The sequence below is a fragment of the Lelliottia jeotgali genome, assembly GCF_016771845.1.
Taxonomy (GTDB): Bacteria; Pseudomonadota; Gammaproteobacteria; order Enterobacterales; family Enterobacteriaceae; genus Enterobacter; species Enterobacter jeotgali.
Map to the genome: position 1 here is coordinate 1 of NZ_JAENMQ010000015.1, position 55,740 is coordinate 55,740.

At 55.1% G+C, this 55,740-nt stretch carries 60 protein-coding genes (1 of these 60 only partly in view); 19 read left to right on the plus strand and 41 right to left on the minus strand.

Features of this window, described 5'->3' with window-relative positions; all coding sequences use genetic code 11:
- From JBO43_RS20415 to fkpA, 9 genes are all read right to left on the minus strand, one after another.
- On the minus strand, positions 1-214 hold a 214-nt coding region (locus JBO43_RS20415), incomplete at its 3' end, for a GTP-binding protein (RefSeq protein ID WP_227256966.1).
- Positions 215-281: 67 nt separating this feature from the next.
- A complete protein-coding gene (gene fusA, locus JBO43_RS20420; protein WP_095283672.1) occupies positions 282-2,396 on the minus strand; it encodes an elongation factor G in 2,115 nt (704 codons plus the stop codon).
- 95 nt (positions 2,397-2,491) lie between these two features.
- Positions 2,492-2,962, minus strand: coding sequence for a 30S ribosomal protein S7 (rpsG, locus tag JBO43_RS20425; RefSeq protein ID WP_004106370.1), 471 nt, complete (start codon positions 2,960-2,962; stop codon positions 2,492-2,494).
- A 96-nt stretch (positions 2,963-3,058) separates the two neighbouring features.
- Positions 3,059-3,433, minus strand: a complete 375-nt coding sequence (gene rpsL, locus JBO43_RS20430) for a 30S ribosomal protein S12 (RefSeq protein ID WP_000246815.1) — start codon at positions 3,431-3,433, stop codon at positions 3,059-3,061.
- A 124-nt stretch (positions 3,434-3,557) separates the two neighbouring features.
- Positions 3,558-3,845: a sulfurtransferase complex subunit TusB gene (tusB, locus tag JBO43_RS20435; protein ID WP_202674935.1), complete on the minus strand. Its 288-nt coding sequence runs from the start codon at positions 3,843-3,845 to the stop codon at positions 3,558-3,560.
- 7 nt (positions 3,846-3,852) lie between these two features.
- Positions 3,853-4,212: a sulfurtransferase complex subunit TusC gene (gene tusC / locus JBO43_RS20440; protein ID WP_095283674.1), complete on the minus strand. Its 360-nt coding sequence runs from the start codon at positions 4,210-4,212 to the stop codon at positions 3,853-3,855.
- A complete protein-coding gene (gene tusD, locus JBO43_RS20445; protein WP_103948224.1) occupies positions 4,212-4,598 on the minus strand; it encodes a sulfurtransferase complex subunit TusD in 387 nt (128 codons plus the stop codon). The genes tusC and tusD overlap by 1 nt, the downstream gene beginning before the upstream one ends.
- On the minus strand, positions 4,598-5,320 hold the full coding sequence (locus tag JBO43_RS20450; protein ID WP_095283676.1) for a helix-turn-helix transcriptional regulator: 723 nt from the start codon (positions 5,318-5,320) through the stop codon (positions 4,598-4,600). Before JBO43_RS20450 ends, tusD begins: the two co-directional genes overlap by 1 nt.
- Positions 5,321-5,484: 164 nt before the next feature.
- Positions 5,485-6,306 (minus strand): FKBP-type peptidyl-prolyl cis-trans isomerase, encoded by an 822-nt coding sequence (fkpA, locus tag JBO43_RS20455; RefSeq protein WP_095283677.1) that lies wholly within the window; start codon positions 6,304-6,306, stop codon positions 5,485-5,487.
- A gap of 236 nt (positions 6,307-6,542) precedes the next feature.
- Between fkpA and JBO43_RS20460 the strand changes: the two genes are divergently transcribed.
- On the plus strand, positions 6,543-6,761 hold the full coding sequence (locus JBO43_RS20460) for a protein SlyX (protein WP_095283678.1): 219 nt from the start codon (positions 6,543-6,545) through the stop codon (positions 6,759-6,761).
- Between the two features lie 49 nt (positions 6,762-6,810).
- On the opposite strand, the gene slyD is transcribed toward JBO43_RS20460, so the two are convergent.
- The 4 genes from slyD to kefG all read right to left on the minus strand — a co-directional run bounded on the left by slyD (position 6,811) and on the right by kefG (position 10,063).
- A complete protein-coding gene (slyD, locus tag JBO43_RS20465) occupies positions 6,811-7,398 on the minus strand; it encodes a peptidylprolyl isomerase (RefSeq protein ID WP_095283679.1) in 588 nt (195 codons plus the stop codon).
- Between the two features lie 94 nt (positions 7,399-7,492).
- Positions 7,493-7,693 (minus strand): YheV family putative zinc ribbon protein, encoded by a 201-nt coding sequence (locus JBO43_RS20470; RefSeq protein WP_095283680.1) that lies wholly within the window; start codon positions 7,691-7,693, stop codon positions 7,493-7,495.
- Between the two features lie 10 nt (positions 7,694-7,703).
- Positions 7,704-9,509, minus strand: a complete 1,806-nt coding sequence (kefB, locus tag JBO43_RS20475; RefSeq protein ID WP_095283681.1) for a glutathione-regulated potassium-efflux system protein KefB — start codon at positions 9,507-9,509, stop codon at positions 7,704-7,706.
- Entirely contained in the window at positions 9,509-10,063 is a 555-nt protein-coding gene (gene kefG / locus JBO43_RS20480) for a glutathione-regulated potassium-efflux system ancillary protein KefG (protein ID WP_103948220.1), read from the minus strand. Before kefG ends, kefB begins: the two co-directional genes overlap by 1 nt.
- A gap of 121 nt (positions 10,064-10,184) precedes the next feature.
- Between kefG and JBO43_RS20485 the strand changes: the two genes are divergently transcribed.
- On the plus strand, positions 10,185-12,089 hold the full coding sequence (locus tag JBO43_RS20485; protein WP_202674936.1) for an ABC transporter ATP-binding protein: 1,905 nt from the start codon (positions 10,185-10,187) through the stop codon (positions 12,087-12,089).
- A gap of 15 nt (positions 12,090-12,104) precedes the next feature.
- The gene (locus tag JBO43_RS20490; protein ID WP_103948219.1) at positions 12,105-13,037 is read left to right on the plus strand and encodes a LysR family transcriptional regulator; all 933 of its coding nucleotides are present in this window, start codon (positions 12,105-12,107) and stop codon (positions 13,035-13,037) included.
- 183 nt (positions 13,038-13,220) lie between these two features.
- On the opposite strand, the gene mdcH is transcribed toward JBO43_RS20490, so the two are convergent.
- The 8 genes from mdcH to mdcA form a co-directional block, all read right to left on the minus strand.
- Entirely contained in the window at positions 13,221-14,117 is an 897-nt protein-coding gene (mdcH, locus tag JBO43_RS20495; protein WP_202674937.1) for a malonate decarboxylase subunit epsilon, read from the minus strand.
- On the minus strand, positions 14,117-14,734 hold the full coding sequence (locus JBO43_RS20500) for a malonate decarboxylase holo-ACP synthase (protein WP_103948217.1): 618 nt from the start codon (positions 14,732-14,734) through the stop codon (positions 14,117-14,119). The genes mdcH and JBO43_RS20500 overlap by 1 nt, the downstream gene beginning before the upstream one ends.
- A gap of 2 nt (positions 14,735-14,736) precedes the next feature.
- Positions 14,737-15,696 carry an AEC family transporter gene (locus JBO43_RS20505; RefSeq protein ID WP_095283687.1) on the minus strand — a complete coding sequence of 320 codons (960 nt, stop codon included), beginning with the start codon at positions 15,694-15,696 and terminating at the stop codon, positions 14,737-14,739.
- 126 nt (positions 15,697-15,822) lie between these two features.
- The gene (gene mdcE / locus JBO43_RS20510) at positions 15,823-16,623 is read right to left on the minus strand and encodes a biotin-independent malonate decarboxylase subunit gamma (protein WP_103948227.1); all 801 of its coding nucleotides are present in this window, start codon (positions 16,621-16,623) and stop codon (positions 15,823-15,825) included.
- A complete protein-coding gene (locus JBO43_RS20515) occupies positions 16,623-17,456 on the minus strand; it encodes a biotin-independent malonate decarboxylase subunit beta (RefSeq protein WP_202674938.1) in 834 nt (277 codons plus the stop codon). The genes mdcE and JBO43_RS20515 overlap by 1 nt, the downstream gene beginning before the upstream one ends.
- Positions 17,449-17,748, minus strand: a complete 300-nt coding sequence (gene mdcC / locus JBO43_RS20520; RefSeq protein ID WP_202674939.1) for a malonate decarboxylase acyl carrier protein — start codon at positions 17,746-17,748, stop codon at positions 17,449-17,451. The genes JBO43_RS20515 and mdcC overlap by 8 nt, the downstream gene beginning before the upstream one ends.
- Before the next feature lie 9 nt (positions 17,749-17,757).
- The gene (locus JBO43_RS20525; protein WP_202674940.1) at positions 17,758-18,615 is read right to left on the minus strand and encodes a triphosphoribosyl-dephospho-CoA synthase; all 858 of its coding nucleotides are present in this window, start codon (positions 18,613-18,615) and stop codon (positions 17,758-17,760) included.
- Positions 18,615-20,270, minus strand: a complete 1,656-nt coding sequence (gene mdcA, locus JBO43_RS20530; protein ID WP_202674941.1) for a malonate decarboxylase subunit alpha — start codon at positions 20,268-20,270, stop codon at positions 18,615-18,617. Before mdcA ends, JBO43_RS20525 begins: the two co-directional genes overlap by 1 nt.
- A 279-nt stretch (positions 20,271-20,549) precedes the next feature.
- On the opposite strand from mdcA, the gene JBO43_RS20535 reads away from it, so the two are divergent.
- The 3 genes from JBO43_RS20535 to JBO43_RS20545 are packed head-to-tail and all read left to right on the plus strand — an operon-like array spanning position 20,550 to position 22,687.
- Positions 20,550-21,572, plus strand: a complete 1,023-nt coding sequence (locus tag JBO43_RS20535; protein ID WP_202674942.1) for a hydrolase — start codon at positions 20,550-20,552, stop codon at positions 21,570-21,572.
- A complete protein-coding gene (locus JBO43_RS20540) occupies positions 21,569-21,787 on the plus strand; it encodes a YheU family protein (RefSeq protein ID WP_095283693.1) in 219 nt (72 codons plus the stop codon). The genes JBO43_RS20535 and JBO43_RS20540 overlap by 4 nt, the downstream gene beginning before the upstream one ends.
- A 30-nt stretch (positions 21,788-21,817) precedes the next feature.
- Complete coding sequence (locus JBO43_RS20545) at positions 21,818-22,687, plus strand: phosphoribulokinase (protein WP_095283694.1); 870 nt, start codon at positions 21,818-21,820, stop codon at positions 22,685-22,687.
- 139 nt (positions 22,688-22,826) lie between these two features.
- Here JBO43_RS20545 and JBO43_RS20550 read toward each other — a convergent pair whose 3' ends face one another.
- The gene (locus tag JBO43_RS20550; RefSeq protein WP_202674966.1) at positions 22,827-23,231 is read right to left on the minus strand and encodes an OsmC family protein; all 405 of its coding nucleotides are present in this window, start codon (positions 23,229-23,231) and stop codon (positions 22,827-22,829) included.
- A gap of 307 nt (positions 23,232-23,538) precedes the next feature.
- Between JBO43_RS20550 and crp the strand changes: the two genes are divergently transcribed.
- Positions 23,539-24,171, plus strand: a complete 633-nt coding sequence (crp, locus tag JBO43_RS20555) for a cAMP-activated global transcriptional regulator CRP (protein ID WP_003852956.1) — start codon at positions 23,539-23,541, stop codon at positions 24,169-24,171.
- Positions 24,172-24,229: 58 nt separating this feature from the next.
- Positions 24,230-26,317: a YccS/YhfK family putative transporter gene (locus JBO43_RS20560; protein ID WP_103948226.1), complete on the plus strand. Its 2,088-nt coding sequence runs from the start codon at positions 24,230-24,232 to the stop codon at positions 26,315-26,317.
- Positions 26,318-26,370: 53 nt separating this feature from the next.
- Here JBO43_RS20560 and argD read toward each other — a convergent pair whose 3' ends face one another.
- The 5 genes from argD to ppiA form a co-directional block, all read right to left on the minus strand.
- Positions 26,371-27,591, minus strand: a complete 1,221-nt coding sequence (gene argD / locus JBO43_RS20565; protein WP_202674943.1) for a bifunctional acetylornithine/succinyldiaminopimelate transaminase — start codon at positions 27,589-27,591, stop codon at positions 26,371-26,373.
- A gap of 86 nt (positions 27,592-27,677) precedes the next feature.
- Positions 27,678-28,241, minus strand: a complete 564-nt coding sequence (pabA, locus tag JBO43_RS20570; protein WP_202674944.1) for an aminodeoxychorismate synthase component 2 — start codon at positions 28,239-28,241, stop codon at positions 27,678-27,680.
- A 32-nt stretch (positions 28,242-28,273) separates the two neighbouring features.
- A complete protein-coding gene (locus tag JBO43_RS20575) occupies positions 28,274-28,876 on the minus strand; it encodes a putative adenosine monophosphate-protein transferase Fic (RefSeq protein ID WP_095283697.1) in 603 nt (200 codons plus the stop codon).
- On the minus strand, positions 28,866-29,033 hold the full coding sequence (locus tag JBO43_RS20580; protein ID WP_095283698.1) for a FicA/YhfG family antitoxin: 168 nt from the start codon (positions 29,031-29,033) through the stop codon (positions 28,866-28,868). The genes JBO43_RS20575 and JBO43_RS20580 overlap by 11 nt, the downstream gene beginning before the upstream one ends.
- Before the next feature lie 106 nt (positions 29,034-29,139).
- Positions 29,140-29,712, minus strand: coding sequence for a peptidylprolyl isomerase A (ppiA, locus tag JBO43_RS20585; protein ID WP_095283699.1), 573 nt, complete (start codon positions 29,710-29,712; stop codon positions 29,140-29,142).
- Positions 29,713-29,989: 277 nt separating this feature from the next.
- Here ppiA and tsgA point away from each other — a divergent pair, with 277 nt between their 5' ends.
- Positions 29,990-31,174, plus strand: coding sequence for an MFS transporter TsgA (tsgA, locus tag JBO43_RS20590; protein ID WP_202674945.1), 1,185 nt, complete (start codon positions 29,990-29,992; stop codon positions 31,172-31,174).
- 4 nt (positions 31,175-31,178) lie between these two features.
- On the opposite strand, the gene JBO43_RS20595 is transcribed toward tsgA, so the two are convergent.
- On the minus strand, positions 31,179-32,495 hold the full coding sequence (locus tag JBO43_RS20595; protein WP_202674946.1) for a cytosine deaminase: 1,317 nt from the start codon (positions 32,493-32,495) through the stop codon (positions 31,179-31,181).
- A 240-nt stretch (positions 32,496-32,735) separates the two neighbouring features.
- On the opposite strand from JBO43_RS20595, the gene nirB reads away from it, so the two are divergent.
- The 4 genes from nirB (at position 32,736) to JBO43_RS20615 (ending at position 37,418) form a co-directional block, all read left to right on the plus strand.
- On the plus strand, positions 32,736-35,279 hold the full coding sequence (gene nirB, locus JBO43_RS20600; RefSeq protein ID WP_103948207.1) for a nitrite reductase large subunit NirB: 2,544 nt from the start codon (positions 32,736-32,738) through the stop codon (positions 35,277-35,279).
- The gene (nirD, locus tag JBO43_RS20605) at positions 35,276-35,602 is read left to right on the plus strand and encodes a nitrite reductase small subunit NirD (protein ID WP_202674947.1); all 327 of its coding nucleotides are present in this window, start codon (positions 35,276-35,278) and stop codon (positions 35,600-35,602) included. The genes nirB and nirD overlap by 4 nt, the downstream gene beginning before the upstream one ends.
- Positions 35,603-35,744: 142 nt before the next feature.
- Complete coding sequence (cysG, locus tag JBO43_RS20610; protein ID WP_095283704.1) at positions 35,745-37,118, plus strand: siroheme synthase CysG; 1,374 nt, start codon at positions 35,745-35,747, stop codon at positions 37,116-37,118.
- Between the two features lie 126 nt (positions 37,119-37,244).
- Positions 37,245-37,418, plus strand: coding sequence for a DUF4223 family protein (locus tag JBO43_RS20615; protein WP_095283705.1), 174 nt, complete (start codon positions 37,245-37,247; stop codon positions 37,416-37,418).
- Positions 37,419-37,523: 105 nt separating this feature from the next.
- On the opposite strand, the gene trpS is transcribed toward JBO43_RS20615, so the two are convergent.
- The 12 genes from trpS to JBO43_RS20675 form a co-directional block, all read right to left on the minus strand.
- Complete coding sequence (gene trpS, locus JBO43_RS20620; RefSeq protein ID WP_095283706.1) at positions 37,524-38,528, minus strand: tryptophan--tRNA ligase; 1,005 nt, start codon at positions 38,526-38,528, stop codon at positions 37,524-37,526.
- Positions 38,521-39,282 carry a phosphoglycolate phosphatase gene (gph, locus tag JBO43_RS20625; RefSeq protein WP_095283707.1) on the minus strand — a complete coding sequence of 254 codons (762 nt, stop codon included), beginning with the start codon at positions 39,280-39,282 and terminating at the stop codon, positions 38,521-38,523. The genes trpS and gph overlap by 8 nt, the downstream gene beginning before the upstream one ends.
- Positions 39,275-39,952, minus strand: coding sequence for a ribulose-phosphate 3-epimerase (gene rpe / locus JBO43_RS20630; protein WP_095283708.1), 678 nt, complete (start codon positions 39,950-39,952; stop codon positions 39,275-39,277). Before rpe ends, gph begins: the two co-directional genes overlap by 8 nt.
- 41 nt (positions 39,953-39,993) lie before the next feature.
- Positions 39,994-40,809, minus strand: coding sequence for an adenine-specific DNA-methyltransferase (dam, locus tag JBO43_RS20635; RefSeq protein WP_095283709.1), 816 nt, complete (start codon positions 40,807-40,809; stop codon positions 39,994-39,996).
- 67 nt (positions 40,810-40,876) lie between these two features.
- Positions 40,877-42,169 carry a cell division protein DamX gene (damX, locus tag JBO43_RS20640; protein WP_103948205.1) on the minus strand — a complete coding sequence of 431 codons (1,293 nt, stop codon included), beginning with the start codon at positions 42,167-42,169 and terminating at the stop codon, positions 40,877-40,879.
- A 92-nt stretch (positions 42,170-42,261) separates the two neighbouring features.
- Entirely contained in the window at positions 42,262-43,350 is a 1,089-nt protein-coding gene (aroB, locus tag JBO43_RS20645) for a 3-dehydroquinate synthase (protein ID WP_095283711.1), read from the minus strand.
- A 57-nt stretch (positions 43,351-43,407) separates the two neighbouring features.
- Positions 43,408-43,929, minus strand: coding sequence for a shikimate kinase AroK (gene aroK, locus JBO43_RS20650; RefSeq protein ID WP_010436374.1), 522 nt, complete (start codon positions 43,927-43,929; stop codon positions 43,408-43,410).
- A gap of 298 nt (positions 43,930-44,227) precedes the next feature.
- Entirely contained in the window at positions 44,228-45,469 is a 1,242-nt protein-coding gene (gene hofQ / locus JBO43_RS20655; RefSeq protein ID WP_103948204.1) for a DNA uptake porin HofQ, read from the minus strand.
- Positions 45,378-45,782, minus strand: a complete 405-nt coding sequence (locus JBO43_RS20660) for a HofP DNA utilization family protein (RefSeq protein ID WP_165790655.1) — start codon at positions 45,780-45,782, stop codon at positions 45,378-45,380. Before JBO43_RS20660 ends, hofQ begins: the two co-directional genes overlap by 92 nt.
- Positions 45,772-46,233: a HofO family protein gene (locus tag JBO43_RS20665; RefSeq protein WP_202674948.1), complete on the minus strand. Its 462-nt coding sequence runs from the start codon at positions 46,231-46,233 to the stop codon at positions 45,772-45,774. Before JBO43_RS20665 ends, JBO43_RS20660 begins: the two co-directional genes overlap by 11 nt.
- 3 nt (positions 46,234-46,236) lie before the next feature.
- Positions 46,237-46,740, minus strand: a complete 504-nt coding sequence (locus JBO43_RS23105) for a PilN domain-containing protein (RefSeq protein WP_202674949.1) — start codon at positions 46,738-46,740, stop codon at positions 46,237-46,239.
- Positions 46,737-47,519, minus strand: a complete 783-nt coding sequence (locus JBO43_RS20675) for a type IV pilus biogenesis protein PilM (protein WP_202674950.1) — start codon at positions 47,517-47,519, stop codon at positions 46,737-46,739. The genes JBO43_RS23105 and JBO43_RS20675 overlap by 4 nt, the downstream gene beginning before the upstream one ends.
- Positions 47,520-47,639: 120 nt before the next feature.
- On the opposite strand from JBO43_RS20675, the gene mrcA reads away from it, so the two are divergent.
- Complete coding sequence (gene mrcA, locus JBO43_RS20680; protein WP_202674951.1) at positions 47,640-50,192, plus strand: peptidoglycan glycosyltransferase/peptidoglycan DD-transpeptidase MrcA; 2,553 nt, start codon at positions 47,640-47,642, stop codon at positions 50,190-50,192.
- Positions 50,193-50,287: 95 nt separating this feature from the next.
- Here mrcA and nudE read toward each other — a convergent pair whose 3' ends face one another.
- Complete coding sequence (gene nudE / locus JBO43_RS20685) at positions 50,288-50,848, minus strand: ADP compounds hydrolase NudE (RefSeq protein ID WP_103948198.1); 561 nt, start codon at positions 50,846-50,848, stop codon at positions 50,288-50,290.
- 321 nt (positions 50,849-51,169) lie between these two features.
- On the opposite strand from nudE, the gene JBO43_RS20690 reads away from it, so the two are divergent.
- From JBO43_RS20690 to pckA, 5 genes are all read left to right on the plus strand, one after another.
- Entirely contained in the window at positions 51,170-53,308 is a 2,139-nt protein-coding gene (locus tag JBO43_RS20690) for an intracellular growth attenuator family protein (protein WP_202674952.1), read from the plus strand.
- Positions 53,309-53,372: 64 nt separating this feature from the next.
- Positions 53,373-54,056 carry a GMP/IMP nucleotidase gene (gene yrfG / locus JBO43_RS20695; protein WP_103948197.1) on the plus strand — a complete coding sequence of 228 codons (684 nt, stop codon included), beginning with the start codon at positions 53,373-53,375 and terminating at the stop codon, positions 54,054-54,056.
- On the plus strand, positions 54,053-54,454 hold the full coding sequence (hslR, locus tag JBO43_RS20700) for a ribosome-associated heat shock protein Hsp15 (RefSeq protein WP_202674953.1): 402 nt from the start codon (positions 54,053-54,055) through the stop codon (positions 54,452-54,454). The genes yrfG and hslR overlap by 4 nt, the downstream gene beginning before the upstream one ends.
- A 23-nt stretch (positions 54,455-54,477) precedes the next feature.
- Positions 54,478-55,356: an Hsp33 family molecular chaperone HslO gene (gene hslO, locus JBO43_RS20705; RefSeq protein ID WP_202674954.1), complete on the plus strand. Its 879-nt coding sequence runs from the start codon at positions 54,478-54,480 to the stop codon at positions 55,354-55,356.
- A 331-nt stretch (positions 55,357-55,687) separates the two neighbouring features.
- Positions 55,688-55,740, plus strand: partial view of a phosphoenolpyruvate carboxykinase (ATP) gene (pckA, locus tag JBO43_RS20710; RefSeq protein WP_202674955.1) — the start only. It continues 1,564 nt past the right edge of the window; the window shows 53 of its 1,617 coding nt (coding positions 1-53); the start codon lies at positions 55,688-55,690; the stop codon falls past the right edge of the window.

Consider the following 55,740-nt stretch of genomic DNA (forward strand, 5'->3'; position numbering starts at 1 on the left):
TGTCATATTCAACGTGGGAAGTGTTGATGGTGATACCACGAGCTTTTTCTTCTGGTGCGTTATCGATCTGGTCGAATGCACGAGCAGAACCACCGTAGGTTTTAGCCAGAACGGTAGTGATTGCAGCAGTCAGGGTAGTTTTACCGTGGTCAACGTGGCCGATAGTACCAACGTTGACGTGCGGTTTTGTACGTTCAAATTTTTCTTTAGACACGGCTATATTCCTTACTATAGTGCCCCCTCACCGAGGGGACACGGGATTTTGGTTTTTAAACCCGGGCTTATTTGCCGCGGGCTTCGATTACGGCCTGAGCAACGTTGTTAGGCGCATCATCATACTTCAGGAATTCCATGGAGTAAGACGCACGACCTTTGGTCAGAGAACGCAGCTGAGTTGCGTATCCGAACATTTCAGACAACGGAACTTCAGCATGAATCTGAACGCCAGTAGCGTTAGATTCCTGACCTTTCAGCTGACCACGACGACGGCTAAGGTCACCGATGACATCACCAGTGTTCTCTTCCGGAGTCTCAACTTCAACCTTCATGATAGGCTCAAGCAGAACTGGTTTCGCTTTCTTAAAGCCATCTTTGAAGGCAATAGAAGCGGCCAGTTTAAACGCCAGTTCAGAGGAGTCAACGTCATGGTAAGAACCGAAGTGCAGACGCACACCCAGATCTACTACCGGATAACCAGCCAGTGGACCAGACTTCAGCTGCTCCTGGATGCCTTTATCAACGGCAGGGATGTATTCGCCAGGAATTACACCACCTTTGATGTCGTTGATGAACTCGTAACCTTTCGGATTTGAGCCCGGCTCCAGTGGGTACATGTCGATAACAACATGACCGTACTGACCACGACCACCAGACTGCTTAGCGTGTTTACCTTCAACATCGGTAACTTTCGCACGAATCGCTTCGCGGTAAGCAACCTGAGGTTTACCCACGTTAGCTTCAACGTTGAATTCACGCTTCATACGGTCAACGATGATGTCGAGGTGCAGTTCACCCATACCAGCGATGATGGTCTGGTTAGATTCTTCATCAGTCCATACGCGGAATGATGGGTCTTCTTTAGCCAGACGGCCCAGAGCCAGACCCATTTTTTCCTGGTCAGCTTTGGTTTTCGGTTCAACGGCGATAGAGATTACCGGCTCTGGGAACTCCATACGCTCCAGAATGATCGGGTGATCTGGGTTACACAGGGTGTCACCAGTAGTCACGTCTTTCAGACCGATAGCTGCAGCGATGTCGCCCGCACGAACTTCTTTGATCTCTTCACGTTTGTTCGCGTGCATCTGTACGATACGACCGAAACGCTCACGTGCCGCTTTCACGGAGTTCAGGATGGTGTCACCGGAGTTAACCACGCCAGAGTACACGCGGAAGAACGTCAGGTTACCCACGAACGGGTCGGTAGCAATTTTGAACGCCAGTGCAGCAAACGGCTCTTCATCACTTGCGTGACGTTCAGCCGGAGTGTCTTTACCGTCGTCCAGGATACCGTTGATCGCAGGAACATCTACTGGAGATGGCAGGTAATCAATTACCGCATCCAGCATTGCCTGAACACCTTTGTTCTTGAACGCAGAACCACAGGTTACCAGGATGATTTCGTTGTTCAGAACGCGCTGACGCAGAGCTTTCTTGATCTCTTCTTCAGTCAGTTCTTCACCACCCAGGTATTTCTCCATCAGCTCTTCTGAAGCTTCTGCAGCGGACTCGATCAGGTTCTGGTGCCATTCTTCGGCCAGTTCCTGCATGTCTGCTGGGATATCTTCATAAACGAAGGTGACGCCTGCATCTTCTTCGTTCCAGTTGATGGCTTTCATTTTCACCAGGTCAACAACACCGGTGAAACCTTCTTCAGCACCAATTGCCAGCTGCAGCGGAACCGGAGTCGCGCCCAGACGGGTTTTGATCTGACCAACAACTTTCAGGAAGTTAGCACCCATACGGTCCATTTTGTTAACGAACGCGATGCGTGGAACTTTGTATTTATTAGCCTGACGCCATACGGTTTCAGACTGTGGCTGAACACCACCAACTGCGCAGTAAACCATTACTGCACCATCAAGAACACGCATGGAACGTTCAACTTCGATAGTGAAGTCAACGTGGCCCGGGGTGTCGATGATGTTTACGCGATGCGGTTCATACTGCTTAGCCATACCTGACCAGAATGCAGTAGTCGCTGCGGAGGTGATAGTAATACCACGCTCCTGCTCCTGTTCCATCCAGTCCATGGTAGCTGCGCCGTCATGAACTTCACCGATTTTATGGTTTACACCGGTGTAGAACAGAATACGTTCGGTAGTAGTGGTTTTACCGGCGTCGATGTGCGCACTGATACCGATGTTACGGTAGCGTGCGATGGGTGTTGTACGAGCCATTTGATTCCTCGTTTGATTCTTTGGCGTTCAGTTAAGTAACCCAGAGCGGGCGGCTTCTCTGAAGCGCCCGCCTGGTGACTATGACTCCGAAGGGATTACCAACGGTAGTGTGCGAACGCCTTGTTGGCTTCTGCCATACGGTGAACGTCTTCACGTTTCTTAACTGCAGTACCTTTGTTGTCTGCAGCATCAGAAAGTTCGTTCGCCAGACGCAGAGCCATGGATTTATCACCGCGTTTACGAGCAGCTTCAACGATCCAACGCATTGCCAGAGCATTACGACGAACCGGACGAACTTCAACTGGAACCTGATAAGTAGAACCACCAACGCGGCGGGACTTAACTTCTACAGTTGGGCGAACGTTGTCGAGAGCGACTTCGAAAGCTTCCAGTTCATTTTTACCAGAACGCTGAGCCAGGGTCTCCAGCGCGCTGTATACGATTGCTTCTGCAGTAGATTTTTTACCATCTACCATCAGGATATTTACAAATTTTGCCAGCAGTTCTGATCCGAACTTAGGATCTGGAAGGATTTTACGCTGACCAATGACGCGACGACGTGGCATGGGAATACTCCGTTGTTAATTCAGGATTGTCCAAAACTCAAAGAGTTTAGTTTGACATTAAGATAAATCAGTTTGGCCTTACTTAACGGAGAACCATTAAGCCTTAGGACGCTTCACGCCATACTTGGAGCGAGCTTGCTTACGGTCTTTAACACCGGAGCAGTCGAGCGCACCACGAACGGTGTGATAACGAACACCCGGAAGGTCTTTTACACGACCGCCACGGATCAGGATCACGGAGTGTTCCTGCAGGTTGTGACCTTCACCACCGATGTAGGAAGTCACTTCAAAACCGTTGGTCAAACGCACACGGCATACTTTACGCAGTGCGGAGTTTGGTTTCTTAGGAGTGGTGGTATATACACGGGTACATACACCACGTTTCTGCGGGCAGGCTTCCAGCGCAGGCACGTTGCTTTTTGCAACTTTGCGAGCGCGTGGTTTGCGTACCAGCTGGTTAACTGTTGCCATTAAATAGCTCCTGGTTTTAGCTTTTGCTTCGTAAACACGTAATAAATCGACCTCATACAATATGAGGACGCGAAATTTTAGGGCCACGCTGAAAAGGTGTCAAGAAATATACAGCGATCTCGCCTCACCAACTCATTTGAGTTGTGTGTTTCACCGTGAGATTGACGAAATCAGTATAGCTAACCGCGTCGATTTTGGCTGAAATTTGACCAATAAGACCGCGCGCATCAATGTCTTCCTTTAGCGCAGAGACTGTAATGGGGGCATTGTTGAGAATTTCAACAAAGCGGCTGCCTTCAATTGCGGCCAGAACACCGTCCTGAATCAGCAACAAATCGTCGCCTTCACCCAGCATTCTCAGCAACCCTTCGATATCGCATTGCCACGGGGAGTGGCGCAAGGTATGGAGCATGTCGGCCTCAGAAAGTCAGAACAGTATGATAATGGGAGAGTTGTTCGCGTAAATCTTCTGGCGCAATAATCGTAGCATCCAGGACCATCGCTGTATTTTCATCCAGTCCGCGCGCTTTTAAAGAGGCCGCACAGACCCAAAATGTCTCGATGTCATAAAGCGGAAGAACTTTAAAGGTCGCGATATAATCTCGTGCGAGGATCTTTTGCGGCTGCTGCCCGGCTAAAAGCTGGAACACACCATCACCGATAAAGAACACGCCGATATCCTCCGTCAGAGCAGACGTCGCCAGAAGCGCATCAAGCCCTTCTCTGCCGGCTGCGCTGCCGTGTGGAGCAGAAGTAAAGACAAAAGCAATGCGGTTCATCAGAATTGTACCATCCGGTCGCAGGTCAACGCTGCTTGCGCCAGCGCGCCTAATCCGCTGAGAGAAAATCCAGGCTGAAGATTCGCCCCCGCAAGGCCCAGGCGCTCGGCTTCCGCTTTATCCGTCACGCCGCGACGCAAGGCCGCCGCTACGCAGATGTGCAGCTCGACGCCCTGCTGCTCATTGAGTTTCTGCCAGCCGCGAACCAGATCAAATTCATCCGACGCAGGCGAGGTCAATTGATTGGCGTTGTAGACCCCTTCGCGATAGAAAAACACACTGCTCAGTTGATGCCCGGCAGCCAACAACGCCTCAGCAAATTGTAAAGCGCTACTGGCCTGCTGGGTACCGTAAGCCGGTCCCGTCACCATGATGGCAAAACGCATTACTTTTCTTGCCCCAGGAAATCACCGCTTTTGAACTGGCGGATGTAGAGATACACCGTGTGCTTGGAAATATTCAGGCGATCGGCTACCTGGTTAATCGCATCTTTAATGTCGAAGATGCCTTTCTCATAGAGGTTCAGCACAATCTGACGGTTCTTGGCATTGTTCGAGACGTTGCGATCGGCATTCACTTCTTCGATGGTGAACTCCAGCGTCTGAGTCACGAGGTCTTCGACAGAAGAAGCAAAGTTTACCGACGAGTTCACTTCCGGCGTTTCAGGCGGAACAAAAGTGCTCATGATTTGAGAGAACGGTACATCGAGATTGATGTTGATACACAGCAGTCCGATTACGCGGTGATCGCGGTTACGGATAGCGATCGTTTCTGATTTCATCAGAACGCCGCTTTTGGCACGAGTGAAATAACATTTGGAGACGCTGCTGTCCGCGCCGGTCATGTCGTGCAGCATACGCAGTGCAAGGTCGGTAATTGGCGATCCAATTTTGCGGCCAGTGTGCTCACCATTAGCAATGCGGATGGCGGAACATTTCAGATCTTGCAGGGAGTGCAATACGATTTCGCAGTGGGAGCCAATGAGCATCGCTAACCCGTCCACCACCGCTTCGTAGGATTTGAGAATATCGAAGTCGGTCTGGTCGAAAGGACGTTGATCCAGCAAATCAAGCTCACTGGTTTCGTTGGTTAAAAGCGACCTGGACATGAAAAAAACACTCCTTTTCAGGAGCCTGTCATTAGGTTGTCAGGGCAGGCTCATATTTACACGGACAACTAAATTAATACAGCGTAGGTAACGCTTTCCAGTGTTAATTATATCTGCCCCACAATAAAAAAACCGCCGCCTTAAAGGCGGCGGTTTTCAGCGTTTTACTTCTTCGCTGCGTCTGCAGCTTTATCATCTGCTGCAGCATCTGGTTTGGCATCTGCCTTCGGTGCTGGTTTGATGTCCAGCAGCTCAACATTGAAGACCAGAGTGGAGTTAGCCGGAATACCCGGAACGCCGGTTTTGCCGTAAGCCAGATCCGGTGGGATCACCAGCTGAATTTTACCGCCTTTCTTGATGTTTTTCAGGCCTTCGGTCCAGCCTGGGATAACACCGTCAAGACGGAAGGAGAGCGGCTCACCACGGGTGTAAGAGTTATCGAACTCTTTACCGTCGATCAGGGTACCTTTGTAGTTAACCACCACGGTATCGCTGTCTTTCGGTGCATCGCCTGTACCGGCTTTTTCTACTTTATACAGCAGACCGGTAGAAGAGGTTTTCACACCCTTCTCTTTAGCAAAAGTATCGCGGTAGGCTTTGCCCTTCGCTTCGTTGTCTTTTGCGTCTTGTTCCATTTTGCCCTGAGCAGCGCCCTTCACGCGAGCTTCGAAAGCCTGCAGAGTCTGTTCGATTTCCTGGTCAGACAGTTTGCTCTTGTTTGCAAACGCATCCTGAACACCGGCGATCAGCTGGTCTTTATCCAGTTTGATGCCCAGTTTCTCTTGCTCTTTGAGAGAGTTTTCCATGTAACGACCCAGAGATGCGCCCAGCGCATAGGCTGATTTCTGGTCGTCATTTTTGAACGCAGCTTTGCTGTCTGCGCTAGCGGCAGGTTTCGCAGCGGTATCAGCAGCGAAAGACAGCGGCGCATTCAGTGCGACGGCCATCGTGGTCGCCAGCAGCGTTACTTTAAACAGTGATTTCATCCATTTCTCCAGGTCCGGGGCCTCTCACCCCGGCAATAAACGTATATGAGAAGCGTACTATAGAACGTTGCAGAAGAAATCTACAGACAGACTCTCCCTAAACTCGCCTCTTTTCAGACTATTTTTGTTTAAATAAGTTTCTTGCATTAAGGCAGGATGCTTTACAGAGGCGTAAACTCGGGTAAAATTCGCCGCCGCCAACGCCTGAGGCGTGCGAAACTACAGAGAGGTCAATCATGCAAGAAACTACGATGGAAGCGCGGCTGGCCGAGCTGGAAAGCCGCCTGGCTTTTCAAGAAGTTACCATAGATGAGCTGAACCAGACCGTGACAGCTCACGAACTGGAAATGGCCAAACTGCGCGATCTTCTGCGTCTGTTAACGGAAAAAGTGAAAGCGAGTCAATCATCACACATCGCTTCGCAGGCCGAAGAGACGCCACCCCCTCATTATTGAGGCGTAAAAAAAGCGGGATTAAATCCCGCTTTTTTATTGGTGTCAGCGATTAGTGGCAGCCGCAACCACCGTTACCGCCACAACCACCTTTGCCGTGCTCATGACCGTGGTCATGATCGTGGCCGTGACCACCGCAGCAACCGTCGTGGTCGTGATCGTGGTCGTGACCGTTCGCACCGTGAACGTGGCCATGAGCCAGTTCTTCAGCGGTCGCTTCACGAATCGCGATAACTTCTACGTTGAATTTCAGATTCTGACCAGCCAGCATGTGGTTACCGTCAACCACGACGTGCTCGTCTTCTACTTCGGTAATTTCTACCGGTACTGGACCCTGGTCGGTTTCCGCCAGGAAGCGCATGCCAACCTGCAGCTCGTCAACGCCCATGAACACGTCTTTAGGAACGCGCTGAACCAGATTATCGTCGTACTGACCGTAAGCGTCGTTCGCGCCTACAGCAACATCAAATTTGTCGCCAACAACATGACCTTCCAGCGCGTTTTCCAGGCCGGAAATCAGGGAACCGTGACCATGCAGGTAGTCCAGCGGCGCACTCACCGGAGACTCATCAACCAACACACCGTCTTCTGTACGTACCTGATAGGCCAGGCTGACCACCAGGTCTTTTGCTACTTTCATGATATCTCCTGAGCGTGGGAAAATTGCTGGCGCAGATTGTAGCGGAAATCTGCACCCGTGTACCCTTTAGCTTAAAAAAACTCAGGGCATATCGCTAGTCTGGATGAAAAATCCCGATCACTTGCTCTTCTTTGCGAACATGCTCGCGAACCTCTTTGTCCGCTTCACGCATCTGATGCCCGCACTTAACACATTCAACAATATCAATATTATTTTCGCGCCACATGGCCAGGGTATCTTGTGCCTGGCAGGACGGACATTTTGCGCCTGCAATAAAACGTTTACGTACTGGCATACTTTTTCCTCTATTCAAATTCATCCCAGCCGTCCAGCTGACGTCGTTCCTTTTGCATTTCCCGCTGGAAGATCTCTTCCAGTTCACGACGCGCTTCCCGCACGCGGGAGATCTGCGCCGTATCGCTGTGGACCGGCATCAGCTCGCGCAGCATGCGCATATCGAGACGGCGGAAATGCAGCTGTGCGCGCTGCGCCTGATGCGGATGCATCCCCAGCGACACCAGCGTTTTGCGACCCAGTTCCAGCGCGCTGGAAAAGGTTTCGCGTGAGAAATTCTTTACACCCGCCTGCAATAGCTCGTGCGCCTCTACACGACCTCTGGCGCGAGCCAGAATATGCAGGTGCGGAAAATGCTGCTGGCACAGTTCCACCAGCTTCATGGTGTCTTCCGGCTCGTTACAGGTGATGACGATAGACTCCGCCGCCTGCGCACCCGCCGAACGTAACAGTTCAAGCTGAGTAGCGTCGCCGTAATAGACTTTGTAACCGTATTTACGCATCAGGTTGACCGCGCTGATATCGCGCTCCAGCACCGTAATGCGCATTTTGTTGGCCATCAATAAACGACCTATCACCTGCCCAAAACGACCAAATCCCACCACAATCACCTGCGGCTTGTCGTCATCCACCCACGGCGTTTCGCCCTCGTCTTCCGGCGGGTTAAAGCGCCGCGACAAGGATTTATCAATCAGCTTCATCAGTAGCGGCGTGGTCATCATTGAGAGCGTTACCGTCACCAGCAACAGCGCCATCTGATCGTCCTGAAATAAACGCTGCGACGATGCAGTGGAGAAAAGCACAAAGGCGAACTCTCCGCCCTGGCTCAGCACGCCCGCAAACTGCATGCGCTCCGAGCTTCTGAGACGGTAAATGCGCGCCAGCACGTATAACACGCCGGTTTTCACCGCCACCAGCACCGCCACACTCAGCACCACCCACAGCAGATGGGTGTATAACACGCCAAGGTTGAGCGCCATCCCCACCGAGATAAAGAACAGCCCTAACAGCAGCCCTTTAAACGGATCGATAGCCGTTTCCAGCTCGTGGCGATATTCACTTTCCGCCAGCAGCACGCCCGCAATAAACGTCCCGAGTGCCATCGACAGCCCTAGCGCATCCATAAACAGCGCGGAACCCAGCACCAGCAGCAAGGTCGCCGCGGTAAACACTTCGCGCACGCCGGACGCCGCAATAAAGCGGAACACCGGGCGCAGCAGATAGCGCCCACCAATCAGCATGCCCGCGAACGCCAGCACTTTCATGCCGACCTTCATCCAGTCAAAGTGATCGTCTCCGGAACCGGCGAGCAGCGGTACCAGCGCTAACGCCGGAATCACCGCTAAATCCTGAAACAGCAAAACCGAAAACCCGAGCTGGCCCGATTCGTTGCGATTCATCCCCTTATCGCGCATCAGCTGCAGCGCCATCGCCGTCGAAGACATCGCAAGCCCTATCCCGCCGATCACCGCCGCCTGCCATTTAAATTGGGTGAGCATCAGCAATCCGCCGAGGATAACCGCGCTGAACAGCACCTGCGCGGCGCCCACGCCGAAAATCGATCGCCGCAGTTGCCAGAGCTTCGCCGGGTTCAGCTCCAGCCCGATGATAAACATCAGGAACACAACGCCTAATTCGGAGAAGTGCAGAATCTCATCGACGTCGCTGATAAACCCCAACCCCCACGGGCCAATCGCAATCCCCGCCAGCAAATAACCCAGCACCGCACCGATACCCAGCCGGGAGGCTACGGGCACCGCGACCACCGCTGCAAAAAGAAACAGCACGCCAGCCAGTAACAGATCGGAACCTTCCATCAGCGGCCTCCTGTCAGAATCGGTGAGGCCAGCCAGTCGCCGTAGGCTTTGGCGTGACTTGCCAGCTCTTGAGAAGGCTGGCGACGCGCCCAATACACCACAATCGGGCTCATCCACTGCATGCGACACATGGCCGCCGTCAACTCAAAAGGGCGCAGAATATCGCTCATGGGATAGCGGTTTAACCCGTCGTGGCGGTAAGCGCTCTCGGGTTCACCGGTAGTGATGACACTCCGCCAGTACTTTCCCGCCAGCTGGTTTCCCCCTGGTCCACTGGAAAAACCGCGGGTCAACACCCGGTCCAGCCACTCTTTCAGCAACGCCGGACAACTGTAGGTATAAAGCGGATGCTGGAACACAATCACGTCATGCTGACGCAACAGCTCCTGCTCGTGCGGGATATCAATAAAAAAATCGGGATAGTGCGCGTACAGGTCGTGCACCGTTACATTGCTGAGCTGTCGAGCCGGTTTGAGCAAAACCCGGTTGGCGACCGAGTCCTCTGATTCCGGATGGGCATACAGCAGCAGCACTTTCGCTGTCTGGGACATCATTCCCCTCCCGGGTCGTCATCATGGCCATTTTCGGCTAACATGGCACGCCTGCGCGTAGCGCGGCACTACATCTAACACCATTATAATGACAACTTAACATAGTCGGAACACACGGCGCTCTATGATTGTTTTCTCCTCGTTACAAATTCGTCGCGGCGTACGCGTCCTGCTGGACAACGCTACAGCCACCATTAACCCTGGACAAAAAGTCGGTCTGGTGGGCAAAAACGGCTGCGGCAAATCCACCCTGCTGTCGCTTCTGAAAAACGAGATGAGCGCCGATGCAGGCAGCTTCACTTTTCCGGGAAACTGGCAGCTGGCCTGGGTTAACCAGGAAACACCGGCGCTGAGCGTTCCGGCTCTCGACTATGTGATTGACGGCGACCGCGAATACCGCAAGCTGGAAGCCGAACTCAACGCCGCCAACGAGCGTAACGACGGCCACGCCATCGCCACGGTTCACGGCAAACTGGATGCTATCGACGCGTGGACCATCCGCTCGCGCGCCTCTAGCCTGCTGCACGGTCTGGGCTTCAGCAACGAACAGTTGGAGCGTCCTGTGAGCGATTTCTCCGGCGGATGGCGTATGCGCCTGAACCTGGCACAAGCCCTGGTGTGTCGCTCTGATTTACTGCTCCTCGATGAACCCACCAACCACCTCGATCTCGACGCGGTGATCTGGCTGGAAAAATGGCTCAAAAGCTATCAGGGCACGCTGATCCTGATCTCCCATGACCGCGACTTCCTCGATCCGGTAGTGGATAAAATCATTCATATCGAACAGGAGTCGATGTTCGAATACACCGGCAACTACAGTTCGTTCGAGCGTCAGCGCGCCACGCGCCTGTCCCAGCAGCAGGCGATGTACGAAAGCCAGCAGCAGCGTGTGGCCCATCTGCAAAGCTTCGTCGATCGCTTTAAGGCCAAAGCCTCGAAAGCGAAACAGGCCCAGAGCCGCATCAAGATGCTCGAACGCATGGAGATGATCGCCCCGGCGCACGTGGACAACCCATTCCACTTCAGCTTCCGCGCGCCGGAGAGCCTGCCGAATCCGCTGCTGAAAATGGAAAAGGTCAGCGCGGGTTACGGCGAGCGCATTATTCTCGACTCCATCAAACTCAACCTGGTGCCAGGTTCACGTATCGGTCTGCTTGGCCGTAACGGCGCGGGTAAATCCACGCTCATCAAACTGCTGGCGGGCGAACTCAACCCGGTAAGCGGCGACATCGGTCTGGCCAAGGGCATCAAGCTGGGCTACTTCGCCCAGCATCAGCTGGAATTTTTACGCGCCGATGAGTCGCCAATCCAGCACATGGCGCGCCTCGCCCCGCAAGAGATGGAGCAGAAGCTGCGCGACTACCTCGGCGGTTTTGGCTTCCAGGGCGATAAAGTCACCGAGAATACCGAACGTTTCTCCGGCGGCGAAAAAGCCCGTCTGGTGCTGGCGCTGATCGTCTGGCAGCGTCCAAACCTGCTGCTGCTTGATGAACCGACCAACCACCTGGATCTCGATATGCGCCAGGCATTGACCGAAGCGCTGATCGAATTTGAAGGCGCGCTGGTTGTCGTCTCGCACGACCGACACCTGATCCGCTCGACTACTGACGATCTGTATCTGGTTCACGATGGCAAAGTTGAACCATTCGACGGCGATCTGGAAGATTATCAGCAGTGGCTGACCGACGTTCAAAAGCAGGAAAACCAGCCTGCCGACGACGCGAAAGACAACGCCAACAGCGCCCAGGCGCGTAAAGATCAGAAGCGCCGCGAAGCAGAACTGCGCACCCAAACGCAGCCGCTGCGTAAAGAGATCACCCGTCTGGAAAAAGAGATGGAGAAACTCCACGCCGCGCTGGCCACGGTGGAAGAGAAACTCGGCGACAGCGGACTGTACGATCAGGCGCGTAAAGCTGAACTGACCGAGTGCCTGCAAGTTCAGGCTAAAACCAAATCCGGCCTCGAAGAGTGCGAAATGGCGTGGCTGGACGCCCAGGAACAGCTGGAAGAGATGCTGCAAAGCGATTAAGAAAACCGGAGGGTTATGACTATCGACATCACGAGCGACATTACATTTCGCAAGCTGAGTATTTTCATGACCTTCATGGAAAAGGGCAACATCGCCCGCACCGCCGAGGCGCTTGGCCTGAGCGGTGTGAGCGTCCATCGTGCCCTGCACACCCTGGAAGAGAACGTTCGCTGCCCGCTGTTCACCCATAAAGGGCGCAATCTGATTGCCCTGCCCTCCGCCTGGACGCTGCTGGAGTATTGTCAGGAAGTGATGCAGGTGATGGAGCGCGGGCTGGAAGAGTCGCGCAAAATCGCCGGAATTGGTCAGGGACGTCTGCGCGTCGGTACGCTCTATTCGTTGACGATGGAAACTGTGCCGCGTCTGATTATGGGGATGAAGCTGCGCCGTCCGGATCTGGAAATGGATCTGACGATGGGCTCTAACGACACTCTGCTCCATCTGCTTGACGAAGGCTCGCTGGACGCGATTCTGATCTCCATTTCCGAAAGCGATATCGACCGCAACACCCTCGAAGTGCTGCCCCTGTTCCACGACGATATTTTCCTCGCTGCTCCTGCCTCCGCCAAACTGAACAGCAGCGGGCTGGCAGATCTGCGCGATTACAAAGATCAGAAGTTCGTCTCGCTGGCAGAAGGGTTTGCGACCTACGCTGGTTTTCAGGACGCGTTCCATATTGCCGGATTTGAGCCGGAAATCGTCACTCGCGTGAATGATATCTTCTCGATGTTAAGTCTGGTGCAGGCGGGGGTGGGCTTTACGCTGATGCCGGGCAGGATGAAAAAGGTGTACGAGAATTCGGTGCAACTGCTGAAGCTGGCACAGCCGTACCAGATGCAGCAGTTGATTGCGATTGTGTTTGCCCGCAACCGCGAGCAAGACCCCAGCCTGCGAGCGTTAGCCGCCGAAGGGCGGATGTATGCGCGCAGTTTGCAGGAGAGTGCCTGATTTTTTGCCGGGTGGCGGCTACGCCTTACCCGGCCTACTTGTTCGGTGCGGTCTTTTTGCCGGGTGGCGGCCGCGCCTTACCCGGCCTACTTGTTCGGTGTGGTCTTTTTGCCGGGTGGCGGCTGCGCCTTACCCGGCCTCGGTTTTGTAGGCCCGATAAGCGCAGCGCCATCGGGCAAAAAGCTACCCGCGCAGCCGCCTCGCCAGATGCACCGCCACGTCCACGCCACTGCGCTCCAGCGAAACCGCTTCACCGTCCCACGATGCCTGTCGCGTCAGACACGTCAACACGCCGCCGGGCGGCATCTCGATTGCCAGTCGTGCTTCGCGTTCGTTGGCGGAAATCACCGCCTCCTGCCAGCGCACCGTGCGTGCCATGTTCATTGCCAAATCATCCGCGATCTTTTCCGGCTGCCACAATACCCGTCCGGTACTGCCGCTGAGATACGCGCAGCGCGGACGCGAAAGCGTCACCTCGCTGAACGCCGCAGCCAGTTTCTGCGCCGGAACTGCGAGCAGTTCACAGTGCGACGGCACGCTCACCGCCAGCCGATGGGCTTTATTCGCCCCCTTCTCCAGCGCGCGTTTTGCCACCTGCGCCATTCCCTCATCGGAACCGGCAATCACAATCTGCGTTTCCGCATTCAGATTGGCGATATAACAGCCCGTGTCGAGGATCAGACTCTCGACCTGCGACAAGGCCAGGCCCATGATCGCCGTCAGGCCATAGCCGTGCGGATACGCCTGTTCCATCAAATCACCGCGCAGTGCCACCAGCCTTAGTGCGTCAGTAAACTCCAGCGCACCGGCGATCACCGCAGCAGGATAAGCACCAATCGACAGACCGCTGACGATATCCGGCGTAACGCCGCGTCGCTCCAGTTCGCGAGCCCACGCAACGCCAGCAATCAGCAGACAAAGCTGCACCGCGCGGGTATGTTGCAGCGCAACGGGGGAATCGAGTAAATCGGCTTCTGCGCCTAAGACTTCGCGCGCTATCGCCAGCTCCGTTCCCGGAAGGTCCTGCAGCATGCTTGCACGCTGCGTTCCCTGTCCCGGAAAGGTAAACAAAATTTTCATCACGCCTCCCTGTTCCACGGATCGGCCACCAGGCGCGGCCCGGTGTGCGTTTTCAGCAGCGCTTTACCGTCGCGAAGCCACTCGTTCAGGGCAAAACCGCCTGCTGGCGTTTCTACCTGCGTGTCCACGCGGCACAGCGCATGGCGAAGCTGTCCCGCCCAGCGTTCTAATTCCTCCGCCGTTAACGGCTGTGGAGCACGGATAAGCAGGTCGAGATCGCTGTCGGCATGTATCACCGGCACGCCCGTGGCCAGCGCGTATCCGGTACTTCCCGTGATACCCCACGTCCACGGCCACGCTTGCTGCGCCAACTGGAACGCCACCTGAACCGGGGGCTGAGTGATAAACGGCGAGCGCAGCAAATCGGTAGCCGCACTCAGGTCCTCTGGCGACACCACGCGCGTCACGCATTCGGGCTTCACCCATCCGGCAGCACGCTGATCGCGTTTCAGACCGCGCACACCGACAGGTATGCGCCCGTTGCCGTCAACATCACGCCGCACCACCACAGGCAAACCGGTATGCCACACGCCATCCACCCAGGATTCGGTGATACCTTCCAGCGCGTCTCGCGCGGTAAGCCAGATAAGATCGTGCGGGCGTAATGTTGTGGTCATGATTACATTCCTGAAGTCAGCGAGATAAACAGCGGCAGAGACAGGATACACAGGACCGAGCTCAACAGCAGCACCGCTTCTGCATCAGGCGACTGCACACCAAAACGGTTGCCGAAAACCACGCCGAAGAAACCGGCGGACAGGGCAATCATCAGGATCGCGGTGATGGCCACAGAACCGTGCAGGCCGAAAATCAACACCAGCCCCCAGGCAATCGCCGGTTGAATCAGCAGTTTGGCGATGGTCGACGTGATGACCATCGTGTTGATTTGCAGCTTACGCGCAGAGAGGATCACCCCGGTCAGGAACAGCGCCGCCGCGGTCGCCGCCAGGCCCAGCGGTTTGATGGCCGCGAGAACCAGTTCCGGCATTTTGATGCCGATAGCCGAGAGAATCACACCCAGCAGCGGGCCCATCACGATCGGTTTCTTGATAGAGCGCCACATCAGTACCGGCAGCATCGCCAGCGTCGAACCGCTGTTATTGCCTTCGGCGCGCGCTTTTTCACGCTCCAGAATCAGCAGGCAGAACGGCGTCATCAGCACGGAACCACAGGCGATAGACACCGCCACGGAGAGCGACGTTGCAGAGCCTTCACCGAGCACGCTACCGAGGATCGGCAGACCGAGCGCCGCATAGTTTGGCAGCGCAACGGTTAACGTCAGCACAGCCGCATCTTGCGGTGATTTTTTAAAGACTTTAGTGGCGAGGAAATAGATCGCCGCGTAGGTAATCCACATCGCCAAAGTGAGCACCAGAATCAGCGGTGACTGAGCGAGGATGCCGGTCCACGGCGTTTGTACGGTCGCGCTAAACAGCGCGGCGGGCAGCGCAAAGTCCATAACAAAGATATTCAGCAGGGAGACATTTTTGTTGTCGACCATTTTGGCCTTACCGGCCCAGAATCCCAGCAGCATGATGACGAAAATCGGAGCAAGAGCATGAACAATTACGTAAGTCATATATCACCTGTAATGAGTAAAAAATAAGCACTGACGCGATGATTATTATTTTTCAGGATGCAGGTTCCCACGCAGGCGCAGCGGTTGCGCCCACGAGGACCAGACATCTGGCAGGTCTTTTTCTACTTACCAGCTTGCTCGCATACGTTCGCGTACCAGAGCAGAGCTGCGGCGATTATCAGCACCCAAACGGCTTTTCAGCGTGGTGTCCTGACGCGCGTCGTTGATGGCCTGTTGCAGAGTGGTTTTCACCTGCGCCAGATCGGTGTCGGAAGGTGCGTCCGGATTGCTGATATCCAGCAGATCGGCGAGCAGCCCGAGGGTGGCGTAGTTACTGATGTCATACGCCATTGGCGGGATGGTGGCCGCCAGTTTTTCCAGCGCCTCGACGGTACGCAGGGTGATACGCGCGGCGGACTCTTTGCCCATCGCATGAATCAGCACGCCTTTGTCGTTGAACGCAATCAGGCGGTTTGCCTGGTAGCCGTGCGCCAGAAACGCGCCAGACATCGCTTTGCCGACGATCAGGCCAATCACCGGATGACCGGCCAGACGCGCATTGGCATACGCCGCAGCCGCACCGGCCAGCGCCTGATGAATACCGAACGCCTCTTCGCGGCGACCATACGCCTGGCTCGGCACGTCAATCACCGCCACAATCGGGCGTTTGACGGCTTTATCGGCGTCCGCCGCGATGGTTTCGCTGACCACTTTCGCCAGCGTCCAGCCTTCCAGCAGCCCCACTTCACCCTGCGCAGCGCGTGGGAAATGGTTGTTCGCATCTGGCACCACGGCGACATAACGCACGCTTTCGCCGTTCAGTTCACCATCAGCTGCCTGTACTGACGGGCACAAACCTGGCAGACGTGGAGCATTCGGGGCGAGAGTTTGCAGCCATAATTCGCCACGGCTGATTGAGTTAGTCATCATTTCACCTCCCGGGCAAAAAGGGCATGGATCTGTTCGGTATCCGCCTGTTTGCGGGTATCAAACTGGCTCAAACGATTCAGATAATCGTCATAGTTATCGGTGCGATGTTTCGCCGGAACGCCTTTGGCAATCGCGTCGTTCATCGCCTGTTTCACGGCGTTCACGCCATCGCCCACCAGCGCATCCACCAGACCACTTTGATAGCGGATCTCGCCGCCGGTCATGCTCCAGATAAACGGACGGTCGCGGGAGTCGTACTCTTCGATTCCGGCTTCCTGCTCGATAACCTGCGGGCCGTTCAGACCGAGACGCGCTTCGCGGGTGACAATCAGATAGCTACACAGCGCCGCAGCGATAGACATCCCGCCGAAGCAGCCGACGGTACCGGCGACAATTCCAACAACCGGGGTATAGCGACGTAAATCGACAATTGCCGCATGAATGTCGGCAATCGCCGCCAGGCCGAGATTGGCTTCCTGCAAGCGCACGCCGCCGGTTTCGAGGCACAGCACCGCCTGCGTTGGGATGCCGTTGCGGTTGTCTTCTGCCGCCAGCTCCAGCGCTGCTGCCATTTTGGCACCGGACACTTCGCCCATACTGCCGCCCTGAAAAGCACCTTCAATCGCCACGACTACCGCAGGTTTTCCGTTGATTGTGCCTTTCGCGACCACCATGCCGTCATCCGCCTGCGGCACGATGCCCTGTGCGCCGAGCCACGGCGAGGTGATGCCTTCAAACGGGTCCAGCAGTTCACGGTAGCTGCCGTCATCCAGCAACGTTTGCGCACGCTGGCGCGCTCTTAATTCGATAAAACTGCGATCGTCACGCATGGCTCACCTCTTCAAATACCTGTTCGATACGAATGCGTGCCACGCCTGGGGTTGCGCCGAAGTCGTGAATGGACAGCGTCCCGCCAGGCAGGCTGCTCACGGTTTGCAGACGGCTGAACAGCGCTTCCCAGCGACCAAGGCTGTTGTCGACGGACGTGGTGATATTGATGGTTAAGGTCTGGCTCGGGTCGGCGGTGAATAACACTTCCATATCACCGGAACCGACAACCCCTGCCAGCGCCCTGCCGCTCAATGCGCGGGTGGCGGGCACGGTTAATGTGATTTTTTCCATAACATCCTCTTAATGCTTTGAATAAGGCGTCTCGACGCGGTCGAGGAACAACGTGGCGGCGAGCAGATCGGCGGCACCACCCGGTGAGGCATTCAGCGCCAGCATCTGGCGGTCGAGCACCGCAAGGGCGCGCTGGCCTTCAGGTAGTGCGCTTCCGCCCGCATGAAGCACGGCGCGAGCGCCTTCCTGCATCGCGTCCAGCCCTTCCATTCCGGCGCGGGACAGCACGCAGGTGTCGGTGAGCGAGGTCATGATGGCCATCAGCGCATCGAGTCGGGCGTGCGTTTCACTGCTGCCGTTCAGTCGGCTAAGACGAAGCTGGGGCAGCGCGCGCTGTAAAATATGCGGGAACGCCTGCTGCGCCTCTTCACGCGCACCCGGTACGCGATACCGATGCGTGGCGCGAAGCCCTTTGCTGAACACTTTCGGTGCTGCATCATCCGGCAGTTTTGCCAGTTCCGCCGCCGTCATGGCGATGGTCTGCGGTTTGGCGTCACCGCCGAGCATCGCTACCGCGCTCACCAGCAGTCCGAGCGCCCAGATAGCGCCCCGGTGCGTATTCACGCCGCCGGTGGCGAACATCATCTGCTGCTCGCCTTCACGGCCCAGTCGCCCGATGGTTTGCCTGAGCGCAATGTCCGCCGGACGCTGCCAGCTTTGTTGCGCCAGCGCCTGAAACGTCGGGGTCAGGCTATGCGCGGACCGCTCCATCAATGCGAGCGAAAGATCGTGGTGCGCACCGTTCCCCCGACTGTCCACCAGACCGGGTTTCGGGCTTAATCGTGCTTCGTCAATCAGACACTGCGTGGCGGTTCGCGCCAGCCATTCGGCACCGCCTTCAACCTGAATCTGGGGCAGAAGTTTCATTACCAGCTCCGGAATTTCGCAGGTGGGTTATAAAGACCACCTGACCATTCAACGAGGTCAGACACACTGCCGGCTGCCAGCAGAGAACGGGTCGCGTCGGTGCGACGAATGCCCATATCTTCCGGGTAAACCACTTTGCCGCTCTGGCGCAGTGCGGCGACGCGTTTGGCGTCCACACCCAGACCGATGTCGGTGATCCCGGCAACCGCGGCGACCATCGCGCGGCGCTCTTCGAGATTTTCGGCGCGATAGAGGTACGCAATCCCTTCTTCGGTCAGCACGTGGGTCACGTCATCGCCGTAGATCATCACCGGTGCCAGCGGCATCCCGGAGGATTTCGCGACTTCAATAGCGTCGAGTTTTTCCACGAAGGTCGGTTTCACGCCCGCCTGGAAAGTTTCGACCATCTGCACCACCAGCTTTTTACCGCGCTGCATCGGGTCTGGTTCGGTAATCATGTTCAGCCACGCAGGTGTGGCATGACGACGACCGTGCGGATCGTGGCCCATATTTGGCGCGCCGCCGAAGCCCGACAGACGACCACGGGTCACGGTAGAGGAGTTGGCGTAGCCATCCACCTGTAAGGTCGAACCGATAAACATGTCGACCGCATACTGGCCCGCCAGCTGGCAGAACGCGCGGTTAGAGCGCATCGAGCCGTCGGCACCGGTAAAGAACACGTCCGGGCGAGCGCGGATGTACTCTTCCATCCCCAGTTCGCCGCCGAAGCAGTGCACGCTCTCCACCCAGCCGCTTTCAATCGCCGGGATCAGCGTTGGATGCGGGTTCAGGGTCCAGTGTTTACAGATTTTGCCTTTCAGGCCGAGCTGTTCGCCGTAAGTAGGCAACAGCAGCTCAATCGCGGCGGTATTAAAACCGATACCGTGGTTGAGAGACTGCACCTGGTGTTCCGCGTAGATGCCTTTAATCGCCATCATCGCCATCAGGATATGTTCTTGCTTGATGAGGCGCGGGTCGCGGGTAAATAACGGTTCGATGAAGAACGGCTTGTCGGCCACCACCACGTAATCAATCCACGAGCCCGGAATATCCACGCGCGGCAGATCGCATTCATCATCCACCAGCTCATTCACCTGGGCGATGACGATCCCGTCGTGGAACGCAGCGGCTTCAACCAGCGCTGGGGTGTCTTCGGTGCTCGCTCCGGTGTAAAGGTTGCCTTTTCGGTCAGCTTTAAACCCGGCAATCAGCGCCACGTTTGGCGAGAGATCGACGTACAGGCGGGAGTAAAGCTCGATGTAAGTGTGGATGGCGCCGATTTCGAGCTGACCGTCTTCCAGCAGCTGCGAAATACGCAGGCTTTGGGTGCCGGAGAAAGAGAAATCGAGCTTGCGGGCGATGCCCTTTTCAAAGATGTCGAGATGTTCGCTGCGCCCGACGCTTGGCATGATCATATGCAGGTCGTGAACGATTTGCGGATTTACTTCGGCCAGAGAGCGGGACAGAAAATCGGCCTGCTTTTGGTTGTTGCCTTCCAGAACGACTTTGTCGCCCGGCGCAATCAGTTTTTCCAGCATGGCGACAAGATCGTCGGTTGGCAGAACCTTGCCTTGCACCGGGACAGAAGCCAGGCGGCGCGCTTTTTCAGTGCGTCGCGTGTTCCAGACACGGGCGGGTGTTTGCCCAGATAACATTATTAACCTCCTGATTCAGCACATCATTCTGATTTGCTTAACGCTGAACAAAGTGTGCGCCCTGGTGAGAAAGGCATCAATTAAGCGTAGAGTGGAATCATTAGCCTGAGAGTAATAATCGAGGTAAAGATTTGTGATCGAGATCAGTTCACATCGCGCGAAAAAATGTCAGAGGCGGCAGAAAGGGCTAAATCAGAGGTAAACGCCCCTCGTTTTCATAAACAGGGTACAATTCGGCAGGTATAGTAAATGGCTGACAAGAATTAACATTGCATCGTTATGACCCAAATTATTCCATCAGATTTCGAGATCGCAGGCGCTGAGAGCGCAGACTTCGTGCCCATGCGGGGCGTGGCGAACCCACACCTGCAGACCATGCTGCCGAGGCTGCTGCGCCGAAAACTGCAGTTTACGCCGCACTGGCAGCGTCTCGACCTGCCGGACGGTGATTTCGTGGATTTAGCCTGGAGCGAAGATCCTGAACAGGCTAAACATAAACCGCGTCTGGTGTTGTTTCACGGTCTGGAAGGCAGTCTCCACAGCCCGTATGCCCACGGCCTGATCCACGCGGCAAAAGAGCGTGGCTGGCTCGGCGTGGTGATGCATTTTCGCGGCTGTAGCGGTGAACCGAATCGTCGCGAGCGCATTTATCACTCCGGTGAAACCGAAGACGGCACTTGGTTTTTGCACTGGCTGAAGAACAGCTACGGCAGCGTGCCGACCGCCGCTGTGGGCTATTCCCTGGGTGGCAATATGCTCGCCTGCCTGCTGGCTAAAGAGAGCGACACGGTCCCACTGGATGCGGCGGTGATCGTCTCCGCGCCGTTTATGCTTGAGCAGTGCAGCTATCATATGGAAAAGGGCTTTTCACGCGTCTATCAGCGCTACCTGCTGAACTTACTCAAGGCTAACGCCGCACGTAAGCTGAAGGCCTATCCAGATACCCTGCCGATCAGCCTGCAACAGCTGAAGCGTATGCGTCGCCTGCGCGAGTTTGACGATATGATCACCTCGAAGATCCACGGCTTTGCTGACGCCATCGACTATTATCGTCAGTGTAGCGCCATGCCGTTGCTGAACCAGATAACCAAACCGACGCTGATCATCCATGCGAAGGACGATCCCTTTATGGATCATCACTCCATTCCCGCGCCGGAACATCTGCCTGCAAACGTGCAGTATCAACTGACGGAGCACGGCGGCCACGTCGGCTTTATCGGCGGCACGTTGCGCCGCCCGAAAATGTGGCTGGAGTCGCGCATCCCCGACTGGTTAACCCCTTTTCTGGAGAGAGTAAAATGATGATTCCCTGGCAGGATCTGGCTCCCGAAACGCTGGATAGCCTGATTGAAAGCTTTGTATTACGCGAAGGCACCGATTATGGTGAACATGAACGTTCGCTTGAACAAAAGGTCGCCGATGTAAAACGGCAGCTACAAAGTGGCGAGGTGTTGCTGGTGTGGTCAGAACTGCACGAAACCGTCAACATCATGCCGCGCAATCAGTTTCGCGGTTGATTGTTCCATCTTTCCAGTCAGGGAGTTGCTATGTCCGCCAGACATCCGGTTATTGCCGTCACGGGTTCGAGTGGTGCGGGAACCACGACCACCAGCCTCGCTTTTCGCAAGATCTTCGCGCAGCTCAATCTGCGTGCTGCCGAGGTTGAGGGCGATAGTTTTCATCGCTTCACCCGTCCTGAAATGGACATGGCTATCCGCAAGGCCCGCGATTTAGGCAAGCACATCAGCTATTTCGGGCCAGACGCCAACGACTTCGGCCTGCTGGAACAGACTTTCCAGGATTACGGACATACGGGTAAAGGTCAGTCACGCAAATATCTGCACACCTATGACGAAGCGGTGCCGTGGAATCAGGTGCCTGGTACCTTCACACCGTGGCAGCCGCTGCCGGAACCGACCGATGTGCTGTTTTATGAGGGATTACACGGTGGCGTGGTGACTCCGCAGCACGACGTGGCGCGCCACGTGGATTTGCTGGTCGGCGTGGTGCCGATTGTCAATCTGGAGTGGATTCAGAAGCTGACCCGCGACATGAGCGAGCGCGGCCATTCGCGCGAAGCGGTGATGGATTCGGTAGTGCGTTCGATGGAAGATTACATTAACTTCCTGACGCCGCAGTTTTCCCGCACTCATATCAACTTCCAGCGCGTTCCCACAGTGGACACGTCCAACCCGTTTGCGGCAAAAACGATCCCTTCGCTGGACGAGAGTTTTGTGGTGATCCACTTCCGCAATCTGGACGATATTGATTATCCGTGGCTGCTGGCGATGCTGCAGGGCTCGTTTATCTCGCACATCAATACGCTGGTGGTGCCGGGTGGCAAAATGGGGCTGGCGATGGAATTGATCATGATGCCGCTGGTGCAACGGCTGATGGAAGGCAAGAAGATCGCCTAAGGTCTGTTGCCGGATGGCGCTGCGCTTATCCGGCCTACATTCAGGCTTTTGTAGGCCCGGTAAGCGTCGCGCCATCGGGCAAAATACCGCAGATGTTGCCTTTGTAGGACGGGTTAGCGAATCGCCACCCGCCAACGAATCAGGCGTCAATCACTTCATACGAATGCGTAATCTTTACCGCTTTTTCCAGCATCAACGCCACAGAGCAGTACTTCTCCGCAGACAAATCTACCGCGCGGGACACCGCGGCATCCTTCAGCTCTTTACCGGTGACGATAAAATGCAAATTGATGTGCGTAAACAGACGTGGCGCTTCCTCACGACGTTCTGACGTCAGTTTCACTTCGCAGTCGGTCACATCGTGACGGCCTTTTTGCAGAATCGACACCACGTCGATCGCACTACATCCGCCAGCGGCCATCAGCACCACTTCCATCGGGCTTGGCGCTTTATCTCCGGAGTTACCGTCCATCAAAATCTGGTGCCCTGAAGCGGATTCGCCAAGGAACGTTAAACCTTCAACCCATTTCACACGCGCTTGCATTTTCATTAACTCCAAAGTTGCATTTTTCAGAACAGATTACGCGTGCGTTACAATTCTCGCAACGGAAGGCGACCTGCATCATGCTGAAGCGAGACACCAGGAGACACGCGGCTAAAGCTATGCTAAAACAGTCTCGATGCTACAGTAATACATTGACGTTACACATGTATGCAGAGGACATCAAACTTTACTGGCTGCAAACATTGTGACAGCCAACTTCCCAGGTACGGGTAAGAATTCGATTGCAACCCCAGAGTCAGGATGCGATTTTGACTCTGAGACAGCTTATAACAGAGGATAACAGCGCATGGTGCTTGGCAAACCGCAAACAGACCCGACTCTCGAATGGTTCTTGTCTCATTGCCACATTCATAAGTACCCATCGAAGAGCACGCTGATTCACCAGGGTGAAAAAGCGGAAACGTTGTATTACATCGTCAAAGGCTCGGTGGCAGTGCTGATCAAAGATGAAGAAGGGAAAGAGATGATCCTTTCTTATCTGAACCAGGGCGATTTCATCGGTGAACTGGGCCTGTTTGAAGAAGGCCAGGAACGTAGCGCCTGGGTGCGCGCAAAATCCGCATGTGAAGTCGCTGAGATCTCCTACAAGAAATTCCGCCAGCTGATCCAGGTCAACCCGGACATCCTGATGCGTCTTTCTTCGCAGATGGCTCGCCGCCTGCAGGTCACTTCCGAGAAAGTGGGCAACCTCGCTTTCCTCGACGTTACTGGCCGCATCGCGCAGACACTGCTGAACCTGGCGAAACAACCTGACGCCATGACCCACCCGGACGGTATGCAAATTAAAATTACCCGTCAGGAAATTGGTCAGATCGTCGGCTGTTCTCGTGAGACCGTTGGCCGTATCCTGAAAATGCTGGAAGATCAAAACCTGATCTCCGCCCACGGTAAAACAATCGTGGTTTACGGAACGCGTTAATTCCGGAAAAAACGGCGTGCCATCGCAAGGTGTCACGCCGTTTTTGTCTCTGACGATTATGTGGCGCAGGCTGATTTATCACCCGGAAGTTAACTACGCACTACGTCAAACCCTGGTGTTATGTCTTCCCGTGGCCATTGGTTTAGTCCTGGGCCATCTGCAACAGGGGCTGCTTTTTTCTCTTGTTCCTGCCTGCTGCAACATTGCCGGTCTGGATACTCCCCACAAACGTTTTTTCAAACGCCTGATTATCGGCGGCTGCCTGTTTGCCGGGTGTAGCCTCGCCGTACAGCTGCTGCTGGCCCGCGATATCCCGCTGCCTTTAATCCTGACCGTGCTGGCGATGACGCTGGGCGTCACGGCGGAGATCAGCGCACTTCACGCCCGCCTGCTGCCCGCTTCACTGATTGCAGCGATATTCACGCTGAGCCTCGCCGGGAATATGCCCGTCTGGGAGCCGCTGCTGATCTACGCCGCCGGCACGCTGTGGTACGGGCTTTTTAACTGGTTTTGGTTCTGGATGTGGCGGGAACAGCCGCTGCGAGAATCCCTGAGCCTGCTGTACGTTCAGCTCGCCGATTATTGCGAAGCGAAATACACCCTGCTGACCCAGCACGCAGACCCGGAAAAATCATTGCCGCCGCTGCTGTCGCGCCAGCAAAAAGTGGTCGATTTAATCAGCCAGTGTTACCAACAACTGCACATGCTGGCGGCCAATAAAAATCATGAATACAAACGCCTGCTGCGTACCTTCCAGGTCGGGCTGGATCTGCAGGAACATATCTCAGTCAGCTTGCATCATCCGCAGGAGGTGCAAAAACTGGTAGAGCGCAGCCACGCCGAAGCAGTGCTGCGCTGGAATGCCCAGACGGTCGCGACTCGCCTGCGCGTGTTGGCGGACGATATTCTTTATCACCGCTACCCGACCCGCTTTACGATGGATAAACAGCTGGGTGCGCTGGAGAAAATTGCGCGCCAGCACCCGGATAACCCGGTCGGACAGTTTTGCGCCTGGCATTTCAGCCGTATCGCGCGGGTGTTGAGAACTCAGCGTCCGCTCTATGCACGTGACCTGATGGCCGATAAGCAAAAACGGCTGCCGCTGTTGCCTGCACTCAAAAGCTATCTGTCGCTGAAATCCGCCGCTCTGCGCAATGCCGCGCGCATCAGCGTGATGCTCAGCGCGGCCAGCCTGATGGGCGTGGCGCTGCACTTACCCAAACCCTACTGGATTTTAATGACCGTGCTGTTTGTCACTCAGAACGGATATGGCGCCACGCGGGTGCGCATTCTGCATCGGGCACTCGGCACGTTCGCGGGTTTGGTGATTGCTGGGGTGACGCTGCACTTCCACGTACCCGATGGCTACACCCTGCTGGGGATGCTGGTGATCACTCTGGTGGGGTATTTGATTATCCGTAAAAACTACGGCTGGGCGATGGTCGGGTTTACGGTGACGGCAGTGTATACCCTGCAACTGCTGACCCTGAACGGCGAGCAGTATATTGTCGCGCGGCTGGTCGATACGCTGATTGGCTGTCTGATTGCCTTTGGCGGGATGGTCTGGCTGTGGCCACAGTGGCAAAGCGGACTGTTACGCCAGAACGCCCATGACGCGCTCGAAGCCGATCAGCAGGCGATTCGGCTGATCCTGAGCGACGATCCTAAAGCATCGCCGCTGGCCTATCAGCGCATGAAGGTCAACCAGGCACACAACGCGCTGTTTAACTCCCTCAACCAGGCGATGCAGGAGCCGGGCTTTAATTCTCACTATCTGGCGGATATGAAGCTGTGGGTCACGCACAGCCAGTTTATCGTCGAGCATATCAACGCGATGACCACCCTGGCGCGCGAGCACACAATGCTGACACCGGATCTGGCGCAGCGCTATTTGCAGTCGTGTGAAATTGCCTTGCAGCGTTGCCAGCAGCGTCTGGAGTACGACGCGCCGGGAGAATCGGGGGATTCAAATATTCTTGAAGCGCCAGAGACGTTAACACACGGTCCGATGAGCACTCTGGAGCAGCATTTGCAGCGGGTATTGGGGCATTTGAACACCATGCACACCATTTCGTCGGTGGCATGGCGTCAGCGTCCGCATCACGGGGTTTGGTTGACGCGGATTTTGCGACGCAAAGAATCGTGATGGTTTACGCCCCGTAGGCCGGGTAAGGCGAAGCCGCCACCCGGCAATTTCCACTATCCCTGAACGATCTTCTTCACCGCACTGGCAAAGCGATGCATGCCGTCGTCGATATCCTGCCCATCAATCACCAGCGACGGCGCAAAGCGCATCACATCTGGCCCCGCATTAAGCACCATCACGCCTTCGTGCGCAGCGGCGTGGAGGAAATCACGCGCGCGGCCTTTGTACTGCGGCTTCAGTTCAGCCCCGACTAAAAGACCCATGCCGCGAATATCGCTGAACACGTCATATTGTGCGTCAATCTGCTGGAGATGCTGCACAAACTGCTCGCGCTTCGCATTCACACCGTTCAGCACTTCCGGCGTATTGATAATATCAAACGCCGCCCCGGCGATAGCGCACGCCAGCGGGTTGCCGCCGTAGGTGGAACCGTGCGAACCGACGTGGAAGGCCGACGCGATCTCCAGCGTGGTCAACACCGCGCTAACCGGGAAGCCGCCGCCGAGCGCTTTGGCGCTGGTGAGAATATCCGGTGTCACGCCGTAGTGCATGTAGGCGAACAGATCGCCGGTACGCCCCATGCCGCTTTGCACTTCATCAAACACCAGCAGCGCCTGATGTTCATCGCACAGTTCGCGCAGCCCTTTCAGGAACTCCGGCGTTGCGGCCATCACGCCGCCCTCGCCCTGGATTGGCTCAACCACCACTGCGCAGGTGTGATCGTCCATCACCGCTTTCACGGCGTGCAGATCGTTAAACGGCACATGGATGATATCAGCCGGTTTCGGGCCGAAACCGTCGGAATACTTCGGCTGCCCGCCCACCGAAACCGTAAACAGCGAACGACCGTGGAAGGCATTATGGAAGGCAATAATCTTGGTTTTGTACGGACTGTGACGCGTCGAGGCGTAATAACGCGCCAGCTTAAAGGCGGTTTCATTGGCTTCGGTGCCGGAGTTCATGAACAGCACACGCTCGGCAAAGGTGGCGTCGATTATCTTACGCCCCAGACGCAGCGCCGGTTCGTTGGTGAACACGTTGCTGGTGTGCCACAGGGTTTCGCCCTGGGTTTTCAGCGCTTCAACCAGCGCCGGATGGCAGTGCCCCAGCGCCGTCACCGCAATACCGCCCGCGAAATCAACGTACTCTTTACCCTGTTGATCCCAAACCCGACTGCCTTTCCCTTTGACCGGGATAAACTCCGCCGGTGCATAAATCGGCAGAATCACTTCATCGAATGTTGCGCGCGTAATTGCAAGTTGTTCAGTTGCCATGTCATGCCCGTCCGTTTTATGTCACATTGATTGTGAAAATATAATCACAAAATATGCATAAAAAATCACAGTAAGGCAATAAAAATTCAGCGATGGAGGAAATTGGCCAGAAGTTCGTGGCCCTGTTCGCTCAGAATGCTCTCCGGGTGGAACTGCACCCCTTCAAGATCCCACTCGCGATGGCGAATGCCCATGATCTGTTGAGTGTCGCTCCAGGCGGTCACTTCAAAGCAGTCGGGAAGCGTAGGCGGGTCAATCACTAGCGAGTGATAGCGCGTGACCGTCAGCGGATTATTCAGCCCGCGAAACACGCCGGTGCCAGTGTGCGTCACCGGTGAGGTTTTGCCGTGCATCACCCGTTCGGCACGCACAATGGTCGCGCCGAACACCTGGGCGATAGCCTGATGCCCCAGACAGACGCCGAGGATTGGCAGTTTGCCGGAGTAATGGCGAATGACATCCAGGGAAATTCCCGATTCGTCGGGCGTACACGGCCCCGGTGAAATGACAATTTTCTGCGGTGCCAGCGCGTCGATATCGGTAAGGCTTATCTCGTCATTGCGCCGTACAATGACCTCTGCGCCCAGTTCACAAAAGTACTGGTAAAGGTTCCAGGTAAAGGAATCGTAGTTATCAATCAGCAGGATCATGGCGGCTCCGGGACAAAAATAGCCGCCCTATTCTACTCAGTTTCCCGCGCTTCGCTCACTACTTTGGCAAAGATGGCGGTAAGCGCGGTCAAATCGCCCATCGCCCCGCTCTGGTTAGCCGCCGCCCATTCGTCCGGGTCGATCCCCCGCCAGCTCAGCTGATAGCCTGCGTGGATTGCCAGTTGCTCAAAGAAGACGCGCTGGGCGATGCCGTTGCCAATGCGGAACGGGTGCAGGACGTTAATCTCACAGTAGTAGTGGCTGAGGCGGGCAACAAACTCCTCACGTCCGAGTCCTGTCAGGTAGCCTTCTTCTTCGAGATCCTGCATCAGGGCGTTGCCCTCTTTTTCGATATAGGCGAAGTGGCAAAAACGAGTATCACCCTGATAGATATCGACTTCACGAATTGCGCCAGCCCAGCTAAAAATATCCTGATAGAGATGTCGATGAATGGCACAGAGATGCGGCAAACCGCGCGCAGGGGGGCCGAGAGGCAACGTGGCAGCACGCAGCGCCGTCAGTTCGTAAGACGCCTGCGCCAGTCGCTCCGCCTGGCGAATACTGAGCACATTGCGCATCACATTCAGGCCGGGATAGAGGTACGGGTCGCGGTCGTCGCCAATTTTATCGCTCATAGTGCCTCCTGAGTTCCTCAAGACGCACTTCAGCTTCCTGCGCGCTGAGCGTGACTAATGGGCTATCGACCCCTTCGAGACGTCGGCTGGCCTGGAAATTGGCATTTCGCTGTTGCTCCCAGAGACGGGACTTTTGTTTATCGGTGAGTTTTTTCACTTAACGCCTCCCTGAATGTGTCCGTTTGCCACAAGTATAAGCAGCAAACTGCGCTTTCGCAGGGAGGAGCAAGCAATGCGGGCGAGAATGCCCGCAGAGGAGAAACTTACGGCAGCACTTTTGCGGAGAGGATAACTACCGGTTTTGTCGGAACATTTTGGTATGGACCGACGTCATGAGTCTGTACCTGAGAAATCTTGTCGGCCACATCCATCCCTTTCACAACTTTACCAAATACCGCATAACCAAAATCACGCTGACCGTGATCGAGGAAGGCGTTATCGGCGACGTTCAGGAAGAACTGGCTGGTTGCGCTGTCTTTGTCCGCGGTACGTGCCATAGAGATGGTGCCACGGGTGTTACGCAGGCCATTGTCGGCTTCGTTTTTGATCGGCGCGTTCGGCTGTTTCTGCTGCATCTGCTCGTTAAAACCACCGCCCTGAAGCATAAAGCCAGGGATCACGCGGTGGAAGGTGGTGTTGTTATAAAAACCACTGTTCACGTAATCGAGGAAGTTTTTCACAGAAACAGGAGCTTTCTGGCTATTCAGTTCCAGCTCAATATTCCCGGCGGAAGTTGTCAGCAAAACATGGGGGTCACCTTTCGCTGCCAGAACAGCAGGAGAGACAGCAGAAAGTGCAAACACAGCTGCGACAGCCGCCAGAGTGGATTTGAGCATGAGAATTCCTTAAGAAAGCGCAGTAAATAAGGCAAGTGTCTTGATTCTAAAGAGCAGTATGGACGGAGGCCAGCCTTTTACCTAATTTTACGAATTTGAAACAGTTGTAACGGTGCAAACAGTTGAATCCCCCGGTTAAAAAGGTGATTTACCTCATAAGAATAACTGCAACGACGATCATAATTTTCAGAAAAGATTTAAATAGATCACTTTAATGACTAAAATCTGCCCGCACTCGGCGCGGTCAACGCGTTTTACGTACTTATACAAGGCAGACATGACTAACAGCAACCGCATCAAGCTCACATGGATCAGCTTCTTCTCCTACGCCCTCACCGGCGCACTGGTGATCGTCACCGGAATGGTAATGGGCAATATTGCCGATTATTTCCAGCAACCGGTTTCCAGCATGAGCAACACCTTTACCTTTCTGAACGCCGGGATCTTGATCTCTATCTTCTTAAACGCCTGGCTGATGGAAATCGTGCCGCTGAAAACGCAGCTGCGCTTCGGCTTTGTGCTGATGGTCGCCGCCGTAGCGGGCCTGATGATCAGCCACAGCATCGCGCTGTTCTCGGCATCGATGTTCGTACTCGGCCTGGTCAGCGGGATCACCATGTCCATCGGGACCTTCCTGATTACCCATATGTATGAAGGCCGCCAGCGCGGCGCGCGTCTGCTGTTCACCGACTCGTTCTTCAGCATGGCGGGGATGATCTTCCCGATGGTTGCCGCCGTTCTGCTGGCACGCAGCATCGAGTGGTACTGGGTTTATGCCTGTATCGGCCTGGTGTACGTGGCAATCTTTATTCTGACTTTCGGCTGTGATTTCCCGGTGCTGGGCAAAAAAGCCGAGCAGAGTGCCGAGCCGGTGGTGAAAGAGAAATGGGGCATCGGCGTGCTGTTCCTCTCCGTTGCCGCCCTGTGCTACATCCTCGGTCAGCTGGGCTTTATCTCCTGGGTACCGGAGTACGCCAAAGGTCTGGGCATGAGCCTGAACGATGCGGGTAAACTGGTGAGCGATTTCTGGATGTCGTACATGTTCGGCATGTGGGCGTTTAGCTTCATCCTGCGCTTCTTCGATCTGCAGCGCATCCTGACCGTGCTGGCTGGCCTGGCGACCGTGCTGATGTATCTGTTCATCAACGGATCACCGGATCATATGCCGTGGTTCATTCTGACCCTCGGCTTCTTCTCCAGCGCGATTTATACCTCGATCATTACGCTCGGCTCCCTGCAAACCAAAGTAGCCTCGCCGAAGCTGGTCAACTTTGTGCTGACCTGCGGCACCATCGGCACCATGTTGACCTTCGTGGTCACTGGCCCGATCGTCGCCCACAGCGGCCCCCTGGCTGCCCTGCACACGGCGAACGGCCTGTATGCAGTAGTGTTCGTGATGTGTCTGATTCTGGGCTTTGTCACCCGCCACCGTCAGCACAACACGGCAGCGGCTTCTCACTAAGTCCCTACGCCCCTTTGCTACCGGCGAAGGGGCTGTTTCGGGTAAAACTCACCTCCTCTCCCCCGCTATCCGTTTGTATCCACGTCTGCGCCAGCTGCGTGGTAGCAATCACTCTTCCCTGACGAATCGACCAGCGCACCGGCACCTGGCAGCGCACCGCTTCAAACCCGCTCTCCGCAGGCAGAATAATCAGGTTCGCCGGATTGCCCTTTTCGATGCCGTAATCCGTCAGGCCAAAGGTTCTGGCGCTGTTATGGGTGATCAGGTTCAGTCCGCTGTCGATTTGCCCGTAGCCCATCATCTGGCAGACGTGCAGCCCCATGTGCAGCACCTGCAGCATATTGCCAGTACCCAGCGGATACCACGGGTCAAAGACGTCGTCATGGCCGAAGCAAACGTTAATCCCCGCCTCTTGTAACTCTTTCACGCGGGTAATCCCCCGGCGCTTCGGATAATCGTCAAAACGCCCCTGCAGATGGATATTCACCAGCGGGTTGGCGACAAAGTTGATGTCCGACATTTTCAGCAGGCGGAACAGGCGCGAGGTGTACGCCCCGTTGTAGGAGTGCATCGCCGTGGTATGGCTGGCCGTGACGCGATGGCCGATACCCGCCTCGTAGGCCAGCATGGCAACCGTCTCGACAAAGCGCGACTGCTCGTCATCGATTTCATCGCAGTGAATATCCAGCGGGCGGTCATATTTTTTCGCCAGCTCGAAAGCGATGTGCAGAGACTGCACGCCATACTCGCGAGTGAACTCAAAGTGCGGAATCGCCCCGACCACATCAGCACCCAGCTGTAACGCCTCTTCCAGCAGTGCCGCACCGTTGGGGTAAGAGAGAATTCCCTCCTGCGGGAAGGCGACGATTTGCAGCGTCACCCACGGCGCAACTTCCTGTTTCACTTCCAGCATCGCTTTCAGGGCGGTGAGCGTCGGGTCGGAGACATCCACGTGGGTGCGCACAAACTGGATGCCGTTGGCAATTTGCCACTTCAGCGTTTTCCACGCGCGGGCTTTGACGTCCTCGTGACTCAGCAGCGCCTTACGCTCTGCCCAGCGTTCGATGCCTTCAAACAGCGTCCCGGACTGGTTCCAGCTGGGTTCGCCCGCGGTCTGGGTGGTATCGAGATGAATATGCGGCTCAATAAACGGCGGGATCGCCAGCCCGCCGCGGGCGTTGAGCACCTCGTAGCTTTCGTCATGCGCGTCGCTCATCGGGGTTACCTCAGTAAATCGGCCATTCTCAATGCCAATTTGCCATAACCCTTCCCGGCCCGGTAACCGAACATTCTGAACGAGCCAAAGCGGTGTTGTCGTCATACCTTTCTCCCGAAAAACGCGGCTGAAATTAAGGGGTACGTCATCTTAATCATTAGCCCCCTAATTTGTATAGAAATTAGACGCTCGTGAAAAGCGTGCTATTTCCGAGACTTATAAAAATCCTGACAAATCAGCAATATACCCACTAAGGAGTAGTTAAAGGCGTATTTGATTTGTATCAATAAGCGCCCCTGCTGAATCGTTAAGGTAGGCAGTAATAGAAAAGAAATCGAGGCAAAAATGAGCAAAGTCAGACTCGCTATTATTGGTAACGGCATGGTCGGCCATCGCTTTATTGAGGATCTTCTCGATAAAGCTGACGCTGCCCAGTTCGATATTACCGTCTTCTGTGAAGAACCCCGTAAAGCATACGATCGTGTCCACCTCTCTTCCTACTTCTCTCACCATACCGCTGAAGAGCTTTCTCTGGTGCGTGAAGGCTTCTACGAGAAGCACGGCGTAAAAGTGCTGGTGGGCGAACGCGCCATCACCATCAACCGCCAGGAAAAAGTGATTCACTCCAGTGCTGGTCGTACGGTTTTTTACGATAAGTTGATCATGGCGACTGGCTCTTATCCGTGGATCCCGCCAATCAAAGGCTCGGAAACTCAGGATTGCTTCGTTTATCGTACCATTGAAGACCTTAAAGCGATCGAATCCTGCGCACGTCGTAGCAAACGCGGTGCAGTGGTCGGCGGCGGTCTGCTCGGCCTCGAAGCCGCAGGCGCGCTGAAAAACTTAGGTGTCGAAACCCACGTCATCGAATTTGCCCCGATGCTGATGGCCGAACAGCTCGACCATATGGGCGGCGATCAGTTGCGCCGTAAGATCGAGAGCATGGGTGTGAAAGTTCACACCAGCAAAAATACCAAAGAGATCGTTCAGGAAGGCACCGACGCGCGTAAAACCATGCGCTTCGCCGACGGCAGCGAGCTGGAAGTGGACTTCATCGTCTTCTCCACCGGTATCCGTCCGCGCGACAAAATGGCGACCCAGTGCGGTCTGGCCGTGGCGCAGCGCGGCGGGATCATGATTAATGATTCTTGCCAGACCTCCGACCCGGACATCTACGCCATCGGCGAATGCGCCAGCTGGAGCAACCGCGTGTACGGCCTTGTAGCACCGGGATATAAAATGGCGCAGGTCGCCGTGGACCACATCCTCGGTAACGAAAATGCCTTCACCGGCGCGGACATGAGCGCCAAGCTGAAACTGCTCGGCGTGGATGTTGGCGGCATCGGCGATGCGCACGGTCGCACCCCAGGCTGTCGCAGCTACGTATACCTCGACGAAAACAAAGAAGTCTACAAACGTCTGATTGTCAGCCAGGACAACAAAACCCTCTTGGGGGCGGTGCTGGTGGGCGATACCAGTGATTTCGGCAACCTGCTTCAGCTGATGCTGAATGCTATCGAACTGCCGGAAAACCCGGACGCCCTGATCCTGCCTGCTCACGCCTCCAGTGGCAAACCGTCAATCGGCGTGGATAAACTGCCGGACAGCGCGCAGATTTGCTCCTGCTTCGACGTCACCAAAGGCATGTTGATCTCCGCGATCAACAAAGGCTGTCACACCGTGGCGGCGCTGAAAGCCGAAACCAAAGCCGGGACCGGCTGCGGCGGCTGTATTCCGCTGGTGACCCAAGTGCTGAACGCCGAACTGGCGAAACAGGGCATCGAAGTGAACAACAACCTGTGTGAGCACTTCTCTTACTCACGCCAGGAGATTTACCACCTGATTCGCGTGGAAGGTATCAAAACCTTCGACGAACTGCTGCAAAAACACGGCCAGGGCTACGGGTGTGAAGTGTGTAAACCAACCGTCGGTTCACTGCTGGCTTCCTGCTGGAATGAATACATCCTGAAGCCAGAGCACACGCCGCTGCAGGACACCAACGATAACTTCCTCGCCAACATCCAGAAAGATGGCACCTACTCCGTCATCCCACGTTCAGCCGGTGGCGAAATCACCCCGGAAGGGCTGGTGGCCGTGGGCCGCGTGGCGCGCGAATTTAATCTGTACACCAAAATTACCGGCTCCCAACGTATCGGCCTGTTTGGTGCGCAGAAAGATGATCTGCCGGAAATCTGGCGTCAGCTGATCGAAGCGGGCTTCGAAACCGGTCACGCGTATGCCAAAGCGCTGCGTATGGCGAAAACCTGCGTGGGCAGCACCTGGTGCCGTTACGGCGTGGGCGACAGCGTGGGCTTCGGCGTGGAGCTGGAAAACCGCTACAAAGGTATCCGTACTCCGCACAAAATGAAGTTCGGCGTCTCCGGCTGTACCCGTGAATGTGCGGAAGCGCAGGGTAAAGACGTGGGTATCATCGCCACCGAAAAAGGCTGGAACCTGTACGTCTGCGGTAACGGCGGGATGAAACCACGCCACGCCGATTTGCTGGCCGCCGATCTCGACCGCGAAACGCTGCTGAAGTATCTCGACCGCTTCATGATGTTCTACATCCGTACCGCCGACAAATTGACCCGTACCGCATCCTGGCTGGATAACCTGGAAGGTGGTATCGAGTATCTGAAATCGGTGATCATCGACGACAAACTCGGTCTGAACGAACATCTCGAAGAAGAAATTGCACGTCTGCGCGAAGCGGTGATTTGCGAGTGGACGGAAACCGTCAACACGCCAGCCGCACAGGTGCGCTTCAAACACTTTATCAACAGCACCCAGCGCGATCCGAACGTCCAGGTGGTGCCTGAGCGCGAACAGCATCGTCCGGCGACGCCGTACGAGCGCATTCCGGTGACTCTGGTGGAGGAAAACGTATGAGCCAGTGGGTAAACATCTGCAAAATCGACGACATCATTCCGGCAACCGGCGTGTGCGCACTGCTCGGTAAAGAGCATGTGGCAATCTTCCGCCCGCGCCACGACGAACAGGTATTCGCTATCAGCAACATCGACCCGTTCTTTGAGGCCAGCGTGTTGTCTCGCGGCCTGATCGCGGAACATCAGGGCGAACAGTGGGTTGCCAGCCCGCTGAAAAAACAGCGTTTCCGTCTCACCGACGGGCACTGCATGGAAGATGAGAGCCATTCCGTGAAGCACTACGACGTCCGCGTAAAAGACGGCCAGGTGCAGCTGAAAGGCTAACGAAAAATGGGAGGTGCAATGCCTCCCGTTATTTTCTGTATCACTTTTGTCGTTACGGGTATGCTATTCGCAAAGCGGAGCGCCCGACTCCGGTCACAATCGCAACTGTTCAGGCGAAAGCCAACTCCTAAGAGGTAATGTCGTGGATCACCTGCCGATTTTCTGTCAATTACGCAATCGTGACTGCCTGCTGGTTGGCGGTGGCGATGTCGCTGAACGCAAAGCGCGTCTGTTGTTAGATGCAGGAGCCCGACTCACTGTGAACGCACTGGCCTTTGACCCGCAGTTTACCCTGTGGGCGCAGGCCGGCATGCTGACGCTGGTTCCGGGCGAGTTTAACGAAACGCTGCTCGATACCTGCTGGCTGACGATCGCCGCCACAGATGACGATGCAGTTAATCAGCGCGTCAGCGATGCCTGTGAAACTCGACGTATTTTCTGCAATGTGGTCGACGCGCCAAAAGAAGCCAGCTTTATCATGCCGTCGATTATCGACCGCTCGCCACTCATGGTAGCCGTCTCATCCGGCGGTACCTCGCCAGTGTTGGCGCGTTTGCTGCGCGAGAAACTCGAATCGATATTGCCCCAACATCTTGGTCAGGTGGCTCATTATGCGGGTCAGCTGCGTTCGCGGGTGAAAAAAACCTTCGCCACCGTGGGCGAACGCCGTCGCTTCTGGGAAAAATTCTTCGTGAATGACCGTCTGGCACAGTCGCTGGCTAATCAGGATCAAAAAGCCATTGAAGAGACTACCGAGCGCCTGATGACTGAGCCGCTAGATCATCGCGGTGAAGTGGTGCTGGTCGGGGCTGGGCCAGGAGACGCGGGCCTATTAACCCTTAAAGGGCTACAGCAGATTCAGCAAGCGGACATTGTGGTTTACGATCGTCTGGTCTCTGATGACATCATGAATCTGGTACGTCGCGATGCCGACCGCGTCTTCGTGGGTAAGCGCGCAGGATATCACTGCGTTCCGCAGGAAGAGATTAACCAAATTCTGCTGCGGGAAGCGCAAAAAGGAAAACGTGTTGTCCGTCTGAAGGGCGGCGATCCGTTTATCTTTGGTCGTGGCGGAGAAGAGCTGGAAACCCTGTGTAATGCGGGTATTCCGTTCTCAGTGGTTCCTGGAATTACTGCGGCCTCCGGCTGTTCTGCCTATTCCGGCATTCCGCTGACCCATCGCGATTACGCCCAAAGTGTACGCCTGGTGACAGGCCATCTGAAAACCGGCAGCGAACTGGACTGGCATAATCTGGCCGCAGAAAAACAGACGCTGGTGTTCTATATGGGGCTAAATCAGGCCGCGACGATTCAGGCAAAACTGCAAGAACACGGCATGGAGGACGATATGCCGGTGGCACTGGTAGAGAACGGCACCGCCATTAAACAGCGCGTCGTAAGCGGCGTCCTGACACAGCTGGGTGAACTGGCACAGCAGGTCGAAAGCCCCGCGCTCATCATTGTTGGCCGCGTCGTCGAACTGCGTGAAAAGCTAAACTGGTTCTCAAATCACTAAAATATCTGCATATTTATACTTCAAAGAGTAGTCCTTAACTGGACTACTCCCCACTTACGCCTGTCGATAACATACCGCCTCCCTCGTAGTACATCCAAAGACGTTTCTCAACAACAAGGAAAGTGTATGTTTAAACTGGCAAAGGCCGCTATTTTAGTTGGCCTGTTATCGACCCTGACGGCTTGCTCAGGTAGCGTTCAAAACACCAAAAACAACTGTACCTACGATTACTTCCTGCATCCAGCGATCTCGATTTCTAAAATGATTGGCGGCTGCGGTGCGGCACAACCTCAGCCGTAGGTCTGTTGCAGGTATAAAAAAACCGGGAATTTCCCGGTTTTTTTATGGGTTCTGTGCGGTTTTCTCGCCGGGTGGCGCTGCGCTTACCCGGCAACAACAAACAGATTACGGCTTGCCGACAAATCCAATCGCTTGATAAACCGCTTTCAGCGTTTCAGACGCGCGCGCACTGGCTTTGTCCGCGCCGTCACGCATCACCTGATTCAGGAACGCTTCGTCATTACGGAAACGGTGATAACGCTCCTGCAGATCGGTCAACATGCCAGAAACCGCGTCAGCCACTTCACCCTTCAGATGACCATACATTTTGCCTTCAAAATGCTGCTCAAGTTCAGGGATGCTCTGACCCGTCACACCGGAGAGGATATCCAGCAGGTTGGAAACACCCGCTTTGTTCTGCACGTCATAACGCACCACAGGTGGCTCATCGGAGTCCGTCACTGCACGTTTCAGCTTCTTAACCACATCTTTCGGGTCTTCCAGCAGGCCGATCACGTTGTTGCGGTTATCGTCAGATTTCGACATTTTCTTGGTCGGCTCAAGCAGAGACATCACACGCGCGCCAGATTTCGGAATGAACGGCTCAGGCACTTTAAAGATATCGCCATAAATAGCGTTAAAGCGCTGAGCAATATCGCGGCTCAGTTCCAGATGCTGTTTCTGATCTTCGCCCACTGGGACCTGGTTGGTCTGATACAGCAGAATGTCAGCCGCCATCAGCACCGGGTAGTCAAACAGACCGGCGTTGATGTTTTCGGAATAGCGTGCGGATTTGTCTTTGAACTGGGTCATACGGCTCAGCTCACCGAAATAGGTGTAGCAGTTCAGCGCCCAGCCCAGCTGTGCATGTTCCGGCACGTGTGACTGTACGAAGATGGTGCTTTTCTCAGGATCGATGCCACAAGCCAGGTATAACGCCAGCGTATCCAACGTCGCTTTGCGCAGTTTCTCAGGGTCCTGACGTGCGGTAATCGCGTGTAAATCCACGATGCAATAGATGCAGTGATAGTCATCCTGCATGTTGACCCACTGACGCAACGCACCCATGTAGTTACCAATGGTCAATTCACCTGAAGGCTGTGCGCCACTAAATACGATGGGTTTAGTCATTTTTCGATTCCTGATGTTCACTGTGCGAAAGCCCGAGTGCGGGCAGTAAATCTTTGAAGTGATCGAACACCACGTCCGGCTCACTCAGCGTAATGGCTTCACCGTAGTTATAGCCATAGGTTAAGCCTACGGAAGGGGACCCTGCCGCTTTGGCCGCCAGAATATCATTACGCGAATCGCCGACAAAGAGCAGCTGTTCAGGCGCTAACGACAGTTTTCCTGCCACCAGTAGGATAGGTTCAGGATGCGGCTTTTTATTTTGTACGTCATCACCACCGACGATCACGGAGAAGTACTTCGCGATGTTCAGTGCTTCCAGCAGCGGGGCGACAAACGGCGTCGGTTTGTTGGTCACCAGCGCCAGCGGCATGCCATTGGAATGCAAGGCGCTCAGGGTTTCGACCACGTCCGGGAACAGGAAGCTGCCCTCTTCCACCGTCTCTTCATAATAACGGTTGAACAGCTTACGCAGGACGCGCAGCTGTTCGTCCTGTGGGATATCCGCATGGTCCACGCCGGGTTTGCCCTGCGCAGCACGCAAAATCGCACGCTCCTGACGCGCCCAGGTCAGGGCGCGTTCCATCAGCACGTCGGCACCGTTACCAATCCAGGTAACTACACGATCTTCACCCGCGACAGGCAACTCCAGCGCATACAGCGCCTGATCCACCGCACTGGTTAAACCCGGTGCGCTGTCTACCAGCGTACCGTCGAGGTCGAACGCAACGCCTCGAATTGCCTGCAACTTATTCATGACTTACCTTTGCCAGTTCACCGCGCATTTCGTCGATGACTTTTTTGTAATCCGGTTGGTCGAAAATGGCCGAACCCGCGACGAACATATCCGCCCCGGCAGCGGCGATTTCGCCAATATTATTCACCTTCACACCGCCATCCACTTCAAGGCGGATGTCATAGCCAGACTCATCAATACGACGACGGACTTCGCGCAGTTTATCCAGCGTTTGCGGGATAAAGGACTGGCCGCCAAAGCCTGGGTTTACGGACATCAGCAGGATGACATCCAGCTTATCCATCACGTAATCCAGATAGCTAAGCGACGTCGCTGGGTTAAACACCAGGCCCGCTTTACAGCCATTTTCTTTGATCAGTTGCAGGGTGCGATCGACGTGCTCGGAGGCTTCGGGATGGAAGGTAATGATGCTGGCACCGGCTGCGGCAAAATCCGGGACGATACGATCGACCGGCTTCACCATCAGGTGAACGTCAATCGGAGCGGTAATGCCGTAGTTACGCAGTGCTTTCAGGACCATCGGACCGATAGTCAGATTTGGCACGTAGTGGTTGTCCATCACGTCGAAGTGGACCACATCTGCACCGGCAGCCAGCGCTTTAGCCGTGTCTTCACCCAGGCGGGCAAAATCGGCCGACAGAATTGAGGGAGCAATCAAAAACTGTTTCATCCGCATCTCCTTGAAATGTGTTTACCGGCGGGCGAAACGGCTCAGGGGCGATAAAGCGCCAGCAGTTCGTCCACCTTTTTACGCGTGCCGCCGTTACTGCTGATGCTGCGCCGCACTTTAAGCTGAATACGATCGTTCGCCGCTTTGTACCACTCGCGGGTATCCGGCGTGTCGTGGTTCGAAATTAACACCGCGATTTGCTTACTGACCAGCTTTTCCGCCATTTCTGCCAGATGCGCCTGCTCTTTCGGGCTAAAACTGTTGGTGTGATAGGCGGTGAAATTGGCTGTCGCCGAAAGCGGCGCATACGGCGGATCGCAATAGACCACAGAATCCGCATTGGCCATTTCCATGCATTTCTCATAGGAGATGCAGTGGAATTCCGCTTTCTGTGCTTTTTCCGCAAAGTGCTGCAACTCGGCCAACGGGAAGTATGGGCGTTTGTAGCGGCCAAACGGCACGTTGAACTCACCCTTCAGATTGTACCGGCAAAGACCGTTGTAGCCATGACGGTTTAGATACAAGAACAACTGTGCTCGACGGAACGTATCCGTGCTTTGGTTAAACTCAGCGCGGTACTGGTAGTAAGCGTCCGGGTTGTTGTTCTCAGGCGTAAAAAGTTTACGCGCCTCATCGATATACTCGTTTGTTTGAGTCTTAACGATTTTGTAGAGGGTAATGAGATCGTTATTGATATCCGCGAGGATATAGCGAGAAAAGTCGGTGTTCAGGAACACCGACCCAGCGCCCACAAAGGGCTCGATAAGACACTCGCCTTTCGGCAGGTGTTTATTAATATCGTCTAGCAGGGGGTATTTCCCCCCTGCCCATTTTAGAAAAGCGCGATTTTTTTTCATGCTGACTAACTGATTACACCTTCTCCGGCTGTGGAAAAAGCTCCGACAGCATCCTGCGCTTTAACCATTACTTCAAATCAGCCTGAACCTGATGAATCGGTTTCGCCCACGGGTTTTTCGCCTGAACATCAGCAGGTAACGCCGCTACTGCACGTTTTGCTTCGTCTTTAGACGCGTACACACCGCTTACCAGCACATACCAGGGTTGTCCGTTGCGGGTCGTCTGATAAACCACATAGTTTTTCAGATTGGATTTTTTCGCCCAGCCGTTCAGATTGTCGTAGCTGGAAGAGCTGCTCAACTGAAGAGTGTAGTTGTTGGAAGGCGCTGATTTCAACGAACCGACGTTGCCCGCTGTTTTACCTGCTGTCGCTGCTCCGGCAGTTGCCGTGGCTGCTGGTGCAGGAGTGGCCGCTGGCGCGGTGGTCGCCGTGGCTTTTGGTGCAGTCGTCGTTGCAGCAGGCGCTTTCACGGCTGCGGTTTCGGTCTGCTTAGGCTGAGCAACAGGTTTCGCTTCTGGCGTTTTCGCAACCGTCTGCGGTTTGGTTTCACGCTTCGGTTCGATGACAGCCTGTTTACGTTCCTGACGCGGCGCGGTTTGGGTCTGAGTCTGACGCGGTTTGGTTTCCGTTGCTGCGGTTTGCGGTTGAGCCGCACCGCCGCGAATCGGAGCCACGGTCGCAGGCTCGGTTGGCAAAGTTGAACTCGCCACCACGTTATTCACCTGATCCTGACTCTGCGGCTGGGTCAGCGCGTTGTTCAGGTCACCCTGGACTTCAACACGCTGCTGGCCTTCAGGCGTAGCAGGAGCCTGGCCCTGAGTTGGCGTCGAGGAAACCGGCGGCAAGGAGACATCCTGCGGGGCATTAGCGGTCTGACCCGCCGTCTGCTCAGCAGAGGTTGTTCCTGGCGCAGGTTGTGCACCATTGGCCTGATCGGCAGCGTCGTTCCCCGAAAGATTAATGCTCTTTTCGGCAGAAGGTGTCTGCTCGTTTGAATTCGTTGACGGTGCTTTTAGCGCAGAACCGATGCCGATAATCAACAGCAGCAGTACGAATACGCCAAGGCCCATCATGATGTACTGGCGGGAAGCCGGTTTTTTGGCTGCCGCTTTACGTTTGCGCGGGCGACGCTCTACAGGCTCTTCGTCCATTGAATCTTCTTCGGACTCATAACCTTCTTCTTCTCGCTCATCACGCGCGTTGCGATTGCGTGACGGACGACGATCGTCTGCATCCAAATCAACATCGTCAAAGTTGATTTGCGGCTCGTTATCACGTTCTGAAGATTGACGAGAACGACCAGTACGACGATCGCTGGGATCGGGTTTCAGCTCGTCTTCTGGTTTGAATTCATCCATTTAACACCCCACTCAAAGGCTCATGCTTACGACGTTGCATTGCACCTGAATCTAAATAGCTACCTTTGACAGTAGCCAGACCTTTCTAGTTGTTACGCCTGCTGGCAATCAGCAATCGCGCCAAGAACCACTTCATGCGACACTCCGCCGCGCACTTCACTCTTCCCTATTGCCAGCGGGAGAACTAAACGCATCTCGCCAGCCAATACTTTTTTATCACGCATCATGTGGGGTAAATACGCCTGCGAAGACATTTCGCGTGGGCCCGTCACGGGTAAACCCGCACGTTCCAGCAGCGTGATGATGCGTTGAGTCTCTTCTTTGGTGAACTGACCCAAACGTTCAGATGTGCGAGCGGCCATGACCATGCCCGCAGCGACGGCTTCGCCGTGAAGCCAGTTGCCGTAGCCCATTTCGGCTTCGATCGCGTGACCGAACGTATGCCCCAGATTCAGTAAAGCACGTAAGCCAGTTTCCCGCTCGTCTGCTGCAACGACTTCGGCTTTCAGCTCACAACAACGGCGGATGCAATATGCCAGTGCCTGACCGTCAAGGTTAAGCAGCGCATCCATATTCTCTTCCAGCCAGATGAAAAATTCACTGTCCAGAATAATGCCGTATTTGATCACTTCAGCGAGGCCAGACGCCAGCTCGCGTTTTGGCAGGGTTTGCAGACAGTCGAGATCCACCACCACCGAAGCGGGCTGGTAGAAGGCGCCAATCATATTTTTGCCAAGCGGGTGATTGACGGCCGTTTTGCCGCCAACAGAGGAGTCGACTTGCGATAATAACGTGGTAGGAATTTGAATAAAACGAACACCACGCTGATAACTTGCCGCGGCAAAACCCGTCAGATCGCCAACAACACCACCGCCCAGGGCAAGTAGTGTCGTATCGCGACCATGCGGTTTTTGCAGTAATGCGGTAAAGACGGTATCAAGTACCGCCAGGCTTTTATACTGCTCGCCATCAGGCAGAATCACACTGTCGACCTTCACACCTGCCTGTTCCAGCAGATGACGAATTTTGTCGAGATAAAGCGGAGCCAAAGTCTCGTTGGTGACAAGCATAGCCTGATCACCCGCTTTCAGTGGTAAGAAGGAAGCTGGATCGTTAAACAAGCCAGCCGCGATGGTGATAGGGTAACTACGTTCCCCGAGAGTAACTGTAATCCTCTCCATGACGCGACATCCACCTTAAATGCTTATACCCGTGGGCGAGTGTATATAAAGCCAGAATCAGTTGCTTTCCAGCATATGAATAATCTGGTTTGCAACTACTTTAGCGCTTTGATCGTCGGTACGAATGGTCACATCAGCAATCTCTTCGTACAGTGGATTGCGTTCACCGGCCAATGCTTCCAGAACTTCACGTGGAGGCGTTTCAACCTGCAGTAACGGACGCTTTTTATCGCGCTGTGTACGTGCCAGCTGTTTTTCTATGGTCGTCTCAAGATAGACCACAACGCCACGGGCGGAGAGACGGTTACGGGTTTCGCGAGATTTTACAGAACCACCGCCAGTCGCCAGCACGATGCCCTGTTTTTCCGTAAGTTCATTGATAACTTTTTCTTCACGGTCACGGAAACCTTCTTCGCCTTCTACATCGAAGACCCAGCCCACATCAGCTCCGGTTCGTTTCTCAATCTCTTGATCAGAATCGTAAAATTCCATATTGAGTTGTTGAGCCAACTGGCGCCCAATAGTGCTTTTTCCGGCACCCATAGGCCCAACCAGAAAGATATTGCGTTTCTCTGCCATTTTTTCGGTACTACTAAGACTATTCGTTAATGGTAATCCCCGCTGCGCAAACACACAGCGTAGCAGGACATGAACTGAAACCTCATATGCGATAGTGCGAGAGTCAGACTAAAAATTATCTCAGTAGTCCTGCTTGTTTGGCAACTGAATTAAATCACCACACCAGATGCTTAAGGCAACAAGAGGTAAGATTAGGAGAAGCTGAAACTCAAATCGGTACTCCTTGTATGCTAATTCATGCCCCACGTCAAACATCTGCAACAAACTGAACGCAAAATCCTCGCGGGGATCGTGACCATTATTGAATACTAATCAGACGTGGGGTGATGAATACCACCAGCTCGCGCCGCTCATTATCCTTCCCGTCATGGCGAAAAAGTTGCCCAACCCAGGGAAGACGACCGAGGCCAGGAATGCTGTCACTGCCTGTTTTGTTCTTTTGCGAGAAAATACCGCCCAGCGCCAGTGTTTCACCACTTTTAACTTCAACCTGAGTTTCAATTTCCTGCTTATCGATAGCCAGCGTTTCGCCATCCGCCTGCTGTAAAACCTGCCCAGGCATGTTTTCACTGATGTGCAGCTTGAGCCGCACCCGACCATTCGGTAACACCACGGGCGTGACCTCCATTCCGAGAACCGCTTCTTTAAACTCCACCGACGTTGCTCCACTTTCACCGCTGGAAACCTGATACGGAATTTCGCTGCCCTGCTTGATACTGGCGGGCTGCATATGCGAGGCCAGCAGCCGGGGGCTGGCGATGATCTCTAACTGCTGCTTTTGTTCCAGCGCAGACAATTCCAGATCCAAAAGCCTGCCGTCAATTCGACCAATATTGAATCCTAAATGCGTCGTCGCGTTAGCCACGGAAAGATCAGCACCTAGCGTGGTGATTTGCCCAGGCGAACCGGTGCTTTGCGCTTCTGCCAAATTCCATTTCACACCCAGCTCGCGCAGACTTTTTTCATTGATCGTGACGATATGTGCTTCCAGCTCCACCTGTGCGACGGGTAAATCCATCAACTCTGCCCAGTGCTGAAGGGCATCCAGGACGGGGGGAATATCACGCACCAGAATGCGATTCGTGCGTTTGTCCACGGAGAGACTTCCCTTTGGACTGAGCTGTTTTTCAGCCGCTTTCTGTAATTCGCTTGCGTCGGCGTAGGCAAGAGACAGCGTGCGCGAGGCCAAGGGTACATTCAGCTTCAGGCGTGTTTGCTCTTCTTCTTTTTGCGTCTGCTGTTCACGCTGCCAGGAGGCGGTATTCACATAAAAAATACCGCCCTCTTCTCGCAATATCAGCCCGGCGCTCGTCGCGACGATTTGCAGCGCCTGCCGCCACGGTACATGCGTCAAATGCAGCGACAGCGTGCCGGTGACATCGGGCGAAACAATCAGATTGCGGTTTTCCAGCTCCACCAGCGACTGTAAAATCTGCGTCACCGGTACGTCATCCACCGCCAGCGTGACGGGTTTCGGCGCGGTGGCCTGCGTCGGCAGGCTGAACATCACCAGCAGAACCCCTATTTTTGCGATTTTCATTGTTCGTTCCTTCTCGTTGCCATCGCCACTCCTTCGGCTCACACTCTTCACCAAGCCCGACGACCATTTCCATTTCATTGACAGCGAGCACGAGCCAACCCGCAGGCAGCTTTTCTTGCTGCCTGACGCGATGCCAGCGCTGCTGTTCATCTTTAACGATACCGACAGAATTTCCGTTTTCGATTAGCCCTTGATATCGCCAGTGCGCTAACGTTCCTGCTGAACAGCGATCGTCCGGCGGATGGAAGGGGTCGCGCATTCCGGTGATAAAAATCAGAGAACAGATCAGCAAACAGCGCAGTTCAGTTCGCATTGGAACTCTCCAGTTGTACAACCAGTCGCAGAGTCGACTCTCCTGGCACCACAGAAAACGCGCTGACGTCCATCCCGCACCGTGCAAGCCGCTCAAACACATTGGGGATCTGCATCCAGTCAGCATCCAGCGTTAACGCGCCGCCCTTTGCCTCGGGTAGCCAGTGCACCAGACGCACACCACCGGCCTGGAAATCCAGCGGCGAAAAGGGCATAGAGGCCTGAGCAGTAGGCTCTGACTGTGCGAGCGGTGGCTGCGCCGCATCCACCCACAGTGCCGTTTGGGCGGAATACAGCTGGTTTCGTTTTGCCTCGAGTTGCAACAGCGGCTGAATAGTCGGGCGGACCAGCACCAGATAGGTCCCTAAAAACATCAGGCAAGAGCCCAGGCTCCAGCACAGAAAGCGTGTCCGCAGGTGAAGCGAATACCAGCGTTCATGGAGGATGTGCACATTTCACCCCTGGCTCGTGAGGGTAAAACTGAACGTCCAGCGCCCCTGAGCATCCTGCAGCATTTCACCTGCTGGCCCGAGGCTAAAACCGGGCAACTGCCTGAGTGATTCCCCAAGCCCGACGAGCGCGGACTGCGTTGCTGCATAGCCTGATAATTCAAGACGAGATTGCTGATAGCGTATCTGTGTCAGCCAGGCTTGATCCGGCATGATTGACGCCAGTGAAACCAGCGCCTTTTGCCAGGCCTGCGTTCTGGCGTGGAGCACTCCCGTTTCTGGGGTTCGCGGCGGTGCCTGCTGCGCGCGGCGGGCGATCAATGCCAGATGAATCGCCGTCTCACTCGCCAGATGCGCTTCGAGCACGCGTGTTTTCAGGCCATTGACAGCTCGCAGGCTCATCACCGCCACAAGAGAGACAAGCAATGAGCCGATAAACAGCAGTCCCCAAAAACGCCAGCAGTGTTGTTGTCGCCGGTGCCGCCAGGGGAGAAAGTTTGTGATTTTCACTCGAACAATTCCCCCATCGCGAGGGCCAGGGCGACGGTAAATTCCGCTCCGCATTCGGGCAACGGCGGCTGACAGTGTGAAATCACGCTGAAGGGATCGCGCTGTTCAACGCCAAAAAGCGCGATGTCATCAGGGTTGAGCGCTAGCAAAGCGCCCAAATCGGCCACACTTTTCGCCTCATCAGCGGTCTTTCGCCCCCACTGATGGCGCATTGCCCACAACCAGTGCTGGCCGTCGCGCCACGCCACGCATTGGGCAGGCGGATCAAGAAGCGGCAGGAAGTTCGCCAGCGCCGAAGCATCCGGCGTGATGGCCGCAACGTGCAGTCGCAGCGATTCTGCCAACGTCAAAAGCGCTGCGACCTCTTTGTTTTGCGCCGCTGTCACCTGAAATGAGCGGCTAAAGGTGTCCTGTGTGTAGTCAAAACAGAGCGCGTCGGGTGGCATTTCCAGCTCGCGTGACATCGCAGAAGCAATCCACGATGCCTGCTCGCTGTCGCGTAACGTCAGCGCCGGGCAAGGTAGCGTCTTTTGCAGCGTACGGGCGGCGGGGAACGCGATAAAGAGCCGGTGATGATGGGGTAAGGTCTGGCTCCATTCTTTAAGCGCCGCAACCAGCTGTTGCGGCTGAATAATTTGCCCATCGCGGATAACACCCGCTGCCACAGGGATTTGCCACCAGCGGCGCAAACGCCACCCGGTGCGCTCTTGGGTGAGAGAGGCGGCTAAAACTCTATCTTGTTGAATGTGAACACCCGTTCGCCATGTTTTGAAAGCCATACTTCACGATCTCCTTATCGCCCGTCAGGTTGACGGCTCTATCAATGCTTCAGGCTTGCCTTTATACTACCGCGCGATTGTTTAGAAACTGCCCAAGTGAAACTGAATGGGAAATCTCCAGTGAAGTTCGTAAAGTATTTATTCATCCTTGCAGTCTGTTGCATTCTGCTGGGAGCAGGCTCGATTTATGGTTTGTACAAATATATTGAGCCGCAACTACCCGATGTCGCCACGCTGCGTGATGTGCGACTCCAGATCCCAATGCAGGTCTATAGCGCCGATGGCGAACTCATCGCCCAGTACGGCGAGAAGCGTCGTATCCCGCTGACCCTTAACCAGATTCCACCGGTGATGGTGAAAGCCTTTATCGCCACGGAAGACAGTCGTTTCTATGAACACCACGGCGTCGATCCAGTGGGGATTTTCCGTGCCGCAAGCGTCGCGCTGTTCTCCGGCCATGCCTCTCAGGGGGCCAGTACCATTACGCAGCAGCTGGCGCGTAACTTCTTCCTGAGCCCGGAAAAAACGCTGACCCGTAAGATCAAAGAGGTGTTCCTTGCCATCCGCATCGAACAGCTGCTGAGCAAAGACGAGATCCTCGAGCTTTACCTCAACAAGATCTATCTGGGTTATCGTGCGTACGGCGTCGGCGCGGCGGCGCAGGTCTATTTTGGTAAACCTGTCGAACAGCTGAGCTTAAGCGAAATGGCGACGATCGCCGGTCTGCCGAAAGCGCCGTCAACGTTCAACCCGCTCTACTCCCTCGACCGCGCGACTGCACGTCGTAACGTGGTGCTGTCGCGTATGCTGAGCGAAGGCTATATCAGCCAGACTCAGTACGATCAGGCGCGTAACGAAGCCATTGATGCTAACTATCACGCTCCTGAAATCGCCTTCTCCGCCCCGTATCTCACGGAAATGGTCCGCCAGGAAATGGTGAGCCGCTATGGCGAGCAGGCGTACGAAGATGGCTATCGTATTTACACCACCATCACCCGCAAAGTGCAGCAGGCGGCACAGCAGGCGGTGCGTAACAACGTGATGGATTACGACATGCGTCACGGCTACCGCGGCCCGTCGAACGTGCTGTGGAAAGTGGGCGAAAGCGCATGGGATAGCAAAAAAATCATCGACTCGCTGAAAACACTGCCGACCTACGGACCACTGTTACCGGCGGTTGTGACCAGCGCTGACCCGCAAGAAGCTACCGCGATGATGGCCGACGGAACCTCTGTTTCGTTGCGAATGGACGGTATCCGCTGGGCACGTCCGTATCGCTCCGATACGGCGCAAGGCCCGACGCCGCGTAAAGTCACCGACGTCGTGCAAACAGGACAACAAATCTGGGTCCGTCAGGTGAATGACGCCTGGTGGCTGGCACAGGTTCCAGACGTGAACTCCGCGCTGGTGTCAATCAATCCGCAAAACGGTGCCGTGATGGCTCTGGTCGGTGGTTTTGATTTCAATCAGAGCAAATTTAACCGCGCCACGCAGGCGCTGCGTCAGGTCGGGTCGAACATTAAACCGTTCCTGTACACCGCGGCGATGGATAAAGGGCTGACGCTGGCGAGTATCCTCAACGATGTGCCGATCTCACGCTGGGATGCAGGTGCAGGTTCAGACTGGCAGCCGAAAAACTCCCCGCCGGAGTATTCCGGTCCAATCCGTTTACGTCAGGGCCTGGGGCAGTCCAAAAACGTGGTGATGGTCCGCGCGATGCGCGCGATGGGCGTCGATTACGCAGCAGAATATCTGCAACGCTTCGGTTTCCCGGCGCAAAACATTGTGCATACTGAATCCCTGGCGCTCGGCTCTGCGTCCTTTACGCCATTGCAGGTAGCTCGCGGTTACTCGGTAATGGCTAACGGCGGTTTCCTGGTCGATCCGTATTTCATCAGCAAAATTGAAAACGATCAGGGCGGCGTGCTGTTTGAGGCGAAACCGAAAATCGCCTGTCCAGAATGCGATATTCCGGTGATTTATGGCGATACGCCAAAATCAAACGTACTGGATAACAAGGACATGGAAGACGTGGCTCAGTCTCAGGAGCAGCAGAATTCCACCGTGCCACAACCGCAGCTGGAGCAGGCTAACCAGGCGCTGGTCGCTCAGAGCGGTGCGCAGGAATATGCTCCTCACGTGATCAACACGCCGCTGTCGTTCCTGATCAAGAGCGCCCTGAACACCAACATCTTTGGTGAGCCGGGCTGGCAGGGCACAGGCTGGCGCGCGGGTCGGGATTTACAGCGCCACGATATCGGCGGTAAAACCGGGACCACCAACAGCTCGAAAGACGCCTGGTTCTCCGGTTACGGCCCGGGTGTGGTGACGTCCGTGTGGATTGGCTTTGACGATCACCGTCGTGATTTAGGCCGCACGTCAGCATCCGGGGCGATTAAGGACCAGATTTCCGGTTATGAAGGCGGCGCGAAGAGTGCGCAACCCGCCTGGGACGCTTACATGAAAGCGGTTCTTGAGGGTGTACCAGAACAACCGTTGACGCCACCACCGGGCATCGTGACGGTGAACATCGACCGCAGCACGGGTCAGTTAGCGAACGGCGGCAACAGCCGTGCGGAGTTCTTCATCGAAGGCACGCAGCCTACGACGCAGGCGGTGCATGAGGTGGGAACCGAGTTGATTGATAACGGCGAGACGCACGAATTGTTCTGATGGTCCTGATGCCCGGCGGCGCGTTGCTTGCCGGGCCTACAAAACCTGATCGTAGGCCGGGTAAGGCGAAGCCGCCACCCGGTTTTTTTTATGGGCTACAAACGCCCCTGCCCTTTCAGCCATTCCCTCACCAGGAACAGCGCACTGACATTGCGGGCTTCGTTAAAATCGGGGTCTTCCAGCAAATCCATCAGATGCGCCAGCGGCCAGCGCACCTGCGGCAGCGGCTCAGGCTCGTCCCCTTCCAGTTTTTCCGCATAGAGATCTTCTGCCAGCACGATATTCATTTTGCTGGAGAAATAGGACGGGGCCATGCTCAGCTTTTTCAGGAACGTAAGGTCATTCGCGCCAAAGCCCACTTCTTCTTTCAGCTCGCGATTCGCGGCTTCGAAAACAGATTCACCTGGGTCGATAAGCCCTTTTGAGAAGCCCAATTCATAGGATTCTGTCCCCACCGCATATTCACGAATCAAAATCAGGTGATCGTCAACAATAGGAACGATCATCACCGCTTCGCGCGTGGACGGGCGCATACGTTCATAGACGCGACGCACGCCGTTGCTGAATTCCAGGTCGACACTTTCCACGGTAAAAAGGCGTGATTTGGCGACGGTTTCAACATTCAAAATGGTGGGTTTTTGTAAGGGTTTGCTCATCTTGACGGGTCTTTGCTGTGTGAACTGAGTGCATTGTGCGATATGCCGCACGGTTTCGGCAATGTCAATCGCTCTTTATTTACATTTTTGCAACCTAGCGTGAGTTAATCCTCATTTCAGCGCAAAAGTCAAGAGGTTGAAATAACTCCAGGAATTTGCTGATATCCCGCCAGGGTTGCCTTTGCTATTATCTGCGGTCACTGGGATGCGCTTCAAAATGCTCAAGTTCGACTCCATGCTTGCCGATAGCCAACCACAGAGACTCATTCACTGTAAAAGGTGCAACTGACAACACCTGTAAATTAGTAAGATGGGGAAAGCATGAGCACCATTTTGATATTTTTCGCTGCACTGCTGGCCTGCGCACTACTCGCAGGTTGGTTATACCGGCGCCGGGCACAGCGGCGATATCGCCTGCCATTTTTAAACGCCTTTGCCGGAGCAACTACGCGCAAACTGGCGCCCGAAGAACGCAGCGCAATTGAAAACTATCTTGATACGTTGAACCGTGTCCAGCAGACACCTGGCCCGACCGGCGCCAGCGCTGCGCCGATCTCCCTGACGCTCAACGCGCAAAGCGATACCGTGCTGTGCGTGACGCGCTCGATCACCCGCTATGGCATTACCACCGACGATCCCAACAAGTGGCGCTACTATCTCGATTCAGTCGAAGTGCATCTGCCGCCGTTTTGGGAACAATACATCAATGATGAAAATAGCGTTGAGCTGATCCCGACAGATTCTATTCCGCTGGTCATTGCTCTGAATGGTCACACCCTGAGTGAATATGTTCAGGAAGCACCGCGCTTTGCGCTGGAGCGCACAAACTCCACACAGGCGTCAATTCGTGGTGAAGAAACTGAACAGATTGAACTGCTTAACATTCGCCAGGAAACGCACGAGGAGTATGCCCTCAGCCGTCCGGACGGAATTCGTGAGGCGGTGCTGATCGTTGCCGCTTTCGTGCTCTTTTTCTTCTGCCTGATGGCTCCGGACGTTTTTGCACCCTGGCTGGCAGGCGGTGCACTGTTGCTGCTGGGCGCTGGTCTGTGGGGGTTATTTGCGGCTCCGGCAAAAACGACGCTACGCGAAATCCACTGCTTACGCGGTACGCCTAAGCGCTGGGGTTTGTTCGGCGAGAACGATCAGGAACATATCAACAACATCTCGCTCGGGATTATCGATCTCATCTATCCGCGCCACTGGCAGCCGTGGATTGCCCAGGATTTAGGGCAAAAAACCGATATTGATATTTATCTCGACCGCCACGTTGTGCGCCAGGGGCGTTTCCTGTCCCTTCATGATGAAGTCAAAAACTTCCCGCTCCAGCACTGGCTTCGCAGTACCGTTATCGCCGGAGGCGCTGCGCTGGTGCTGGCGATGTTGATTCTGCTGGTGCCACTCGATATGCCGATTAAATTCACCCTGTCATGGATCAAAGGCGCACAAACCATTGAAGCCACCAGCGTGAATCAACTGGAAGATGCAGGCGTTCGCGTCGGTGATACGCTGAAGCTGAAAGGAACGGGCATGTGTAATATCCACGCGCCCGGGACCTGGAACACACGCCAGAATTCACCGTTCACGCCTTTTGATTGTTCGCAGATAGTCTGGAATGACGCCCCACCGCTGCCGCTGCCGGAATCCGACACCGTCGGCAAAGCAACGGCTTTAACTCAGGCTCTGAACCGCCAACTGCATCCAAAACCGGAAGACAATTCCCGCGTCAGCCAGTCTCTGCGCGCAGCGATTCAGAAATCAGGCATGGTGCTGCTGGATGATTTCGGCGACATCGTGATGAAAACGCAGGATCTCTGTTCCGCCGACGATGAGTGTGTGCGCCTCAAAAACGCGTTGGTCAATCTCGGGAACAGTAAAGACTGGGAAGCGCTGGTGAAACGCGCTGACGCAGGGCGACTTGACGGCGTAAACGTTCTGCTGCGCCCGGTGAGTGCCGAATCACTGGAGAATCTGGTCGCCACTTCCACCGCGCCTTTCGTCATGCGTGAAACCACCCGCGCGGCCCAGGCGTTAAACAGCCCGGCACCGGGCGGTTTCGTGATTATCAGCGATGAAGGGAGCGATCTGGTCGATCAGCCTTATCCGCCGGTGGCGCTGTATGATTACCCGGCTCAGGAACAATGGGGCGAGTTCCAGCGTCTGGCGCAAATGCTGATGCAAACGCCGTTCAGCGCTGAGGGCATTGTGACGGGCATCTTTACCGATGCCAACGGCACCCGCCACGTCGAACTTCACCGCATGCCGGACAGCGCCGGATTATGGCGTTACATTGCCACTACCCTGCTGATGTTGGCGATGCTGGTGTGCATTATCTGGAACGGAATCGCTGCGCTGCGCCGCTATCAGCGCTCTCGTACGCGCCTGGCCGAGATTCAGCAATACTATGAAAACTGCCTCAATCCCAAGCTCATCGCCGCGCCTGACAGCCTGATCGGATAATACCGCTGCGCGACAGTTATGCTAACCTGTCGCGCACGTATATTTCCGCTGGAGAGTTCCCCCCATGCATCTTGATATCGCCTGGCAGGACGTTGATACCGTCCTGCTGGATATGGACGGCACGCTGCTCGACCTCGCCTTTGACACCCATTTCTGGCAAAAGCTGGTGCCTGAAACCTATGGCGCGCAGCAGGGCATCACTCCGGCGGAAGCGCAGGATTATATTCGCCAGCAGTATCACGCCGTGCAGCATACGCTAAACTGGTACTGCCTGGATTACTGGAGCGACAAGCTCGGTCTGGATATTTGCGCTATGACCACCGCGCAAGGGCCGAACGCGGTGCTGCGTGAAGATACGGTGCCTTTTCTCGATGCCCTGAAAGCAAGTGGCAAGCGCCGTATTCTGCTGACTAACGCGCATCCGCACAATCTGGCGGTGAAGCTCGAACATACCGGGTTGGCGTCGCACCTTGATTTATTACTTTCCACCCACACATTTGGTTATCCGAAAGAGGATCAGCGATTGTGGCAGGCGGTGGCACAAGAGACCGGTTTGCAGCCAGAAAGAACGTTATTCATTGATGACAGTGAACCGATTCTGGATTCGGCGGCAAAATTCGGTATTCGCTATTGCCTGGGCGTGACGAATCCTGATTCCGGCCTGGCGGATAAAAGCTATCTGCGGCATCCGGCACTCAACGACTATCGCCGGATGATCCCCTCACTCAACGTGAAGGAGACGCCATGAAAGATAAACCCTCCGAGGGGGTAAGACTGGATAAATGGCTGTGGGCCGCCCGTTTTTATAAAACGCGCGCTCTGGCCCGCGAAATGGTCGATGGCGGTAAGGTCCATTACAACGGGCAACGCAGTAAACCAAGTAAGCTTGTCGAACTGAACGCCACGCTGACACTGCGCCAGGGTAACGATGAACGCACGGTGATCGTCAAAGCCGTTACCGAAAATCGTCGCCCGGCTGCCGTTGCGGTTCTGATGTATGAAGAGACGGCCGAAAGCATCGAAAAGCGCGAGAAAGTGGCTTTTGCGCGCAAGATGAATGCCCTGACCATGCCGCATCCGGACAGGCGACCGGATAAAAAAGAACGTCGCGACCTGATGAAATTTAAACACGGCGAACATGAGTAATCGCCGTTCGAAGAGAGAAAAATATGTCCCAACACGACCAATTACATCGCTATCTGTTTGAGCAATTTGCCGTTCGCGGCGAGCTGGTTACGGTATCCGAAACCTGGAAACAGATTATGGAAAACCACAGCTACCCGCAGCCGGTGAAGACCATCCTCGGCGAGCTGCTGGTCGCGACCAGTCTGCTGACGGCAACGCTTAAGTTTGCAGGCGATATCACCGTACAATTGCAGGGTGATGGCCCGATGACGCTGGCGGTGATCAACGGCAATAACCAGCAGCAGATGCGCGGTGTGGCTCGCGTTCAGGGAGAAGTCCCGGAAGGTGCCGATCTCAAAACGCTGGTCGGCAACGGTTTCCTGGTGATCACGATTACCCCAGAAGAAGGCGAGCGCTATCAGGGCGTAGTGGGTCTGGAAGGCGATACTTTGGCCGCCTGCCTGGAAGATTACTTCATGCGTTCCGAACAGCTGCCAACGCGCCTGTTTATCCGCACAGGCGTGGTGGACGGCCAACTGGCGGCGGGCGGTATGCTGCTGCAGGTGCTGCCTGCACAGAATGCCCAGGGCAATGATTTCGATCACCTGGCAGCTCTGACTGAAACCATCAAAACTGAAGAGCTGTCCACGCTGCCAGCGAACGAAGTGCTGTGGCGTCTGTACCACGAAGAAGAGGTGACGCTGTACGATCCGCAGGACGTAGAGTTCAAATGTACCTGTTCTCGTGAACGCTGTGCGGGCGCGCTACGTACCCTGCCGGATGAAGAGATCGACAGCATCATGGCTGAAGACGGCGAAATCGATATGAACTGTGACTACTGTGGTTCTCACTACGTGTTCAATTCGATGGACATCGCCGAGATCCGCAACAACGCCTCCCCGGCAGACCCGAAGGTTCATTAATGCCTCCTCCCCTCACTTCCGGTGAGGGGAAAACTTGCCTTTAAGCTGAATCGTTTTTCGTAATGTAACCCTTACGTAACTTTCTTACATGTATGCGATTACATTCACATTCTTCCGGTTAAATACTCCATGATTTAACCTTTTGAGAACATTTCCCCCCACAAAAAAGCGAATCCTGCGATAATCCGCCCTGCTTCGTGACAGGAGTCACAGCGTTTTCCGTCAGGAAGGGTTTTGTCCAGATACGTAAATCTATGAGCCCCGTCGCGGTTAACATCCTAAGAAAAACCCTACAATTTCAGGCAGTACATATTGGCTAAGGAGCAGTGACATGCGCGTTAAAGATTTAACCCCGCAAGATCTCATGGCTTATGGTATCAACGA

What these genes read in the sequence shown, in the direction of transcription:
- fusA (WP_095283672.1), bottom strand. Translation starts at nt 2,396, where the DNA reads ATGGCTCGTACAACACCCATCGCACGCTACCGTAACATCGGTATCAGT.
- rpsG (WP_004106370.1), bottom strand. Translation starts at nt 2,962, where the DNA reads ATGCCACGTCGTCGCGTCATTGGTCAGCGTAAAATCCTTCCAGATCCT.
- rpsL (WP_000246815.1), bottom strand. Translation starts at nt 3,433, where the DNA reads ATGGCAACAGTTAACCAGCTGGTACGCAAACCACGCGCTCGCAAAGTT.
- tusB (WP_202674935.1), bottom strand. Translation starts at nt 3,845, where the DNA reads ATGCTCCATACCTTGCGCCACTCCCCGTGGCAATGCGATATCGAAGGG.
- tusC (WP_095283674.1), bottom strand. Translation starts at nt 4,212, where the DNA reads ATGAACCGCATTGCTTTTGTCTTTACTTCTGCTCCACACGGCAGCGCA.
- tusD (WP_103948224.1), bottom strand. Translation starts at nt 4,598, where the DNA reads ATGCGTTTTGCCATCATGGTGACGGGACCGGCTTACGGTACCCAGCAG.
- JBO43_RS20450 (WP_095283676.1), bottom strand. Translation starts at nt 5,320, where the DNA reads ATGTCCAGGTCGCTTTTAACCAACGAAACCAGTGAGCTTGATTTGCTG.
- fkpA (WP_095283677.1), bottom strand. Translation starts at nt 6,306, where the DNA reads ATGAAATCACTGTTTAAAGTAACGCTGCTGGCGACCACGATGGCCGTC.
- JBO43_RS20460 (WP_095283678.1), top strand. Translation starts at nt 6,543, where the DNA reads ATGCAAGAAACTACGATGGAAGCGCGGCTGGCCGAGCTGGAAAGCCGC.
- slyD (WP_095283679.1), bottom strand. Translation starts at nt 7,398, where the DNA reads ATGAAAGTAGCAAAAGACCTGGTGGTCAGCCTGGCCTATCAGGTACGT.
- JBO43_RS20470 (WP_095283680.1), bottom strand. Translation starts at nt 7,693, where the DNA reads ATGCCAGTACGTAAACGTTTTATTGCAGGCGCAAAATGTCCGTCCTGC.
- kefB (WP_095283681.1), bottom strand. Translation starts at nt 9,509, where the DNA reads ATGGAAGGTTCCGATCTGTTACTGGCTGGCGTGCTGTTTCTTTTTGCA.
- kefG (WP_103948220.1), bottom strand. Translation starts at nt 10,063, where the DNA reads ATGATGTCCCAGACAGCGAAAGTGCTGCTGCTGTATGCCCATCCGGAA.
- JBO43_RS20485 (WP_202674936.1), top strand. Translation starts at nt 10,185, where the DNA reads ATGATTGTTTTCTCCTCGTTACAAATTCGTCGCGGCGTACGCGTCCTG.
- JBO43_RS20490 (WP_103948219.1), top strand. Translation starts at nt 12,105, where the DNA reads ATGACTATCGACATCACGAGCGACATTACATTTCGCAAGCTGAGTATT.
- mdcH (WP_202674937.1), bottom strand. Translation starts at nt 14,117, where the DNA reads ATGAAAATTTTGTTTACCTTTCCGGGACAGGGAACGCAGCGTGCAAGC.
- JBO43_RS20500 (WP_103948217.1), bottom strand. Translation starts at nt 14,734, where the DNA reads ATGACCACAACATTACGCCCGCACGATCTTATCTGGCTTACCGCGCGA.
- JBO43_RS20505 (WP_095283687.1), bottom strand. Translation starts at nt 15,696, where the DNA reads ATGACTTACGTAATTGTTCATGCTCTTGCTCCGATTTTCGTCATCATG.
- mdcE (WP_103948227.1), bottom strand. Translation starts at nt 16,623, where the DNA reads ATGACTAACTCAATCAGCCGTGGCGAATTATGGCTGCAAACTCTCGCC.
- JBO43_RS20515 (WP_202674938.1), bottom strand. Translation starts at nt 17,456, where the DNA reads ATGCGTGACGATCGCAGTTTTATCGAATTAAGAGCGCGCCAGCGTGCG.
- mdcC (WP_202674939.1), bottom strand. Translation starts at nt 17,748, where the DNA reads ATGGAAAAAATCACATTAACCGTGCCCGCCACCCGCGCATTGAGCGGC.
- JBO43_RS20525 (WP_202674940.1), bottom strand. Translation starts at nt 18,615, where the DNA reads ATGAAACTTCTGCCCCAGATTCAGGTTGAAGGCGGTGCCGAATGGCTG.
- mdcA (WP_202674941.1), bottom strand. Translation starts at nt 20,270, where the DNA reads ATGTTATCTGGGCAAACACCCGCCCGTGTCTGGAACACGCGACGCACT.
- JBO43_RS20535 (WP_202674942.1), top strand. Translation starts at nt 20,550, where the DNA reads ATGACCCAAATTATTCCATCAGATTTCGAGATCGCAGGCGCTGAGAGC.
- JBO43_RS20540 (WP_095283693.1), top strand. Translation starts at nt 21,569, where the DNA reads ATGATGATTCCCTGGCAGGATCTGGCTCCCGAAACGCTGGATAGCCTG.
- JBO43_RS20545 (WP_095283694.1), top strand. Translation starts at nt 21,818, where the DNA reads ATGTCCGCCAGACATCCGGTTATTGCCGTCACGGGTTCGAGTGGTGCG.
- JBO43_RS20550 (WP_202674966.1), bottom strand. Translation starts at nt 23,231, where the DNA reads ATGCAAGCGCGTGTGAAATGGGTTGAAGGTTTAACGTTCCTTGGCGAA.
- crp (WP_003852956.1), top strand. Translation starts at nt 23,539, where the DNA reads ATGGTGCTTGGCAAACCGCAAACAGACCCGACTCTCGAATGGTTCTTG.
- JBO43_RS20560 (WP_103948226.1), top strand. Translation starts at nt 24,230, where the DNA reads ATGTGGCGCAGGCTGATTTATCACCCGGAAGTTAACTACGCACTACGT.
- argD (WP_202674943.1), bottom strand. Translation starts at nt 27,591, where the DNA reads ATGGCAACTGAACAACTTGCAATTACGCGCGCAACATTCGATGAAGTG.
- pabA (WP_202674944.1), bottom strand. Translation starts at nt 28,241, where the DNA reads ATGATCCTGCTGATTGATAACTACGATTCCTTTACCTGGAACCTTTAC.
- JBO43_RS20575 (WP_095283697.1), bottom strand. Translation starts at nt 28,876, where the DNA reads ATGAGCGATAAAATTGGCGACGACCGCGACCCGTACCTCTATCCCGGC.
- ppiA (WP_095283699.1), bottom strand. Translation starts at nt 29,712, where the DNA reads ATGCTCAAATCCACTCTGGCGGCTGTCGCAGCTGTGTTTGCACTTTCT.
- tsgA (WP_202674945.1), top strand. Translation starts at nt 29,990, where the DNA reads ATGACTAACAGCAACCGCATCAAGCTCACATGGATCAGCTTCTTCTCC.
- JBO43_RS20595 (WP_202674946.1), bottom strand. Translation starts at nt 32,495, where the DNA reads ATGACGACAACACCGCTTTGGCTCGTTCAGAATGTTCGGTTACCGGGC.
- nirB (WP_103948207.1), top strand. Translation starts at nt 32,736, where the DNA reads ATGAGCAAAGTCAGACTCGCTATTATTGGTAACGGCATGGTCGGCCAT.
- nirD (WP_202674947.1), top strand. Translation starts at nt 35,276, where the DNA reads ATGAGCCAGTGGGTAAACATCTGCAAAATCGACGACATCATTCCGGCA.
- JBO43_RS20615 (WP_095283705.1), top strand. Translation starts at nt 37,245, where the DNA reads ATGTTTAAACTGGCAAAGGCCGCTATTTTAGTTGGCCTGTTATCGACC.
- trpS (WP_095283706.1), bottom strand. Translation starts at nt 38,528, where the DNA reads ATGACTAAACCCATCGTATTTAGTGGCGCACAGCCTTCAGGTGAATTG.
- gph (WP_095283707.1), bottom strand. Translation starts at nt 39,282, where the DNA reads ATGAATAAGTTGCAGGCAATTCGAGGCGTTGCGTTCGACCTCGACGGT.
- rpe (WP_095283708.1), bottom strand. Translation starts at nt 39,952, where the DNA reads ATGAAACAGTTTTTGATTGCTCCCTCAATTCTGTCGGCCGATTTTGCC.
- dam (WP_095283709.1), bottom strand. Translation starts at nt 40,809, where the DNA reads ATGAAAAAAAATCGCGCTTTTCTAAAATGGGCAGGGGGGAAATACCCC.
- damX (WP_103948205.1), bottom strand. Translation starts at nt 42,169, where the DNA reads ATGGATGAATTCAAACCAGAAGACGAGCTGAAACCCGATCCCAGCGAT.
- aroB (WP_095283711.1), bottom strand. Translation starts at nt 43,350, where the DNA reads ATGGAGAGGATTACAGTTACTCTCGGGGAACGTAGTTACCCTATCACC.
- aroK (WP_010436374.1), bottom strand. Translation starts at nt 43,929, where the DNA reads ATGGCAGAGAAACGCAATATCTTTCTGGTTGGGCCTATGGGTGCCGGA.
- hofQ (WP_103948204.1), bottom strand. Translation starts at nt 45,469, where the DNA reads ATGAAAATCGCAAAAATAGGGGTTCTGCTGGTGATGTTCAGCCTGCCG.
- JBO43_RS20660 (WP_165790655.1), bottom strand. Translation starts at nt 45,782, where the DNA reads ATGCGAACTGAACTGCGCTGTTTGCTGATCTGTTCTCTGATTTTTATC.
- JBO43_RS20675 (WP_202674950.1), bottom strand. Translation starts at nt 47,519, where the DNA reads ATGGCTTTCAAAACATGGCGAACGGGTGTTCACATTCAACAAGATAGA.
- nudE (WP_103948198.1), bottom strand. Translation starts at nt 50,848, where the DNA reads ATGAGCAAACCCTTACAAAAACCCACCATTTTGAATGTTGAAACCGTC.
- JBO43_RS20690 (WP_202674952.1), top strand. Translation starts at nt 51,170, where the DNA reads ATGAGCACCATTTTGATATTTTTCGCTGCACTGCTGGCCTGCGCACTA.
- yrfG (WP_103948197.1), top strand. Translation starts at nt 53,373, where the DNA reads ATGCATCTTGATATCGCCTGGCAGGACGTTGATACCGTCCTGCTGGAT.
- hslR (WP_202674953.1), top strand. Translation starts at nt 54,053, where the DNA reads ATGAAAGATAAACCCTCCGAGGGGGTAAGACTGGATAAATGGCTGTGG.
- hslO (WP_202674954.1), top strand. Translation starts at nt 54,478, where the DNA reads ATGTCCCAACACGACCAATTACATCGCTATCTGTTTGAGCAATTTGCC.